The organism is Dictyobacter alpinus (genome assembly GCF_003967575.1).
GTDB lineage: Bacteria > Chloroflexota > Ktedonobacteria > Ktedonobacterales > Ktedonobacteraceae > Dictyobacter > Dictyobacter alpinus.
In genome coordinates this window covers 115,343-173,013 of record NZ_BIFT01000001.1, presented here as the reverse complement: position 1 = coordinate 173,013, position 57,671 = coordinate 115,343, and the positions used below count along the sequence as shown (strand labels likewise).

The window sequence follows — 57,671 nt, the reverse complement described above, 5'->3', positions numbered from 1 at the left end:
CTAAAGGATTAAAGCAAGCAAAATGCTAGAATGGAATAAATAACATGGATGAGACTTCTCAAGCGCTACAACAGCCACAAGAAGCTCCTACATCAAAAAGCATAGAGCCATATCAGCAAAGTTTGCGCATCATATTCTTTGGCATGGAGTGTGATTTCTCCTTACCTGTCCTGGAGACTTTACTACGTAACAACATACACATATCGGCGATAGTTATTCCTTCAAATGAAAGCCAGTTACCAGGTATCCATGTGTCGCCAGCTATATCACTGAAGCAACCACCACGTCCACAGAGAGGTATGTTGCCAATGATGACTGGTGCCACGCCTTCGCTTGTGCAGCTTGCCTGGACGCACGGTATTCCTATCTGGCAGGTAAGTAAACTCAATGCTCCAGAAACTTTTGAAAAGCTTGCGGCATATCAGCCGGACCTGTTATGTGTGGCCTGTTTCTCCAAAATCATCCCTCATTCAATCCTGGACCTGCCAGCATTGGGGTGCATCAATGTTCATCCCTCAATGTTACCGGCAAATCGAGGTCCGCTACCGTTATTCTGGACCTTTTATGAGGGCCAGGCAAGTACTGGTGTGACCATCCATCGCATGACCGAGAAGCTTGATAGTGGTCCGATTCTGGAGCAGGAAGAGATCCCAGTTCCTGAAGGGATCAGTTATACAGAACTGGAATTGTTGTGTGCGCAACGAGGTGGTCGGTTGCTGGTGAATGTGATAGAGAAGCTTGCGGCAGGGAAGAGTTATGAAGAGCCGCAAGATGAGAGGCAGGCCAGTTATCATTCCTATCCTACTGATGATGATTACGTTGTGAATGCACACGATTGGCCGGTCCTGCATTTATATAATTTCATCTGTGGAGTGGCCAGTGAAGAGAGGCCCGTTGAAATACTGACCTCCAATCACTATCTTCTTGCCACCGCTGCGATTTCGTATAGTTGTGAGGGCAAAGAGACGGATATAGATGGTATACAGCAAGATGGTCATGGTAGTGGAACAATTCTCTGCCGAGACGGCTGGCTACGAGTATACTGTAGATAACAATAGTGGCAACATATTTCAGGAAGAGGATAAAGCCAGGCGGTGTATCTCAAACGATTAGAAATGCTAGGGTTTAAGAGCTTTGCCTCTCGAACCTTTCTCGAATTTAGTCCTGGTATCACGGCGGTGGTGGGGCCAAACGGAGCGGGAAAATCCAACGTGGCGGACTCTATGCGCTGGGTATTGGGTGAGCAAAGTATGCGGCAGTTGCGGGGAAAGAAGAGCGACGATATTATTTTTGCTGGTGGCCAGGGAAAAGCGGCACTGGGGATGGCAGAGGTCTCGCTTACACTTGATAACAGCACTGGCTGGGTACCCTCAGAATATAGTGAAATCACGGTAACGCGACGTAGTTATCGTTCAGGCGAGAATGAATATTTAATCAACAAACAGAAGGTGCGCCTGAAAGATGTGCTGCTACTGTTAGCGCAGGCACGTATTGGTCATGATTCTTATACGGTAGTTGGCCAGGGATTGATTGATGCCGCGTTGAGCCTGCGTGCCGAAGAACGGCGTGCTCTCTTTGAAGATGCTGCCGGTATACGTCCTTTTCAGGTGCAGCGTACCGATGCCGAAAACCGCTTAAAGCAAACCGAGCAAAACATTGAACGCTTGCGTGATATTGTCAGTGAAATTGAGCCGCGTTTAGCTCCACTGGCGGAACAAGCCAAGCGAGCCGTAGAGTATGCGCAATTAAATAACGAGCTCCAGGAGGTTCTGCTGGCCTGGTATAGTTTGCAATGGCGGCGGCTATGCAACACACGTGAGTCCGCTGCCCTCGCCGAGCGAGAGCAAGGACAGCGGGTACGCCAGGGAGAACTGGCATTACAGACCTTGAATGAACAAGCGCAGGCATTAAGAGGGCAACGGCAGCAATTCCAGAAGCGTATCAGCGAGGCTAGAATTGCCTGTGACCGGGCCAATGAGCATGTTCAAAAGTTAGAGCGTGATCAGGCGGTGAATGCAGAGCGGCTGGGTGGAATAGAGCGCCAGCGCCATGAAGCACAGGCAGAAGAACGTCGGCTGCGTGAGCGTTCAATTGCGCTCCAAAAACAATTAATTGATCTAGAAGAACAATGTGACCTTGCCGATGAAGCTTTAGATAATGATGCAACACAACTGGCTGGCCTCGAAGGGAAAGTGGCCCAGGCCCAGAAAGAATATGAGCTAGATGAGCGTCGTTTACGCTCCGCTCAAAGTGATTTGATGCAAGTTCAAGCGCGTCTGGGTTCTACCCAATCCGAGCTTGGTCGTTTGCAAAAGCAACTTGGGGAACGAAACCGTACCCTGGCGGCCCGCCGCGACACGATTTCTCAAGCTCGACAATCTGTGCGTACTTTAGAGACACGACTGGTAGAGGAGAGAGGTCGTTTGGATGGAGTGAAAGGTGAAGAGCAGCAACTCATCCAGCAGAAACAAAGCATCACAAAAACCATCGCAGACGCCCAGCAAGAAATGGATCGGATGAAAGGCACGCTCACAGAAGCTGAGCGCCGCAAACGTACTACTATAGATCGCCTGAACATGCTGAAAAACTGGCGACAGAGTTTAAGTGGCTATAGTGATGGTGTACGTGTCCTGCTCAAAGCGCCGCAGGAAAAAGTTTCTGGCATTATCGGTCCTGTTCCTCAATTATGTGTGGTTACCGATGGCATGGATATGGCTCTGGAAGCGGCCCTGGGTCCATATATGCAAGCTGTAGTTGTACAGACGCTAACTGATGCCCAACGTGGTCTAGCGTACCTCCAACAGTCACGTTCAGGTCGAGCTATGATTGTCTGGCGGCAACGTTTAGATGAAGATGAAGACTATGATGACGACGATCTCTCAGAAGTACGAGATATCCAGGATCAAGTGGAAGAACATGTCCTGCAGCGCTATCTGGAAACTGTGCCAGAGCTGCAGCCGCGTATATTAGGATTTGCCTGGAAGCATATTCAATGTGAGCCACGTTTTATATCCTTATTTCATCGTCTTTTGCATGGGGTAGTGATTACTCATGATTTAGCGTCTGCTCAGGAATTACTCGCCTGGGGCCTTGAACTAACAGCCTCATCTGATAGTGATCTACCTTTCACCTCTCTGGTCACTATGGTCGGTGAGACTCTGCATCTTGATGGCTGGTTGACAGGGGGAAGTGGAAAGGAAGGCAACCAGCAAGGATTACTGGGTCATGAGCGTGAGCTACGTGAATTGCCCAGGGATCTTGAAGAGATCAATACAATGATTGAGCAGTTGCATAACATGGTGAGCGAAGCCCAGCGTAAACAAGAAGGTCGGCGGGTTGAGTTAAACGCTTGTGATAAAGCACTGCAAAAAATCACCACCCGTATAACTGAACTGAATAAGATTCTAACTGGCTCTCAGCGCGAGCTTGAACGTGTGCAAACTGAAATTAAGCTGGCGGCCTCGGTTGAGCAGCAACTAACAGCAGAAGTGGCTGGATTAGAGCAAGAACTTGGGGCCGTCCAGGAACGTGTGCGCAACCATGAAAAATCTCAACGTGAGATGACGGGGCTGGTAGAAGAGTTGCAGTATGAAATAGAAGAGCGTGCAATCAGTTATCGGCGCCAGCAGGATGAACTTGGTCGAGCACGAACCGCACTGGCAGTGAAGCGGCAAGAGGCTCGCTCGCTACGTCAGCAACACGCAAATCTTCAGGCCCAGGCTCAGGATCGTAAAGCGCAGGTACAACAACAGGTTGTACGTATTAGAGAAACAGAGCAAAAGCACCAGGAGCTGGTAAATACCATTGAGCAGCAGCGGGTGAGCCTGGAGTTAGCCTTACAGAGTGCACAAACCTTCACCCAGGATTTGCATGTGATTGAGGATAAACTGGCTGAGATTGACCAGCAAATCCTGCTACAGGAACAGCAGAGAAGTAAAATACAGCAGACAGCTAAAGAGCAGGAGGCAGTTTATCGGCGTGCCTTGTTGGATAGTCAGAAGGCCAGAGATGCCGTTGATGTTCTTTTGAATCAGTTGCAAGAGGAAATGGGGATTACTGATCCCAATGAACTATTGCAAGATGAGCAATCCTCTAGCGATAAGCAAGTGGAAAATCCTGCTGTTATAGGATCGCCCAGTGGTCGTGGCACACAAACGGCTATGGCACAGAATGGAGCATATACGCAGGTAGATATGCTTGAGCAATTGACTGAGGAAGAAGAGGTACAACTACGCAGATATCGACGACGCATCGAGACATTGCGAGCTCGCCTTAAAGTCATGGGTGGTAGCGATATCAATGCACCTCAAATTTATGAAGAGACGCGGACGCGCTACGAATTTCTTTCATCTCAGATAGCTGATATGCAACAGGCTGCGCAGCAATTGTATGCGATTATCGGGCAGCTGGATATTACGATGGCCAGGCAGTTTGAAGAAACTTTCCAGGCAGTGGATACCCGTTTTAAAGAACACTTCACCACGCTCTTTAATGGCGGTACGGCCAGACTGGAGTTAATTGCAGCCAGACGTAGCGAAGAAGAGGATGTGCCATCTTCGATTATGCCCGCCGGCGTCGATGTGATCGTGCAGCCGCCCGGCAAAAAAGTGCAGGACCTCTCCCTGCTCTCGGGGGGAGAGCGCGCGCTTGTCTCAGCGGCACTCCTCTTCTCGCTGCTGGAAATCAATCCACCACCCTTTTGTTTGCTGGATGAAGTGGATGCAGCCCTGGATGAATCAAATGTGACGCGATTCTGCGATATCTTAAAGCGTCTGGCCCAGCGTACCCAGTTTATTGTGATCACCCATAATCGTGTCACCATGACGGTCGCGCAGGCTATCTATGGCGTAACTATGCGTGAGAGTGCCTCTCGCCTTCTCTCGTTACGGCTGGATCAGGTGCCTGTTCCAGCTGGGCAATAAAATGTGCATAAAGGATTAAGCAATCTAGAAAGTGTGTCCAGCACCAAGGAGGCGTTTGGTAATCTCACCTCCTTCGAAGAGCAGTTCTTTGAGGGCATCATCGATGTGTTTGTCCTCAATAATGAGCTGTTCACGTGCCTCGTTTTCATCGGCTGAAATCAGAGCTGCCTTGCGTAGTAGCTCGCGAATAAACGTCGCACTAACACCTTCGGTTTGATTTAAGATCTGTTCCTGCTCGAGTAATTGTAATGTCAGACCCTGACTATAAAGTTCAAAGAGTCGGCGGCGGCAGTCGCGATCTGGTAAGGAAATTTCAATGGCCAGATCGATACGTCCAGGCCGGGCAGCCAGCGCTGGCTCAAGGATGTCTGGGCGATTGGTTGTTAAGAGAAAGAGGATATCGGCATCATCAGAGATACCATCCATCTGGTTAAGTAGCTCAAAGAGCAGGGCGTTGCAAGCCTGATTCTGATTGGTGCGCTCCTCTGCAATCAGATCAACATCCTCAATAATCACCGTCGCCGGCTGGAGGAGGCGGGCCAGTTCACAGGATTTTTGGATCAAGCCAGTGTTCTGGCCAGTGACAAGTAGAACTGTGCGCTCAGGCATTTGATTGGCAATGTACATCGCCGAAAGAGTCTTGCCAGTTCCTGGAGGTCCATAGAGTAGGAGACCGCGTTTGATATGGCGTTGCGCACGTTGAAGTTTTTTGCTAAGTTGAGCAAAACGAATAGTCTGGCGTTCAATATGCTCTAATGTACCCTCCGGCAAAATAATATTGTCGCGGGTAATGACTGGCAAATGGTGAAATTTCACATCAAGTAGACGCTGATTATTCATAGCGATCGAGATAACGTGGTTGCGATAGACATTATAACGGCGCATCGTTATACGCAGCTCACTTAAAAATGCCTCTGCATCCTCACGCACGCGCGCCACTACCTCAACCCGTATATTGAGATCCCCAAAAGGATTGCGTGCGCCGGAAATCAATAGTGCCAGACGATGGTTGTCTTTTTGAAACAGGTAGAAGCCTGTTTGGATACAGGCCATAGATGTTTCATCATGGAGTACCACATTTACATACTCCACCGGCCCTTCACTGGCCTGGTTCTGGCGTTGAGTGTTGAGGAGAGATGCTACCTTAATACCCATATACTCATTAGGAGCGGTGATCCCCAGCAATTTCGCATTCCATCCATGGATGTCGATCATTCGGGTAAGCGCAATCTGAAAATTTGGTTGATCCGCCTTCTCGAATTGTTCCCCAACTACTGGCAACTCTTTAGGATCAATGCCGAAGTGTTGATGGAGATAGGTCGCAAAGATTGGTTCCTCCTGTTTACTTTGTGCAACCGCTTTATCCATAAAGCCTTTAAATGAAGAAAGAAATTGTGCGGTATCTGTAGATTCTGGTGTTGACACTGTTTATTTACCTTTCTCTTGCATTACAGGAATAGGAAGTATTTATGGTAGCTATCCTGACACTCTTGATAAGACGTTGTGGGGTGATATTTGTAAATGCGTAGAAAAATTGTTGGCAAAAACCATTGACATGTGTGAGTGGTTATAGTATTATAAACCTCGTCAAGAAAAGCCACTTGTATGTGCAGGTGAGCTGGTGACTTTAGCGAAGAGGGTACACCCGTTCCCATCCCGAACACGGTAGTTAAGCTCTTCCTCCCCGATGATACTACGTGGGCAACTGCGTGGGAAAATAGGAAGTCGCCGTCTCACCCGCCTATATGGGTGGTTTTTTGTGTCTAAAAAGGCGTGCCAACCATGGTTGGCACGCCTTTTTAGACACAAAAAAACTAAGATCTTCTCTCTGCACTTCTCATTCTACTTGCTTAACTTCAATCCATGCTGGACTTCAAAAACGATCGATTTAGGTGAAGCGGCAAACTCAAAAGCTGTAATCATAATACATGTTAAAAAGATTAAGGCACCTAACATTAATGTGAACATGGCAGCCATTTCTAGCCATGAGATGCGAGTAATAGCATGGAAGCCGATCTCAAACATACTTAAGACCAGCACACCAATAGTAATTTCTGCAGCCAGAATTGCGTTCCACTGCAATTTATGTCGCGTTAAAAGATGCGGCATTTCAAATTCGAGTTCTTTTAAACGTTCTCTATTGAGATCACGTAAAGCATTAATTTCTCGCGGATCACTTGGGTTTTCAGAATTTTCTTTCTGGATCAAATGGATCAATTCCATATGTTCTATATGCATAGCGCGCAAACGAGCGCTCAAAGAATCATAGCGTTGGAGTAATCCATTCATAAAGAGTGTACAACTTGAGATCATAACGACTGGAGCGAGAATAAGACTAATTACATTTTGAATATTCATTGTGGTATCAAAGACATGCTGTAGAAGCGGGTCAGAACTATTGCAGTATATTGAATTCTACGCAGTAGATCTGGCAAGACTGTATACTCTTCATTATGGGTGAATAAGCATACCGGCCCTGAATGCGACTCTCATAAGGAAATACCTATACTCTTTTTGAGTAGAGGTTTTTCTTCAGGAGAATTTGTAGACACAGCAGACTCCTTTCTTATAATTGAACAAGCTCTGTCTGTAGTACGATTATACCTGAATTTTCGATTTGCAAATGGGATATTTGGTAAAAAAATATCGAATAAACTTGTCAATACCAGGAACGGACGTCATTGTTTGATACTATGAACAGGCCAGCGTCAGCTACGAGGACGCTGGCCTGTATTGTGGAAACGTTAGATGACTGAGAGATACTGGATGCTGAAGAACTTGCGGCGATCTAACCAGACATGCTCAACCTGAAAGCCAGCATGAGCTGCTAACTGGCCAAATTCCTCTAGCGTATATTTGTATGAGCTCTCAGTCCAGATACTCTCGTAGTTGGAAAAGTTGATCTGCTCCTTTGCAATGTGCACTTGCTGGTTAGTCAGGCTAACCAGATGCATTTCAATGCGTCCCTGGCCTGGATTATAAAAAGCGTAATGCCCAAACTGATCTAACACAAAATTGGTATCCAGCTCAGTATTGAGCCGTTCCAGCAGATGCAGGTTAAATTGTGCGGTAATGCCTTCTCGATCATTATAAGCCTGATGGAGAAGTGAGAAATCCTTCTTGAGATCGACTCCAATCAGCAAGCCACCACCTTTGCCACACATGTGGGCGATCTTGCTCAGGAATTGGCGAGCCGGTTCCCGATCAAAATTACCAATGGTGGAGCCTGGATAATAAGCAACTTTGTGACCGCCGGATCGGGTTGGTCGTGGTAATTTAAAGTTGCTAGTATAATCTGCACAAATAGGCAGAATCTCGATTTGTGGGTACAATTGCTCCAATTCTAGCGAAGCCTGGAGAAGATGTTCGCGTGAAATGTCGATTGGCACATATGCAACCGGATCTTGTAAATGATCCAAAAGCTGGCGTGTTTTAATACTGCGGCCACTGCCATACTCGATGAGCATACACTCAGGTCCCAGCACTGAAGCGATGTCCTGGATCTGATTCTGCATGATCTCTAACTCTGTACGAGTCAGATAATAATCATCAAGTTCAGTGATACGATCGAATAATTGCGAGCCAACCTCATCATAAAAGTATTTGCTCGGAAGTTCTTTGACCGGCTTCTGTAATCCTTGCAGAATTTCCATCCGAAATGTATTTTGTTTGGGCGTGAAATCATACCGTTCAAGCTGTTCATGTATGCTCTGTGCGATGTTACACCTCACGTGCTAAACGAACACCTGTAAATTGCCAGCGTGCATCTGGCGGGAAAAAGTTCCGGTAGGTGGGTCGAATATGCGTGATAGAAGTCGCGCATGAGCCCCCACGCAGGACAAATTGATTGCACATGAATTTACCATTATATTCACCTAATGCACCAGCCGCAGGCTTATAGCCTCGATAAGGCAGGTAAGCACTTTGGGTCCATTCCCAGACATCGCCATACATTTGCGCCGGCTGTGTGGATGAGGCCTGGGTCGTCAGTGGTATAGGATGGAATGTCTGATTTTCGACAAAATTGCCTTCAACTGGCAGTTGACGCGTTGCCAACTCCCATTCGGCCTCGGTGGCCAGACGGGCATTGGCCCAGCGAGCATAGGCATCGGCCTCATAATAACTCACATGACAAACAGGTTCTGCAGGCTCAACCTCACATAAACCGCTCAAGGTCATTATCATCCAATGACCATCATGTTGCTCCCAATAGAGCGGAGCCCGCCATTGTTCCGCCTGAACCGTGCTCCAACCACTGGAGAGCCAGAGCAGGGGATTTTGATATCCTCCATCTTTTATAAATTGCAGGTATTCAGCATTTGTAATCAAGCGTGATCCTAGCTGATAGGCATCCACAAACTCACGGTGGCGGGGACCCTCATTGTCATAAGCAAAGCCATCCTTGTCATATCCGATCCAGGCTAGCTCTTCAGGATAACTGATCCATTCAAGAGGAGGCGGCGGTTGCGATGGTCCGATGGTTCGTTCCAGGTAAGTGGGATGGAGTGGATTGCAGGAAAGAACATGTTTGATATCGGTAATGATTAATTCCTGATGTTGCTGCTCATGATGAATACCCAGTGTCACAATGGGCGTTATTTTGTCTAGATGCTCCTGGCTACAGGCTGTTAAAAAGTTACTAATACATTCATCGACATACTGACGGTACGCATAGATTTCCTGTACCGTAGGTCGAGAAATCAAGCCGCGTTTAGGACGACAATGGCGCTCACCCACAGAATTATAGTACGAGTTGAACAGGTAAGCATATTGTGGATGTGGCGAGATGTAATCCGGAACATTCGGTTCCAACAAAAAAGTCTCGAAGAACCAGGATGTGTGGGCTAGATGCCACCGTGTCGGACTAACATCGGGCATTGATTGAATCACATAATCCTCAACTACCAATGGAGCGCATAACTGTTCCGTGAAGTGGCGTACCCGTGAATAGTTATCAAGTAATAATTGCCGAGGTGATTGAGGGGTCAGGGCTGATTCTTCTTGGATGATTTTTACCACTCTACATCTCCTTGGTTGATCGCGATAGCTCGTAGTTATCCAGAAAGAAAAACCTACACTAACTAATGATCGGTACAAGGCCAATTTTCGAGAGTTTGTGGCTAATGACGCTATAGCTTTTAACTTTACGTGATCAAGACCTTTCTATTGTAACCTGTGAAGATTGTTTACTCAAGCCGAACCAATTAAACTCAGGGTCTGATTGGGGTGTACAGTGTGGGTGTACGCGGCTGCGCACACCCACACTGTACAATGGAAATTAAATAGTTTTGGGATGATTAGTGAGGTAGGTCTCTTGTATAGTACGAAGTGTTTCAGTTAACAGATCGAGTTCGGCTTCGGTATTGTAGAAGCCAGTTGAGATGCGCAAGGAATGATTGTCGGGAATACTGCGAATGGCGATGTGCTGTTCTTGTAGTCTGTTTACTATTTCGGTCTCACTGATACCGGAGATGGTGAAGGAAAGGATTCCATTCTGGCCCGCTTTGGGTGTCAAGATGGTGAGACCAGGAATCTCTTTAAGGCGTTGGTAGGCGTAGGTATTAAGGTCTGAGATGCGTTGAAAGAGCCAATCGTATCCTACGATGTTTTCTAGCCAGTAAAGTACTGCCGATTGGCCTGCGATGGCTGCGGTCTGACGTCCACCCAGTTCAAAGCGTTGAGCATGAGCGTGGATTTCCCAATCCAGGGCAGACTCAAATTTGGCTGAATAATAGCCTACATAGGTTGGTTGGAGATAGTATAACGATTCCTTGCGTACATACAAAGCTCCAGTACCATCGGGACCACAAAGCCATTTTTGCATAGGAATAGCATAGAAATCGACTCTAAGTGCATGAACATCTATTGGAATGTTGCCAGCAGATTGAGCTCCATCGATCAGGACTGGAATATTTAATGAGCGGCCCAGGTCACTAACTGCCTGGACATCCAGGACAGCTCCAGTGGTCCAGGCTACGTGTGAGAGGACAATCAGGCGTGTACGTGAGGTAATCAAGGATTCGATTGCTGCGCGTGCTGAGTAATCAGCAGATTGGCCTAGATCAGCTTTATGGATAACGATACCATAGCGATCGCGTATTTGATAGAGCGGTGCCAATGCGCTGATATGCTCGTGATTCGTTGTAATAACCTCATCACCAGCGTGCCAGTCTAATCCATGGCTTACAATATTCATTCCTTCACCAGTATTATCTGTGAGGGTAACTTCTTCAGCATTGCAATGAAGCAGGCGGGCTACCTGTTCACGAGCATAAGCATAGATCGCAATAATCTTCTCAAAACCAGCAGTTCCTAGACGACCTTGCAGCAATTCTTCCTGTATACGTGTAACCATGGCATCCGATGCACATGTAGGTAAAGGGCCAAATGTTCCCGTATTAAGATAGATTTGGGATGTAGTTGCGGGCATAGATTGCCGGATAGTTTCAAGCTGAGCATTTGTACTCAAAATAGCCGAACTCCTCTAGTATAGATATGGTCAGTGAGGTCTAAAACAAGCAGATAGTGGCCACTTTTTTTTAGATAAACTGTGTGAGTATAGTATATAGTATAGATATCTCATTTTGCAGATGCCCACGAATAGATATTTTATTTTTTATATTGAAGCGCATGGGTCAAGTGTTACATAAAAACACTAAACTACATCAGATATTCTGAATGTTATGAGAAAGCTGAGAAGACAGGTATGCGTATTCGCCATTTTCGTTCCGGAGATATCTCCTCTGTAGCTACTATTCAACAAGCGGCAGTTGAGTTTGAACAGAGACCAGTTCAATCTGAAGAAGAGTTCATAAACTGGTTTTTCAATCCAGCTAACGATGTTTTATCGAACGCTTTTGTAATGACTGATGATGATGATGAACTTCTGACCTGGGGACAAGCTGGTACTCTAGAGGGTATTGAAGGAGAAATCGTTGCTTATACCCTCCTACAATGTTTGCGAGATAGTGAGGGATACCATCTACGCTGCCAGGGAACTGTCCATCCTGAATATCGACATCAAGGAGCTGGAAGAGCTTTAATGGTAGGAGCTTTAAATCGGGCACGTTTGCTGGCCTCTGATTTTGAATTTGAAGCGGAAGCAGAAGGTATTCCTGTATATTTTGAAGTTTTACTACCGATTGCTGATCCCGGTGCTACCCAGCTAGCAAAAAAATTCGATTTGCAACCAGCTGACCAGTCGAATATTTATGGGTTACAATTGTATCGAACTATATTATAAGGATAGTGCAAAAACTGTAATCAGGTCGAATAAGATTGAAGTGTATGTGAAGCCTCCGTCTGCTAGTTGGGGGGAAAAATACTAGCAGTTCGGAAGCCGATAGACTATTATGCTTCTTCACTAATGGTGTCTTCATCAAGTGGCGATGGTGGGGCTGCAAGCAAAGCTTCAAGGGTCGAGCGGCGAATGCGGTACGCCTGGCGTATACCACTATGGGGGAGTGAAATCGCTTCAAGCACACCACTTTTAATCCACCGACGAACAGTAGTGTCATCGACTCTCAGTTGTTTTGCAACCTCGCCGACTGTTAATAGATCCGCTTCCTCATTTGCCACAAATTTCCTCTTTCTGGCCTGTTATTCTAGTCAGGCCGAATGTATATTTAGTACGATGTTAATACAGTTAGGCAAAATAATATTGATGACAATATGTATTTTGCCTATTTGACTATAATGACGATCCTGCTCTTTATTTGTAACATTCTTTTTGCAGATGTCTACACTGTATTAATGGAGTAAGTGATAATCAGAACGTATCACTTGTATATGTAATAGACATGGAGTATCAATCGTTTAATTGAATTATCCACCGATCCTAGACATAGTTCTATTAGTTCTTTTGAAGCTTTTATCGCCGATGTAATGCTTTAATTCTTTATTGAGAACTGCCTGTCGGATTGCCTGGATAAGTGGTTCATTGTTGGAGTGGGCACGTACAACAGCTCTTAGATCAGTCTCTTCAGTACCAAAGAGGCAGGTGCGCAATTGTCCATCTGCAGTAATGCGGATACGATCGCAAGTGGAGCAGAAAGGTTCACTGACCGGGTTAATGAAACCCACTTCACCGATACCATCGCTAAATGTATAACGGCGAGCAGTTTCTGAAGGATCGCCCGTGGTGATTTGTTGCAGAGGACCATATTCAGCTTCAATGATATTTTTGATCTCAGCACCTGTAAGGATATCCTCTTTACGCCAGATCTGATCAGCATCTAGAGGCATAAATTCGATCCACCGTACCACATAGGCCTTATTGCGAGCCAGGTGTGCAAAGGAGAGAACCTCTTCTTCACTATAGCCACGCATAGCGACAGCATTAATTTTGATGGGATGGATTGATGGATATTTTTCGAGTTCGGCCAGGCCTTCCAGGACATGATCGAGTTGATCGCGGCGCGTCAGTTGAGCAAATTTTTCGCGTAGGAGAGAATCCAAACTGACATTAATGCGTGTTAAGCCTGCAGCAGCCAGAGCAGCGGCCTGTTGTTTAAGGAGGATGCCATTGGTGGTCAGGCTTAAACTACGTAGCCCTTCGATCTGACCCAACTGTTGTACCAGTGATGGTACATCTCGTCTCACTAGAGGCTCGCCACCAGTCAAGCGAATCTGTTCTATACCCATGCCCACCGAAACTTGAGAGATGCGTACAATCTCTTCGTATGAAAGAATTTCATCCTTTTTTAGCCAGGGAAGTCCCTCGGCAGGCATACAATAAGTGCAACGAAAATTACACTTATCGGTAATTGAGATACGCATACTTTTAATACGTCGTCCATAACTGTCTACAAGTAATTCCATGTCGGTGTCCCTCTATGAATAAGTCTAACAAACGTGTGGATATATATACTATAGCACGTTTAATCGACGTGGGTTTTATGTCTAATCTTATGACGTGGTAGCAGGTGAAGTATTAAGGATTGGTTTCCATTGTAGTACTTATCAGTGTATTGAGTGATAAGCTTTTGAAGCAGAGAATGTGTTATATCTTTTATGCAATATTGTTATTATTAAATGTAAACACATGCAAGCAAAAAGAGTTCCAGCTACATTTATAGCTGGAACCTAGAAAATGTTTGCTAAGCGGATGCATTAAGCATCGTAATACATTGAAAATTCGATTGGTGCAGGGCGCAGGCGGACCTGATCGGCCTGTTCGCGCTTGAGGTCAACATATTTTTCCAGAACATCAGTAGTGAAGACACCACCTTCGAGCAAGAAGGCATGATCATTTTCAAGTGCCTTCAGTGACTCATCCAATGATCCAGGAACCGAGCTGATCTCGCTCAACTCTGCCTTCGACATACTGTACAGGTCTTTGTCGACCGGTCCATAGCCATACTGACCAGGATCAATCTCGTTGCGGATACCATCCAGACCAGCCATCAACAGAGCGGAGAAGAGCAGGTATGGGTTAGCAGTTGGATCGGGAGGGCGGAACTCCACGCGTGTCGCTTTCGGGCTCTCAGTCCTGGGGATACGGATAGCCGCACTACGGTTACCCTGTGAGAAGACCAGGTTGACTGGAGCTTCGAAGCCAGGAACCAGACGTTTGTAGCTATTCGTTGAAGAGGCTGCAATAGCCAGGATCGAAGGAGCGTGGGTCAAGACGCCGCCGATATAGTAGCGAGCCAGCTGAGACAGGTTAGCGTAGCCACCTTCCTCAAAGAAGAGGGGCTTGCCACCTTTCCAGAGACTCTGGTGGGTGTGCATACCGGAACCATTATCACCATAGATTGGTTTTGGCATGAAGGTTACCGATTTGCCATACTTGCGAGCAGTATTTTTGATGACATATTTGAAGAGCAAAAGTTTGTCGGCGGTATCGAGCAATGTGCCAAACTTGTAGTCAATTTCACATTGTCCAGCAGCACCAACCTCGTGGTGGTGGGCCTCAACCTGAATACCCAGCGCCTCAAGGTTAACCACCATTTCCGAACGCAGGTCTTGATAGGTATCATTAGGAGCTACAGGGAAATAACCACCTTTAATATTCATCAGATGGCCCATATTGCGGGCATCATCACGGCCTTTGCTATTCCAGTGGGCCTCATCAGAATCAACCTCAGCATACTGAATGTTATCAGCTGATGAGTAGCGGACATTGTCAAAGATGTAGAATTCTGCTTCAGGGCCAAAGTAAGCAGTATCGGCAATACCTGTGCTCCGTAGATAGTCCTCAGCCTTTTTGGCAATATAGCGAGGATCGCGGCTATAAGGCTTCTGGCTACCTGTAGCACCTGGATGGGCAATATCGCATGTCAGGCTTAGTGTAGGGACAGCAGTAAATGGATCCAGGAAAGCTGTATCAGCATCTGGAATTACGAGCATATCACTTTCATTGATGGCCTGGAAACCACGAACGCTGGAACCATCAAACGGTAAGCCTTCCGAAAATAAGTCTTCTGACAATACATGCACGGGCACGCTAAAGTGTTGCCAGGTACCTGGTAGATCCGAAAATTTGAAGTCAACAATTTTGACTCCGCTTTCTTTAGCTAGCTTTAGGACTTCCTCTGGGGTCATCTGTCTTATTCTCCTCTTAACATGGTATCCTGGCATCATTGCAGGAAGTGATGGCATGCATTGCCCCGTATTGTCGTAAGCTTATCCATACCCATATCCTGGAAAGGCAAGCGTGGATGCCATTTCGTTACCAGTAGCATAATTGCTACTACTTAGCTATTACCAGCATAGCACTTGTCCAGAAACGATAGAGCCCGTCATCCAAAGTTGTTTCACGATTGAATGAGGTCGTATGAAATAAGGTCAATCTCGTGTCTCGCGAGATCGTTTGTGCCTGCCTTTATAATATGACGGTTATAGAGGAGTATACTACAGTCAGTTTATCCGAAACTTACCGGGCTCAAATTGTGCATTGTGCACAAATAGAGCTGAATATAGCTCCAATTGTGCCTACAAATAGAGGTTATAACCATTCCATAAGGAAGTGCAAAAATCTAAACTGATGTGCAGACTAAACATACAAAGGCTTCCAATGTGTCCAAAGAGGCTGAAAAAAGTTCTGAGTAAAGACAATCTTCCATAAAATGTGCATTTCTATTATATTTATTATTTGCCATATGATGATTGATGATTGATGGCTGCGTTTTATTGGCGTTTGCTTTGTGCAAAACATCCATGCGATTAGCCAGGAATATAGAGGTTTTGGCCGAATGCGCCTTGTCACTCGGATTTTTGCCGTTGCTCAATTTCTTGACGATACATACTTGGACTGATACCAAAGTGCTGATGGAACTGACGACTAAAATAGAAACTACTATTAAATCCTACATCTTCAGCGATAGTCGAGATCGTATTCGTGCTAAATTCCAACAGGCGTGTAGCTTTCTCCAGACGCAGAGAAATTAAGACATTCAGCAGAGAAGTACCTGTTTCTTGTTTGAAGAGATGGGAGAGGCGTGAAGGAGATAAGGAGACGAGAGCGCCCAATGTTTTAAGATCATAATGGCTTTTGAGGTCGCGAGCCATGAGTTGTAACAAAAACTGGATGCGTGGATCGAGTCCTGGTTTCTGCTGTTGGGTTATTTCTCTGACCGCTAACAATAATAACTCTTCAAGTCCATTAAGTGCCAGCTCACGTTGGAGCGTTGATATGGGTTCTTCTGCAGATGATCTGAGGTTGGTTGGCAAGGTAGAAAAATGCACACTGGCATCAGTATGGAGCTTAAGAAAGGTTGTGCGTAAACGTTCGCGCACCTGTGGAGTTGAAACTGATAATTTTGATAACCCACGCCCACTTGCTGGCAACTGCCACCAGCTTAACCAATTCATCCTTGGTTGAAAGTGCGCCCAAAAGAATTCCCAGGTGTAGCCAGTTGGAACCGAATAATCATGTAAAGCATCTGGCTGGAGCAGGATGAGATCTCCTGGTAGAGCCTCTACCGTCAGTCCTGGTTGGCGATACAAGCCCCGACCCGATAGGGTATATGTAATCAGCCAGCTACCAGAGCCATGTGGACGATAGACCTTATAGCCAGTACATTCTTGGAAATAGCCTGTCACTAGAATCTCAGGCGGTGGAGAGGCAGTTACTTCAATACTCATATAGCAGGATTGTACATGTTCCTGACCAGCTTGTCTATTCTTTTTTCGCATAATTTTCAGTACAGTAATAGAAAGGTTAAGATAGTAGGTATATGTTGATATGAGTGAAGGAGTCACAGAGCATGGCAGTATCATTGGAGCATTTGGCACCTGAACAGATACAAATGTTTGAAGAGAGTGGCTATATCGTAGTACGTCATTTACTGGCACCGGCAGAAGTGCAAGGATTAATTGACAACTTTATGGAAATTCATCAGCAGGGAGCGCGTCCAGGTTTCTTTGAGCCAGTGTCCGCAGAGCAAGCTGATGGTGATATTCTCAAACAATATCCGCGCATCATGCATCCTCATCGTTTTAACGATATGGCCTTGCGCTATCTGCTTGATAGCCGTCTCGCTATTATATTGGAAGATCTTTTTGGAGAGGAGCCATTGGCTGCGCAAAGCATGCTCTATTTCAAGCCAGCAGGCGGACGAGGGCAGGCATTGCACCAGGATAACTTTTTTCTGCGCGTTGAACCCGGCACCTGTATTGCCGCCTGGATCGCGCTGGATCGGGTGGACCGTGAGAATGGTGGACTGGAAGTAGTGCCAGGTACGCAAAAGATGAATATTTTCTGTCCAGAAGAGGCGGATGAAACAGTATCCTTTACCAGGGATTATGTACCAGTGCCTGCGGGATTAGAAGCTGTACCGGTGGATATGGAGCCGGGAGATGTACTTTTCTTCAACGGTAGCCTGGTGCATGGCTCACAGCCCAACACCAGCCAAGATCGCTATAGGCGATCATTCATTTGTCACTATATCGGACGTTCCTCCGAACGCATGTCAATCTGGTATCGACCTATCTTGACCATGAGTGGGGAAGAAGTTGCCATCGCAGAAAATGCCGATGGAGGTCCCTGTGGCACCGAATTTGGCATGCAGGGTCCACACTAAAGCACTAAAAAGCTCTCCTCTGTCGCCCGCTGTAGTGCCAGGTGACAGAGGAGAGCTTCTGAGGCTATCCAGCAAGAGGTAATAACTTAACAGTATGTCTGTTATTGATGGGCATATTCGTAGCGCTGGAGGGCGGTAATATCCTCAATGGTATCGATATCTAATGCCAGGCCCAAACTACTTTGAACGCTACAACTTAAGTTGAGCCGTTCAGCTTCACGCTGATGGCGATAGCGACTATTAATGCCAAAGAGGTAAGGGAGTACCAGAGGAGGACGTGTGAGTAAGGCATTCGTACCCGATCCATCCTGTGAAGTAGCAATAACTACATCATAGCTTTTTGACCTGACGACAAGTTGATGCACATCATCAACTTGCAGCAAGGGAAGATCCGCTGAAATGGTTAACAGAGCCGAAGCACCTTGTTGTCGTTCATACATAGCAGCCGCAGTCAATGCTGGGTTATGGCCGGCCTGGGTTTCGACAAGCGCCTGAGCATGCCAGGCTTGCGCTTTTTGTAATACCCGTGGATCAGCACTGACAACCGAAACATGATCGAACAACTGGCTTTCTTGCAGTGTCGATAAGACATGATGAAGCATATCAAGCATCAAACTAGCACGTTGCGTAGGCGTTAAGTGCGCAGCGAGACGGCTCTTTGCTTCCTCAAGCGATTTAACCGGAACAAGTGCTGTATATTTCACGAGTTTTTCCTATATATTCTTAATAAATAGGCCCAGCCTGTATTGGACCCTCTGTGTACTAATCTTTGCTAGCATTGACGGCCAGATCAGATATGAAGGGTTACACAGCTATTACTTAATATGGTAAGCCTGCCTCACGCAAGACGTAGCGAGCTAAATCTGCTTTGGCCTTGCTATCGCTCATAATGGTATTGGTAACGGATGTTGGAATACCCAGATCTTCAATCGCATCTGCTAGATGAGCATCTTTCTCATCAATCACCATAACATCCAGAAAGTCGCGATAATGACGGGCAACACCAACGGCTGAAACATCCATATGCAGGCCACGCATCAGTTTATCGGCGGGTCCCTTGATAGGGGCGCCCCCAACGATAGGACTGATTGCTACAATCATGCCACTGGCTTCATGCAAGACATCGTGAATGCCTGGTACAGATAAGATGCTACCAATACTCACAATTGGATTACTCGGAGCGAGCAGAATAGCGTCAGCATGCTTAAGCGTATCCAGAACCCCGGGTGCTGGGCGAGCATCTTTGGCCCCGACAAAAACTACATCCTGTACTTCATCAGAACAACGGCGCTTGACCATGTATTCCTCAAAGTGAAAAAGTCCTGCAGGTGTTTGAATATGGGTTGCAACAGGTTGATCGCTCATGGGTAAGATACGCAACTTCAAACCAAAGTTCTGGCGTAACTCATCGGCAACCTCACTAAGCGTTTTGCCCTCGCGTAAACGCGCGGTGCGATGAATATGTGTGGCCAGATCTCGGTCACCCAACGCAAACCAATCTTCATGACCATAGCTGGTCAACTGTTGCATGGTGTGAAACGTATCGTTGCGAATACCCCAGCCGTTTTTTTCATCCACAAGACCAGCCAGTGTATACATGACAATGTCTGTGTCTGGGGAGACATTCAGGCCATAAAAGAGGCGGTCATCACCAGTATTTGTGATGACCGTAATTTCTTCTTCTGGTACCACCTGGACCAGTCCCTGCAAGAAGCGTGCAGCGCCAACGCCGCCAGCGAGAACAGCAATCATACACATTACCTCAATCGAAGCGAACTACTAAAGTATCCAACGGCAAGCGAGGACGTCTTTTAGGATCGGCGGCAGCATACCCAACAGTAATTAATGCCTGTGGAATTAAGTGCGCGTCCAACTCCAGCGCCTCACAAACGACTTCAGGACAAAACAGGGGAGCACACATCCAACCAGTATCTAAACCTAACTCATAGGCAGTTAAAAGCATATTCTGGATAGCCGCACCTATACTTTGTACCGCCATAGTCTTCTCATCGTCCTGCCGTTGCGCGTCAGGATAGTGATCTAAATCCTCTAAATAGAGGCAAGGAAGAATAATGGCAGGAGCCTGCAAGATCCGTTGTCGAGACTTCTCCAGACGGATGGCGACAATTTCGTTTGCCTGACCATCCATCTCTAAGTTTTGCTGCCAGGTGCTCCCCATGGCATTTGCCAGTTGTTCTTTAGGCTCGAGACGTGTCAGAACCACAAAACGCCAGGGTTGGCGTCCGTGGGGGGATGGTGCCCAGCGCGCCGCCTCAAGCATCTGCATTAGTAGCTCACGTGCAACCGGGGTTGCTTGATACTGGCGGACACTACGACGGCTGCGCATCAGGGTAGCGAGATCGGAGCTACGGTGAAGTTCCGTAACTGGACGATCTGCGTGCGAGCCATTCAGGCTCTCAGGCTGATTATTAATTTCTTTCATGAAAATACTATGAGACCTACTTGATTTAGCTTAACGGAACATATCGGTAGCGCTATCACGCGTTAAAGTATTTACAGTTCCCTCAGCAGGAATATAGCGATAACCACGGATCAGTGCTACAGGCACTTGATCCACTTTACCCATGACCAGTTCAGCAGCAGAAGATAATTCATCCGCGACTGCAATCACACTGGCCCGTAACTCATAGCCATAGGCATCGTGTTTTCCACGATAATCAGCCAGAGCTTCCATGCCAGCGACGCCGATGGCCATATTGACCTGACCATTGCGCCAGGCGCGTCCCCAGGTATCAGAAACGATCACAGCAATATCAATAGCTTGTTCTTCATTGTGTAGCTGTTGTAAACGTGTACGAATGATCCTGGCCGATACATCTGAGTCGGCCGGCAACAGGGTCAGAAATTCGCCGCCCTCTACATTCGACTCATCGACGCCTGCATTAGCGCAAATGAAGCCATGGTAGGTCTCACTGATGATTACACCACGATCCATACGCGCAATACGCTTACTCTCGCGGAGCACGACCTCAACATGACGTGCATCCTTCTCATTCCGTTCCGCAAATGTTTTAGCAAATTCTGATGGCTCGATATTATTTAAATTCACAAGACGTCTCTCAGCTTTCGAGACGATTTTTTGTGTGACCACCAGTACATCACCTGTTTGCAGTGTCAACTGTTGTTGTTGTAGTGCCTCATAAATGAGTGCCCCCAGGTCAGCATCCGGTTGAATCTCGCCGATACCTGTAATTGGTATAATCCGTAATTCTGTGCTCATAACCCTCCTCGTGGAATCATTATATCCTTTCTGAAGAGATCCTGCCAAGCGAAAGCACCATTACCCATCGATCGGAAGGCGGTGGGGAAATGAAACCAGGGCAGTGATAAATTAGCTACACAGTACTTCCCTTGAAACCATAAGCTATTCCTTTACGCTGTTATACATATAGAGCAAGCTGATAGTAGCGCTCATGCTGATGATATATAGAATATGTCAGTGTAGAAGTGTATAAAATTGTGAGGCATACGATGTTTAAAACGTTAGGACAGCTCCTATTAGGTTCGATTTTTATTGTAGGTGGCGCCAACTCCTTTGCTGAGCCGGGTGGACGTGTGCAAAAAGTAGAAGCAGCAGGATTACCACTACCACGGGAGTCCACTATTTTAAATGGCGCTGTAATGGTCGTTGCTGGTTCTACCCTGGCTGCCGGTATTCTGCCTAAACTTTCTGCCACCGCCTTATTAGGTTCATTGACGGCCACCACCATTGTTGGTCATCCTTTCTGGAATGAAACGACTCCCGCCGGTCGTGCCAATCAACAGACCCAGTTTTTTAAAAACCTCTCTCTGCTTGGTGGGTTGCTTTTGGTATTGAGTACAAAAAACGACTAATTTTTGATGGTACAATGCAGAGAAGCTGATGAATGCATCGCTTGTCCTCTTGAAAAAAGTTGGACAAGCGAGCATTTTTTTGAAAGGATGTATGTATAATGGCTCAACAAAGCGAGCAGCAAGAACAAAAAAAAGTAGCAATGGTAGTAGTTGCCCATCCTGATGATGCTGAGTTTGATGGAGCCGGTACCGTCGCACAGTGGACCCGAGAAGGCTGGGAAGTCTACTATGTAATTTGTACCGATGCGAGCGGTGGTGGTTCTGACGATGCAACTGATATCAGTCAGGAAGCACGCAAGCAGGTAAGCCAGATACGGATGGAAGAACAGAGGTCCGCCGCCAGAGTGCTGGGTGTAAAGGATGTTATCTTTTTAGGCTATCCAGACGGACAACTGCAACCCAGCATTGCATTGCGCCGAGATATCGTACGTCAGTTACGTACCTATCAACCTACACGAGTTATCTGCCAGACACCTGAGCGTAGCTGGCATCCTACTTTAATTGTTCCACGCTACCATCCAGATCACCTGGCGGCAGGACAAGCGACGCTAAATGCTATTTATCCTGCCTCGCAAAATCCGTGGGATTTTCCTGAGTTATTTTTGGAAGAAGGGCTGAAACCCCACAAAATCTCCGAGATTTATATTACTGGTGCCCCCACCACTAACTTCAGCGTGGATATTTCAGCAGTCATGGATGAGAAGGTAGCGGCCTTGAAATCCCATGCAAGTCAGGTTGGTGAAAGTTTCAGTGAGCTAGAAAAATTTATACGGCAGATCGGCGCAGATATTGGCCAGAAATACGGCTATACCTACGCTGAAGAATTCCACCGAGCTGAAAATCGCTAAATTGAAATGGTTCACGCGCTTTTTCACTGATTGGAAAAGCGCATGGACTATTTTTAGATCATATACAAAAATTGAGAATTAAGGCGCCTGGGGATTTTGAGAAAGCACTTGCATATACTTGTCTATTTGTGGCATACTTGATGGCAAATAAGACCTTCGGGGCAGGGTGAAATTCCCTACCGGCGGTATGGAACAGCAATAAATGCTGGGCCGAGCCCGCGAGTCTCTCTTTGGTCACTTCTATATCAACGAGCGACAGATTCGGTGAGAAGCCGAAGCCGACGGTAAAGTCCGGATGGGAGAAGGTTATAATGTGAGCCATAGTCGTATGCTTTCAAGCACACGGCGCGATGGTACGTTTTGTATTATTCGTACCACTCCACTGGTTTAATCACATCTCCCTTAGATGTCCCCCTGGGTTAGTTGAATTGACGTCACCCTATACTCTTTTTGTCGCATATTGTGGGTGTACGCCAGTATTAGCTAGAACCAAGGGATAATAATTATTATGAGTGCCACAACATCAAGGACGGATGGCGCACATGTATCGGTGCGTAAAAATCGCCGTGACGGATCAACTCAGCTTCATCGCAGCCGCAGGCAACCTGCGAACCAGAGTCCAGCCTGGAAAACTTTTAATAAAATTTGGACAATACTACCTCCTTTTGCCTTAGGTATATTGATCTTGCTGGCATGGTATGCCGCAACTGTGTCCGGCCGTATTAATCCATTTATTCTTCCACCTCCATCCGCTGTCTTTTCCAGCCTGGTTGATGGCTTGACCTCTGGTTTGTATTGGGAACACATTCTGACTACGGTACAAGAAAGTCTACTGGGCTTTTTGCTAGGCGTCATACTGGCCTTGCCACTTGGCTATAGTGTCGCAAAATCGCGCTTGCTGGCAAATATGTTACAACCCTATCTTTCAGCGGGACAGGCAATTCCAGCAATAGTACTGGCGCCATTCCTGTTTCTCTGGTTTGGTCTCGGTGTGGTACCGGTAATGATTGTGTGTATGCTGGTCGTATTATTCCCCATGATTGTTAATACTGTACTTGGTGTACAGACCATTGAGCGTGAATTATTAGATGCCGCACGCTTAGAGGGTGCCTCGGGCCTGTCCCTGTTGACCTACATTGAATTTCCTCTGGCGCTGCCTTCAGTGCTGGCAGCCATTCGTACAGGACTGACACTTTCAATCACAGGCGCATTGGTTGGCGAGTTCTTTTGTAGTCCCGATAGAGGATTGGGGGCGCTGGTGCTGATTGCATTGCACCAATACAATATGGCATTTATGTTTGCGACAGTGATCATTCTGGCTGTTCTGGCTGCGCTCTACTATAGCGCCACCTGGTTATTAGTGAGATTGGCAGAAGTGATATATTGATAACCAACGATTGTGGCAGGGATGAGATCTCCCTGCCTTTTTGTTCCCTTCTGTAGAAGAACCGCCGTTTGAAATGCAATCAAACAGACCGTTGGCCTGTTTGATTGATAGATGTCATCTTATAAATTGAATGGAGTAACCACTTCGATGTCAGTAAATCGACGTATAGCTGTGACCTTGAAACTTATATCCCTGGCGTTACTGTCCGGTCTTCTCATGGTAGCCTGTGGTCAGCCAGATTCCTCTTCAACTCCCAATTCTTCAGGGGGAGACTCAAATAAGTCGCTCAAGAATATTTCGATCGGTCTGGGATATAATCCTGATATTCAGTTTGCCCCATTTTATGTAGCCCAGAGCAAAGGTTATTATAAAGATGCAGGACTTAATGTGACCTTTAACCATGGTATTGTGACTGATTTAATCGGCACTATGGATGCGGGAAAGAACACGTTTGTTTTTGCTAGCGGCGACGAACTGTTGGTGGCCCACGATAAGAATAAAAGTTTGCAAGCCGTGGATGTTTCAACTATTTTCCAGAAATATCCGGTCAGCATTATTGTGCCAAAGGACTCTTCAATCAAGACGCTGGCAGACCTTAAAGGGCACACCATTGGTGAACCCGGACCCTTTGGAGCTACCCATACAGGTGTGCTGGCTCTGCTACAGGCGGGTAAGTTATCTTTAGCGGATGTGAAGTTACAGTCTATTGGCTTTAACCAGGTTGCGGCTATGCTCTCGCACAAAGTTGACGCTGTCGTTGGCTATTCTAACAACGAGCCCTTGCAACTAGAGCGTAACGGCTTTCAGGTGCGCACCTTCTCTGTTTCTGATTATATGCCTTTGGTCTCTAACGGCATCATCACTACTCAGGACACCTACACCAATCAAGCGCAGACTGTTCATGCCTTTGTTGACGCAACGCTTAAAGGCTTGAAAGACGTCATTGCAGATCCACAGAAAGCCGTAGATCTCAGCAAGAACTATGTTCCTGGTATGAATACTGATCAAGCGCTTGAGGTACTCAAAGCTACCGTGCCTATTTATCAAGGAAATGGTAAGCCTGGCTACAATGATAAAGCAGCCTGGGAAGCGACCGCGAAATTTCTCGTCGCGCAGAAAATGATAGCGCCTGTAGATAACCTGTCAAAAATGTATATAAACAATTGAAGAAACTCTGTGAGTACGAAAAAGCTCCGTCCAACATTTATTTGTTGGACGGAGCTTTTTGATACATGAGTTAAGCAGTATAGATTTGAAAATTTTGAAAGGAAACATCAGAGCCAGGAGCAACGGTCAGACCTATCTCCCCGCCATTATCAGTTCCCCCAAAGCCACTGATCGCGGTACCCTGCTGTACGCCATTGACGAAATAGACGAAGTTACCACCTTGAACGATGATATTTATTGTCGTAAGGCCACTGATTGCAGTCCCATGGAGCCCAACGGTCGCTAGTTGTGATGGGGCTCCACCTTTAGCATTGTAGTATGAAGTCCAGGATTCATCATCAAACATCACGTTATAACTGACATCATCAGCTTTGTGATAATAGACTCCAAATTGACTGCCAGGGGTATTGACTTTGACCTCTACCTGGATATAGTAACTGGCTGGCAATGCCTGTCTATTGGGTAATTGTGTCAGGAAGGCACCAGATAAGCCAGAGCCAGCCTTGGAGAGTCGTAACTGATCCGGACCACAGTCAGCTGTAATATTGATATTTTGCCATTTGCCCCCTTTGGGATCACAGCTACCTGGATAGTTTGTGCCATAGATCAGAGAGCCATTGCCAGAAACTTTGGGACCAGGCAATGGATAGATGGGTTTGGTCGTTTTGACCGGCGGTGGTGTCTGAGTGGCAGCAGGGGTGCTTGTACCACTGTTTTCAATAATGGTTGCTGTTGCTGTTGGATTGTGAGATGCCTGATTTTTTGTTGATGCAGATTGATTGCTGAACAAGACTACCAGGCCACTAAGCACAAGAAGCACAGCCAGAGCAGCTCCAACCATTATCAGGTAGCGTGGCAATTTATTTACACGAGAACTGCGATATTGTTGTGCAGAATGAACTTGAATTTGGGGTTCGGGCGTTGTAGATCGGCCTTGCCACCCATTGGGTTGCTCTGTTCTGTATGCTTGTTGTCTGGCCGGTTGTCGTTGTGCCGGGATATAATTTTGTTCGTTTGAAGCACGCAGTTGTGGGGCCGCCGGAGGGCGAGGATGATCAGCAATAGTTGCATCCATGCTGGTGATAACAGTGGGGAATGCCTGTAAGCGATTCTGTGTCTGTTCAGAAAGGCGTGGGGTCTCCGCAGCTTCTTTATTCGTGTGTGATGTCTCATTGTCTACCAACATAGTTGACATCGTGGCTGGTGAGGGATCTGGTTCTTGCGCAGGTGTAGGTTCCACAGCTTCGGCTGGTTGTTGTTCTTTCTCCTCAGTTTGCTGCTCTGGAGATGCGTCTGTAACTTGCTCCATGGTTAGAGGGAGAACTGGTGTGATGTGTTCTCCTAATGGTGGTGGTGCCACACTGGGGAAGCGATCGCCCAGGGCTTCAGCTACCGCCTGGCGTAAAGCCTGGGCAAAGGTGCCAGCGCTATCAAAGCGATCCTTAGGAGATTTCGCCATAGCCTTCATGACTACAGCCTCTACATTTTTTGGCACCTGTGGATTAAAACGTGTAAGAGGAGGAGCCTGTTCCAGCGTATGTTTGATTGCTACAGCAACCGGTGACGTACCAGTAAAAGGCACACGCCCGGCGAGCATCTGGTAAAGTACCACTCCCAATGAATAGACATCGGTACGATAATCGATGACATCACCAGTACCTTGTTCAGGAGAAAGGTATTCAGGGGTGCCAACGATGGTACCGACGCTGGTAAGATGTCCCTGCGTATTTTCTTGATCGGTGACATCTTTAAGAACTTTGGCCAGACCAAAGTCCGCTAGAAGAATACGACCATCGGCATGAAAGAGAATGTTGCCAGGCTTGAGATCGCGGTGCACAATACTTTGAGAATGTGCGCTATCCAGCGCGGAGGCGGCTTGCTCTATAATAGGCACAACCTCTTCCAGAGAAAGTATGCCACGTTTCTCCAGCACTTCACGCAACGTACCGCCAGTGACATAAGGCATCACCAGATAGGCCAGTTCTCCTTGTTCACCATACTCATAAACTGGCATAATATTGATATGATCTAAAGCCGCAATAGCATCTGCTTCTCGGCGAAAGCGAGCCAAAAATTCGTTACGTGACCGTTGCTCAAGAACGATGCCAGGTAGAAGTACTTTAACGGCTACAATCCGCCGTGGACGTGACTGTCGCGCCAGATACACTGCACCCATACCACCGCGTCCTAGGAGACGTTGGAGTGTACATGTTCCGAGCGCTTGCCCCAGTAACTCATTGCTATCAGTTACCACGCTCGTATTTCCTCTCAATAGAATATATCAGGTTGGTAGTTTGCATAAGAAATATTTCTAATTAAGGATTATTCCTTTATACCCGGCCCAATCCGTCAGCAAGTCCGTTTGCGAATCTTCTCTCATCTGGGCTGGATAGTGGCAAGCGATTTCCTTAATGGCTCCTCTGATTTTTCTGGTTGTAAAACTTGTCATGCCATTCACACAGTATCACACTGATCCCTGGTATGTCATCAAAGGAATAAGATAGAGAAGGCGACATCTGTGCTTGTTCTTACTCATTATAATAGACGTTTGGTGAACGTCAACCATCATAAGCAACGTTTGGTGGAGGTTAACCATCCTATCTGGCATACCGGTGAGCGATTTATGTTATAGTTACTGCCCTGTTCCTCTTCTTATCGCAGTGGGAGAGGACCGATTAGCTACGGAAAAAAGGATTTTCAGGCGGTTCTGTATGAATAATAACTGTATTGAGATTGGGATACGAGCGACGGAGTGAGCGTTTAATTTTTTCCGCATCAACATGGACCTGACTGAGAGGCGCATTTGCATCGAAAATAGTATGTAGAACAAGATCTAATTCATGTGCCCCATTTGTACCATGACCACCTGCTTCCACGGTTTGTTTGCTAGGACGATATAGATGGATATCATGTGCGCTACCTACACCGGCAATACCATCAGCGATGCGGCACATATGGGCCGCCATCTCGCCATAATGGTCCGTCACATCCTGACGCTGCACGATATTCTCATCAGGTGCCTCCAGATGAGTCGTCACCCGGCGTAAGCGCTTATTGCTCTGGAGGATTGCTTGCTCCAGATGTGTAGCGACGGCATGGGCCTGTTCCAGATTCATATCGGCCTGTACTTCCAGATCAAAGTCAGCTTCTAATTTGCCAGCAACCTCACGGACATGGATGTGATGGGCATGTACACCATGGTGTTCGGCTAGATAATGAATCTGGTCAGTAACAGTTTCTCTAGGGGAAGCGACCGGTTCAACATGCACTACAACATCGATATCTTCTGTTTCAGAGAAAGATCGAGCCTCAGCAATCGTTTCATTTTCAATCAGATCACTAAGAGTATGAATTTGATCAAAGGTAAGTGTCCGTGGAGCAGAAATAATGACATCGGCAAAACACTTATTGCCAGCACGGCGTACGCGTACGCGCCGTACCTCGACGACATTTTCCAGGGCAGTGAGGCGTTGTTGAATTTGTGATGCCAGGCCACCCGGTGAATGATCCATTAAGGCATCGATCGTCTCGCGTGCCAGACGTAAACTGACCCAGATGACGATACCCGAGACGCCAAAGGCCGCAATGGCATCAGCCTGTACTAACCAGGCGGGTAGGTGGAGAAGATCAGTAAGATAGACAACTAGCAGTCCAAAGATAACGACAACGGAGCTCCAGATATCGGTACTGAAGTGCAGGGCATCCGCTTCCAGGGCCTGGCTTCCCAGTTTTTTGGCGACACGTAATAGGACGCGTGAGCGCGTAACATCGACTACAATCGAGACCAGCATCACGACAAAAGCCCAGATGCTCACATCGACATGGCCCTCATGATACAGCAGGCGCCGTGCTGCTTCGTAGCTTACCCAGCCAGCAGTTCCCAGCAATAATAAAGCTTCCAGGAACGCTGAAAGATTTTCAACTTTCCCATGTCCATAATTATGATTGGCATCAGCAGGTCGATCAGCTACACGGACAGCGAAAAAAGTCAGTAGTGCTGCTACCAGATCCAGGCCTGAATGGGCGGCTTCAGCCATAATACCCAGACTACCTGTAAGGGTTGCTACCAGAATTTTTAGACCTGTCAGACCAACGGCCGCTAACACTGATGAGAGCGCGGCCATCGTTTTTTCACGCTGGGCACTTTTTGAAAGTGACATGCCTTGGGACTGCCTCCTCTAATCGGAACACTGACTGTTTTTTTGGGGTTTCACGCCTGTACCGCCATCATTTTACTCGATGGAAAGAATCAGTGCAAGAATAAAGCGCAGCGGAGCAAGAATTTTCAGTCATATAGTTATTTTTGCTATATGATTGTACCAGTACCATAAAAAATGATAATTGACAGAGGTTCATTCAGCTGTTATTCTTGAATGTAACAACTCTATAAACGAAGACTGACCCGTGTTGATCAAACCTAGTATGAGATAGGGAGCCAACAGAGATCCGGCATTTGGTGAGAGTTCGGAACGGTGTACCCCCTCAGAACCCCTTTGTGAGCGGCTGGCCGAAGAAAGTCCTGGGTATGAGATCAAAAGGAAGTGTCTCTTTTTTCTCGCCATTTACTTTTTATAAGTAAAGAGCAGAAAAGGAAGACTATGATAAAATCTCATCTCAGAACAAGTAGGACAGGTGGGTGGCTCCCAGGCAGCGCAATAGCTAGAAAGAGTGGTCTTTCCACCTTCGCTACGTCGTGGTGCGAGGTCAGTAGCCGTTATACAATGGCCGCCTGGGTAAATGTGGAAGACAATCTGGGTGGTACCACGGGAGCATTTATGGCTTTCGTCCCTTGCAGATAAGCATGTGGATGAAGGCTTTTTTTATTGTTATTGCGTTGAGAGGTGGAAGATAAAATGATGACGGTTTCTATTGTAAATGTAACCAGCTATACGGGTTCAGAATTATTACGTTTATTGGCGCAACATCCTCATTTCGAGGTAATCTCAGTAACCGGGCGTAGTACTGTAGGCAAACGTCTGGACGAAGTGTTTCCATTTCTTCGTGCGGGCGTACCGACGTTGGAAGGGAGGCATCCCACAATAGATCCGCGCCTCGTCATTACCGAAGAACCAGCTCAGACTGACCTGTCCTTTGTTTGCCTGCCCCATGCTGCGGCGGCCGAGGCGGTGGTCAAACTATTGCAGAAAGGTACAAAAGTTGTCGATCTTTCTGCGGATTTTCGTTTACGAGATGTTGCAACTTATGAAGAATGGTATAAACATACCCATCCAGCTCCAGCTCTTTTAGAGACAGCCGTGTATGGATTATGCGAAATGTACCGTGAGCAAATCCCACATACATCTCTGGTAGCTAATCCAGGTTGTCATACCACGACCGCCATACTTGGTCTGAGTCCTGCGTTTGCCGCTGGCATCGTCAATCCTGATGTCATTATCGACTCAAAAACAGGTATCAGTGGTGGAGGGCGTAATCCTGGCCCGAGTTATCATTTTCCCGAAGCTGATGAAGATGTCTCCGCTTACGGGTTGTCCGGGCATCGACATATGCCAGAGATCGCGCAAGAGTTAGTGGTGGCCGCACAGCAAGGTGATCATCCTCTGGCGACCGAACTGCGTATTACATTTGTCCCGCACCTGATGCCAATGACGCGTGGTATTCTGGCGACCTGCTACGCAGACCTCAAGCAAGACGAAAATGGAGATCTACCTACTACAGCTGAGGTGCGCGCACTTTATGAAAACTATTATGCAAATGAGCCATTTGTGCATGTCGTAGATCAAGCGCCGCACACCAAATGGACCTATGGAAGTAATCACTGTTTTATTTATCCAATTGTCGATCAACGCGCAAAACGCTTAATAATCGTGTCCTGCCTGGATAACCTGGTGAAGGGTGCATCCGGACAGGCCATACAAAATGCCAACTTACTCTATGGATTGCCAGAAATAACGGGCTTATCCTCGCTGGGCGTACATCCATAAAGAATCCCGATAATACCAAATCATTGTTGAAAAATCGAGAGATTGAAAATTTCTCTGCAATCATCCATTCTGAGGAGTCTAACTCATGGCAATTTCATTTTCACGAACGCCGGAGGGCGATGTTATTAGCGACCACCATCTTATCGCCCAGGTTCTCGGTGAGGCACTGCCGTATATTGACTTTCTGAAAGGCAAGACCCTGGTAATTAAATTAGGTGGTAGTACGCTGGAACATCAACGTGCCGTTCTGCAAGACATTATCTGGTTACGTGCATTAGGTGCATATCCTGTGCTGGTTCATGGTGGTGGCCCATACATTAATGAATGGCTAACCAAATTGAATTTGCCCACCCGTTTTATCAATGGTCTGCGGGTCACAGATGCGGCTACTTTGAATGTAGTGCGAATGGTGTTGTTAGGCCAGGTCAATCAGGGTCTGGTATTGATGGCTTCTCAAATGGGAGGAAAAGCTATTGGCCTTGCTGGTACCGATGGGGGTCTGGTGAGGGCTCATATGGCTGACGAGCGCCTGGGATTCGTGGGTGAGGTTGATGCGGTTGATCCAACGCCCATTGAAGCTTTGTTGCGAGAAGGTTATATTCCAATGGTTGCTCCACTGGGAGAAGGACCAGATGGCACCTGCTTAAACATTAATGCGGACCTGGTTGCCGCTCATCTGGCGGGAGCGCTCAATGCCGAAAAGCTTATCTTTTTAAGTAATGTGGCCGGGATCTGTCGTGCCGATGGCACATTAATTTCAGAATTGCGGGAATCTGAGGCGAAACAATTGATTGATGATGGCGTTATCAGTGGGGGGATGATTCCAAAGGTTACCGCTTGTCTGGACGCACTCGTTGCCGTTCCACGCGTACATATTGTTGATGGCCGCGACTCGCATGTGTTGCTGCGTGAGCTGTTCACCGATAAGGGTGCTGGTACTATGATCATCCGCTAAATCAGTTGGATAATCTGAGGGACAGCCACAAAAGACAATGTGGTCTGTCCTTTTTTGTTTGTGCGATGTAGGCAAGATACATCGCCGAAAACGGCAGTTGAATGGTACACTATCTCTAGAGCAATCAGTCTCGTCCTGTCAGTCAGCAGGGTAAAACTGTGCATTGCTCTCAGCACACAGCTCAGCACGAGCAATTGAAAGGAACATTTTGAGCAACGTTGTTGTCTTTGATCTAGATGGGGTCATTACAAGTGAAGAGGCTTACTGGATTACCGCAGGCCTGGTTCTGCATGAGCTCGCCTATAGCCCCCGCTACTGGAATTTGCAAGGCGCTGACACCTATGTGCCGCCTGCGAACGCTGAAGAATGTGACCTATTAAGCCATCAGGTGCTTCCCAAATCGATCATGCTTGGCTTTAAGGCGCATGCGATCAACTCTAACTGGGATACCTGTTATGCGGCTGTTTGCCTTTGCCTGGTGGACCTACTGGCCAGATTACCGGATCGTTCAACGCTTCTTCCCTTGCAACCGTGGAGTGCGGATTGGTCCGCAGCCTTTCGGGAGGCCCTGGCACGTTATGCTGGTCCGAAAACGATTGATCAATCCTCTTATCGTCTGTTAGAAGAGCCACTGTTTCAAGGATATGTAAGCTTTGAGCTCTTTGAGCGACTGAATCAATATGCTGGCGAGTTACTTGGGGAGCCAATTGAAGGAGTATTTGCGCGCTATAGTCCTTTCTGGATCCATTGTCAGGGGCTCTTTCAAGAAATATACCTGGGTGATCAACTCTATCTCCAGGAGCATGGACATGCACCTTCGCAGCCGGGACGTTATGGCTGTATCTATCTGGAACAGCCGATTCTGCCTGCCGAGACATTGCGTGCCACCTTACAGCAGTTGCGGGAACAGGAATATGTTTTAGGCATAGCGACTGGCCGCCCGGGGAAGGAAGCGCTGGTTCCATTACAGAATTATGGCCTCCTGGAATATTTTGATCCTGCGCGCATTATGACCCATACCGAGGTCGCGCAAGCCGAAGAGAAGTTATTAGCACAGGGAGATGCAACCTCGCTGGTGAAGCCACATCCTTATCAATTTCTCGCGGCAGCTGAGCCAGAGTATCAACCACACCAGCCAGCTTTAGCGCGTGGTAGCTTTATCGTGGTAGGTGATACCACCAGTGACGTACGTGGTGGGCAGGCCGCTGGAGCGCTGGTAGTAGCTGTCCTGACCGGAGCTTTAACCGCTGAGGCGCGGCAGATGTTAGAAGAGAGCCAGCCAGATTTCATGGTGTCTGACGTTACCAAACTTTCTGAGCTCCTCCAGCGACTGGATGATCTGGCCATCATTCAGCGCATGCAGTTTTTAGAGCGCGAGAAAGCCGAAGCCTTGCTGAGGCGCTGGTTTGCTCTGCATATGGATCTGATGGTAGACGAGGTAAGACTGACTCCTAAAGCTGTCTCGCTTAACTCGTTCAATGGCATTTACCGTACCGGCGGAGAAGAATACTTCTTCAAGACGCATGTCGAAGAGCAAGGTATTCTTGAAGAATATTATCATGCCGAACTGCTGAATAACGCAGGCTATAATATTGTGCGACCCTTACGCACCGTTCATCAAAAAGGCCAGCAGATGGTCATCTATCCGGTGATTACCTCTCCTGTGATGTTTGATCTGATGCGGGCCGTCGAGACGGGAGACACAACACAGGCAACGGTGGACCTCCTTGCTACTGCTGAACAACGTGAGTGTGAGCGGCTACTAAAAATCTATCGGGAGACGTTCGCCTTAACCAGTGCGGATGAGCATGGTCAGGCCCCGATCCATCAATTATTCTGGCATCGACTGACAGGTGGACGTCTGCACAGTTTTTATCAGAACAAGCTGTTTCCCTTGCCAGGAGAGCCAGCAGCCGTTGATGGTGGACAAAGTATTTCCTTTGCTGATCTTCTGCAGTATCGGTGGACGATTAATGGTGAAGAGGTAGGGGAGTATGGGCAGACCTTAGGTCAACTGATTGAGCGTGCTCAGAACGTTTTGCAGCCAGCCCAGGCCGCCTTGACTGTGATCGGTCATGGTGATGCCCATTTTGGCAATGTCTTTTTGGAACAGCAGACGACCTATCAATACTTTGATCCAGCTTTTGCAGGCCGCCATACACCCTTATTAGATATCGTCAAACCATTTTTTCATAATGTTTTTGCAACCTGGATGTATTTTCCACAGGAGGTGGAAAAAGGCCTTCAGATATCTATACAGGTGGAGGACTCACACATAATTGTTGAACACAACTATGTGTTGACACCGGTACGCCAGGCGATCCTGAATACCAAGCGCACGCAACTTCTACCCGCTTTAATAGAAATGTTGCGCGAGCGCAATGGGTTACCAGAGAATTGGGAAGAGTTTGTGCGGCTTGCTCTACTGTGCTGCCCACTATTAACGGTCAATTTGTTAGATGATAGCAAGCGTTCGGCCGCTATCTGCTGGCTTGGGCTCTCCCAGGCGATGCAGATGGGAAATCTCTCAATCTTAGAAGGGGAAATAAAATGATTGCCATTATAGATTATGGCGCGGGAAATATTCATAGCATTGAGAAGGCGCTTGAACATGTTGGAGCTCAGGTGCAGGTAACGGATGATCCTCAGGTCGTGAAGAACGCTCAAGCTGTGGTCTTACCAGGTGTCGGCTCAGGCGGATCGGCGATGGCGCGCATGACGAGTCAGGGCCTGGATGAGGCCATTCGTGAGGCGACCTTTCAGGGCAAGCCATTTCTAGGTATCTGCCTGGGTATGCAACTGCTGGCAGATCATCATGCCGAAGGCGAAGTCGATGGTTTACGCCTGTTCAGGGGAACGGTACGCCGAATTCCACACGGGCCTAAGATTCCGCATATGGGTTGGAACCAGATTCAAGCCTTGCAGACCGAACTCCCAATTTTTGTTGACATTCCGGCTGATGCCTATTTTTATTTTGCGCACTCCTACTATGTGGAGCCGCAAGATCAGAACGGTGTTGCCGCAGTCACCAATTACGGTTCTCCTTATTGCAGTGTGATTGCTACCGATCAGGTCTGGGGTACACAATTCCATCCCGAAAAGAGTGGGGATGTGGGTCTGCAACTGCTGAAAAATTTTGTGAAGTGGGTGAAACAATGATTATATTACCTGCCATTGATATTAAAGATGGTCGTTGTGTGCGCTTGTTTCAAGGTGACTATGCCCAGGTAACAACCTATGATACCGATCCTGTACAGGTTGCCTTACGCTGGCAAGAGGCAGGCGCTTCCTGGCTGCATCTGGTTGATCTGGATGGCGCAAAAGAGGGCTATCCTGTCAATGCTGAACTAATCAAACGTATTCGAGCCGCAACTTCTCTACATATTGAGCTTGGTGGCGGTATGCGCACCCTTGAGCATATAGAGCAAATTCTGGGACTGGGCGTTGATCGTGTCATCCTGGGAACGATAGCAATCACTAATCGGCAACTCTTGCAGCAGGCTTTAGAGCGCTGGGGGGAACGTATTGTGGTTGGATTGGATGCACGCGATGGATTGGTCGCGATTGCCGGCTGGTTGGAAACTTCACAAGTCAAAGCTGTAGATCTGGCCCATGAGCTTAGTGAACTGGGCGTTAAACGCTTTATCTATACTGATATCGCTCGCGATGGAGCCCTTACTGGTCCCAATCTGATTGCTTTAACGGAGATGCAGCAGGCTGTTAGCAGTGCATTGATCGCCTCAGGAGGCGTTAGTTCTCTGGCAGACTTGCAAGCATTAGCTAGTATTCATGTGGAAGGAACCATTGTTGGTAAAGCTATCTATACCGGTGCAGTCGATCTTGCAGCAGCAATTCGCGACATTGAGAGGTAATAAACATGCTCACCAAGCGCATTATTCCGTGCCTGGACGTGATGAACGGCCGGGTCGTCAAAGGAGTCAGTTTTATCAATTTGCGAGACGCCGGAGATCCAGTCGAATTGGCCAAACTGTATAATCAAGAAGGGGCGGATGAAGTTACATTTCTGGACATCACTGCCTCCTATGAAAATCGGGCGACCATGTTAGATGTGGTACGCCGTACAGCCGAACAGGTTTTTATTCCGGTAACCGTAGGCGGTGGTATCCGTTCCGTGGAAGATATACGCGCCACCCTGGGTTCCGGAGCCGATAAAACTTCATTAAATACTGCAGCCGTACAAAACCCGGAACTGATAACCTCTGGCTCTGAACAATTTGGGGCCCAATGTATCGTGTTGGCAGTTGATGCCCGCGCTAATGCGACCATGCCCAGCGGCTACGAAGTCTATGTGCATGGTGGACGTACACCCACAGGACTGGATGTGCTGGATTGGGTACAGCGTGGCGTCGAATTAGGGGCAGGTGAAATCCTTTTGACCAGCATGGATAGAGACGGAACCAAACAAGGATATGATCTTGAGCTGAATGCTAAAGTCTCATCCGCCGTCTCCGTGCCGGTGATTGCTTCTGGTGGCGTGGGTACACTGGAACACATGTATGAAGGACTGACGCAGGGAAAGGCCGACGCTGTCTTGGCGGCCTCAATTTTCCATTTTGGCGAATTTCGGGTGCGTGACGCTAAGGACTACTTACAAGCAAAAGGGGTGGTGGTACGACCATGTTAAATTTCGATAGCCAGGGGTTGATGCCCGCCGTTATTGTAGATGACGAAACCGGTACTGTGTTGTTGGTGGCCTTTATGAACCAGGAAGCGTATCAACTCACCCGAGAAAGTGGGCAAACCCATTTCTTTAGCCGTTCACGCAACAGAATCTGGCATAAAGGCGAGCAATCAGGCAATGTGCAAGATGTACGCGATATGTTCGTCAATTGTGAAGAGAATAGCCTGCTGATTCGGGTCAAGCAGCATGGAGATGCCGCCTGCCATGAAGGTTATCAGAGCTGTTATTATCGCCGGCTATTACCTGATGAAAGCTATGAAATTGTTGCTGAGCGCATCTTTGATCCGGAAGATGTTTATGGAACCGAGCAGAGTGAAGAAACGATGACAACCGAAGATAGCGGGACCCAGACCCCTCAACAATTAGAGCAAATGTTACGCCAACTGTATACAGTGTATGTTTCACTGCGTGATCAGGATCAGACGGCAAGTTCAAATACATCAAGGCTGTTGCATGAAAAAAATTCAGGTTTTCTGGTTGGCCGCCTGAAGGACGAACTTGATGAGTTGGCAGGAGTGCAAAAAGGTGAACATGTGCATACTGGTCGGGAGGAAGATACGGCCCTTGAAGGTAGCCAGGTAGGTTACTGGCTCTTCTTGCTGGCAGCTATCCATCGCATCGCATATGATGACTTTAATCCACACGCAGCAATCCTACAGGGTTTTACAGGAAACTATACAGAAGAGCAAGTCAACGAATTGCGCCAATTAAGCATCGAACAACTCTCGAATACAGATCCTGCCCATCTCATCAGAGGTCTGGTAGCAGGGTTCTCCCTGGTTGGTTGGGCCTGTATCTCAGCGGGTATCAGCCCGCTTGCCCCGATCCAATACGATCTGGAGCAAATGCAACGTAAAGGTCTGGTGAAATAATAGCCAGCCAGCGCGAATATACCATGTTTGCGTGGTGAGGGGAGACGTGCCATGACGCGTCTTACCTCACCACGCAAACGTCAGGGAGGGAAATGCATGAGATATGATGCGATCATTTTTGATCTTTTTGGCACACTGGTTGATAATTTGCCTGCAGCCGCCTTTAAGCAAACTCTGACACAGATTGCCACTATTTTACGCGTCCCTGCTCCAGAGCTGATCTCACTATGGCGTGGAGAACTCTGGCAACGACGCGTACGTGGTGAATTTGCGAGTTTACCTGAGACCTATAACTATGTTTGTAACACTTTCGGCGTCACTGTATCTGAGAGTCAGATAGAAGAAGCCGTAAAAGTACGTTTTGATTACTCCCGCCGTTCATTGGCTCCACGCGTCGATACGGTAGAAACGCTAAGAACCTTGAAAGCGGCAGGTTATGCTATCGGCCTGATCAGTGATTGCTCGATGGAAATTCCTCAACTATGGGATAAATCAGCGCTGGCACCGTTAATTGATGTACCTTTGTTTTCCTGTGCTGTAAAATTGAAGAAGCCAGATCCACATATTTATGCGCTGGCTCATGAACGGCTGGATATACCTGCAGAGCGTTGTCTTTATGTTGGCGATGGAGGGAGTCGTGAACTAACAGGAGCCACGGCTACAGGCATGCAGGCCGTGTTGATCTATGCGCCTTACGAAACGTTTAAAGGTCACTCAGAGCACCAGGAAGAAGTTGATGGCTGGCAAGGGCCAAAGATATCTGCTATTCGCGAAATATTGACAATCGTAGATGAAACGTTGCTCTCATAGCAAAGGATTGCTCATAATGACAATTCAGGCTGTAATCTTTGATCTGGGTGGTACCCTTATTGATTGGCCAGACTGGGACACTGGCGCTAATGGACGCTGGGGGATGTCATATGATTATGTTTGCGCCAAAGTTCCTACACGGTCATGGCCAGAACGTGAACGCTATGTTGAAGCAATGCGTGGTGCTGAACTGGCTCACTGGCAGCGGGTAAACAGGCTACATAGTAGTGCCACACCGCAAGAAGTAGTGCAAGAAGGTTTTCAGACACTGGATTTTGAGGTTAGCCCGCAGGAATTACTGGTCGCGTTGGATGGCTATGCACAGGCCGTTAGTGGCTGGGCCATCATTTTTCCAGATACGGTTCCGACACTCCTTAGTTTGAGAAAACAAGGATATCGCATGGGATTACTGTCAAATACCTGGTGGGCGGCCGCATGGCATAATGCAGACCTGGCCTCCCATGGACTGGATAGCTTATTGGATGAAGTTGTTTATACTTCAGAATTAGCATATTCCAAGCCACGTCCAGAAGTTTTCCAGATCGTATGCCAGCGTCTTCAGGTTGAACCCACGCAGTGTGTTATGGTTGGTGATCGTCTCATCGATGATGTTTCAGGCGCCTTGAAGGTTGGCATGCGCGGCATCTGGAAAAAGACCCCCAATCCCTGGCCCGCGCCTGCCGATATTCAACCTACGGCTACTATTTCCCAATTAGCCGAACTCTTACCGTTGTTAGAACAATGGCAGAGTTCAGCTTACTAATAACGATTACTTATTGTCTGGAGACATTGAGAGGCGCGGTGTCTCCAGACAATAAGTTGCATGTGGATTTAGTTGATGGTAGGCAAGAATTCGGGTTGGCGGCGTGCTTTTGTGAGCTGCTCGAATGCATAGGCTAATTTGATCAAGGTTGGTTCACTATATGCTCGACCCATAAAAGTTATGCCTACTGGTAGCCCCTGGACGTGTCCAGCCGGTACACTGATAGCTGGATAGCCAGCCATCGCTGCGGGTTGAGTACTGCTGCCCATATAGTGATCGCCGTTGACCCCATCTATCGTCCAGGCCGGGCTACACGTGGGCATGACGAGCGCATCCAACTGATATTGATCCATCACTGCATCGATACCCTCCGTCCGTGAGAGACGCTGACTCTCAGCCAGAGCCTGTACATATTTTGGATCATCGAGTCCAGATGTTGCTTCGGCTTCAATAAAAAGCTCCTGCCCAAACAATACCAATTCTTTCTCCGCATGTGTATTATTGAAGGCGATAACATCTGTTAACGTATGTACCTGTGAAGCGTGGAGGTCAGCCAGATAGGCATTGAGATCCACTTTGAGATCTGAGACAAGGATCGTATTTTCAGCTGTAGACTCCTCCAATTGTTTGGCCGTTGGAATGTTAGCAGGATCAATCAGGATCGCGCCCGCTTCTTGGAGTTGTTTAAGGGCCTCCTCAGTTATCTGGTCTGCTTTAGGGCTATAGCCAAAATAGACATCACGTGCCACACCAATGCGAGCCCCTCGTAGCGCTGTTGGATCCAGAAACTGCGTATAGTCATTGTAGGACTTGCCTGCTCCTTGTTCGGTAGCTTCATCCCGTGTATCTATGCCAGTGATTGCTCCCAGGACAATCGCGGCATCTTTTACCGTGCGAGCAAAAGGACCGACAGAATCCTGGGTATGAGAGATTGGGATGACGCCCGCGCGGCTGGTTAATCCGACTGTGGGTTTAATACCTACTACATCGCAGATAGAGGCGGGACAGAGGATTGAGCCATCGGTCTCGGTACCGAGGGAGACTGTAACCAGATTGGCTGCGACCGCCACGGCTGAGCCTGAGCTTGAACCACATGGTGTGCGGTCTAAAACATACGGATTGCGGGTTTGACCACCACGTCCACTCCAGCCACTGGTGGATGGACGTCCTCGCAAATTGGCCCACTCACTCAGATTAGCCTTACCTAGAATGAGGGCTCCGGCCTCCCGAAGTTTTTGAGCCACGAACGCATCGCGTGGGGGACGTGAATCCACCAGTGCAAGTGAACCTGCCGTCGTCTGCATGTTATCTGCGGTCGCGATATTGTCTTTAATGACGACAGGAATGCCATGTAGAGGTCCTCTGGGGCCTTTAGTGCTTCTCTCGTGATCAAGTTCATCGGCAATGGTCAGCGCGTCAGGATTGAGCTCGATAATCGATTTGAGCATTGGTCCGCTCTGATCGAGAGTATGGATGCGTTCGATATACTGTTCTGCTAATTGGCGGGCTGTAAGCTTGCCCTGAGCCATGGCATCCTGGAGCTCTCCAATGGTTACTTCTTCCAAATGCATATGGGTACCTTTATTTACATGTAAATAATCATCCGTTACTTGCATAACTGGATAAAGACTATGAAAGAAATAATATGCATATAACAGGCAAAGATGTTATATGTATGTTAAACAGGGTGATATTTTGTGAAATATAGATGTAGCGATGAAGGGAAAGAGGGTACATGTATGTAGCTCTGCTGGTGAAAATTAGGAATATTTGGCCAGTTGTTCATTCGCTGCAATTCTATCATTATAGCAAAAGGGGAGCCCTATCAACACCATGACAGGACTCATTTAGTTTTATGATCAGCGGAACTGATCCTGCACACCTCGCGCCTATGGCGCTCGCTGGTTTATGGAGAGCAGGGCGAGGCGGTCGCGACCGCCTCGCCCTGCTCTCCACAAAGTTTCTATGTAGGCAATATGTGCATATGGTGTTTGACTACTGGTTTTAGAGTTGGCTGCCGTCTCTGACATTTTTGCCAAGGACGACGTCGATGGTGTATCCCTCCAGTTTCTTGGCGGATTCTGGTGAGATACGCTCACGATAAACCTCCTCGAAGGAGGGGAAGTCGCGCTGGCTGATTGAAAGCAGCAGGTTTAATGCCAGGGTTTCGGCCATGATTTCTTGTTGATATGGCTGTAAGACTTGAGCTAGATTGATATCTGTATAGAGCGCTAGCCCGATATGATCTTCAATATTAAAGCCGGCTTTCTTACGCATATCCTGTATGAAGTGGATCAGATCCCTGACCATACCTTCTTCACGTAATTCAGGTGTGATCGTGGTTTCCAGGGCCGCGATATAGCCTCGCTCTTCAGCCGTAACAAATCCTGGTCGTGCGGTCGCGAGAATTTGTACTTCATCCGGAGAAAGACTGACTTCTTTATCTGCTACAGTAAAAGTTAGCGTTCCTGTTGTATGTAACTGTGTCGCAGCCTCCTGCGCTTCGTGAGCGGAGAGACCTTTCAGATGAGCCAGGATCTTCTGTACTAATGGCCCAAATTTTGGTCCCAGTACTTTGACCTGAGGTCGCACCGTATAGGCCAGCATCTCACTATCAGCTCCCATCAATTCCAGGCTTTTGATATTCAGCTCTTCAAGTACCTGATCGCTCAGACGTTTGAGGGCTTCCTCCTCAGTGTTGCTAGGAACATGGACATATAAGGCGTTCAAAGGCTGACGAACACGAATCTGAGCTTTCTCGCGGGCGGCACGGCCCAGACCAACGATACGCATTACCAGATGGGTTTCATTGGTCAATTGTTCATCGATCAGTTCGGTACGAACCGTAGGCCAGTCGCACAAATGGACACTGAAAGGTGCCTGCTCATCAACGCTACGGACCAGATTCTGGTACAATTCTTCCGTCAGGAAGGGGAGGAATGGAGCCAGCAACGTGATCATAGTTGTCAGACACTCATACAGGGTAAGATATGCTCCGACCTTATCCTCATCCATCTGAGACTTCCAGATGCGTTCGCGACTGCGGCGCAAGTACCAGTTAGACAGATCATCCAGGAAATTTTGGATGGCCTCGGCTGGTTTGGTCGTGTCATACTGTTCCAGTCCGGTTGTCACGTCACGGATGGTCTGTTGCATCTCCGAGATGATCCAACGATCCAGTTCACTACGACGAGCCACTGGCAGTTGATGTTGTGATGGATCAAACTGATCGATGTTAGCATAGGTCACAAAGAACCAGTACACATTCCAGATTTTATCCAGTGTGCGGCGCGTGAGCATCCATTTCTCACTCAGACGGACCGGCAGGCCAGTCTCAGCCGACTTCTGCATAGCCTTATCGCTCGGGATGGCTGGGAAGTTGAGATTCTGTTCTGGGATATGATTTGCATAGAGCCAACGCATGGTATCTGAGCCAACGCGTTCGGCTGCATCGTCGAAGACCACCATATTACCACTTGACTTATGCATCGGTGAGCCGTCTTCAGCCATCAGAGTGGCATAGCCAAACAGCGTCTTAAAGGGAGCGGTCTTTTCCAGGACTGTGCTCATAACCAGCATCGAATAGAACCAGTTTCTAAACTGGCCCGGGAACGACTCGGTTACAAACTCTGCCGGGAACCACTCCTCCCAATTTTCATGGTTTGTGCGATAATGCAGCGTTGAAAAAGGCACGATACCCGCATCCAACCAGGGATTACCGACATCCTTGATGCGCGACACTTCGCTACCACACTTCTGGCATTGTATTTTGATCTCATCAACATATGGGCGGTGGGGGGTATGACCATCAAAGGTGTCCCAACCGGCCACGGCACGTGCCTTTAACTCCTCACGGTCGCCGATAACCTCAAAATTACCACATTGCTGACAATCAAAGATCGGCAGGGCAAGGCCCCAGTAGCGCTTCTTGGAGATCATCCAATCATCCATATTGCGCAACCAATCCATCTCGCGATCAAAACCGAAGGCCGGTATCCACTGGATCTGGCGGACCACATCCATGATCTCATAGCGCAGTGTTTCCATTGAGATAAACCACTCGTCAACCAGACGGAAGATTAGCTCGGTATGACAGCGCCAGCAAGTAGGATAGCGGTGTTTGTAATTCTGAGGGCGATAAAGTAAACCCTTCTGGGTTAAATTATCAGCTATCAGTTTGCCAACTTCAGAGGTATGTTTGCCTGTCAGCCAGTCGAAGCCCTCTTTGTAGGCGCCAAACTCATCGACAGGAGCTACTACATCTAACCCTAACTCCTTGGAAAGTCCAAAGTCTTCGCGACCACAGCCGGGAGCGATATGCACGATACCCGTACCCTCACTGGCATTGGCTTCCTTCCAGGGAACCACTGTATGATGTACATCCTTTTCCGCTGGCAACTCATCAAAAGGACCATTATACTTCCAGCCAACCATGTCGGCGCCCTTAAGGGTTTCAACGACTTTATAGTCGCCCTTATCATGGCCTTTCAGGGCCTTCAGTACTGAGAGTAGTTGTTCAGCCAGATAATAATACTCGCCATCCTGTTCAACCTTCGCATAGGTCAGCTCAGGATTTACCGCTGCTGCCACGTTGGCAGCCAGGGTCCAGGGCGTAGTTGTCCAGGCTAGCAGGTATTCATTTGGGCGATCCACCAATGGAAAACGCACATAGAGACTCAAGTGGGTCAGTTCTTTATAACCCTCACCCTCGATCTCCATATTTGAAAGGCCAGTGGCACAACGTGAGCACCAGGGCATCACATCGCGTCCTTTATAGATCAAGCCGCGCTCCTGGCACTTCTTTAAGAAAGACCAGATGGTATAGTTATTCTCATCTGAGAGCGTGTAATAGTCGTTGCCCCAATCCATCCAGTAGCCAAGGCGGATTGACTGCTCGGTTTGACGTTTGGCAAACGTAAAAACGCGTTCTTTACACTTTTCCACAAAAGCCGCGATACCATACTCCTCGATCTCGCGTTTGTTTTGCAGGTTTAGATCTTTTTCAACATTGACCTCGACCCACAGACCCTGGCAATCGAAGCCATTCTGATAGCGCTGTCTGTAGCCCTGCATCGTTTTAAAGCGCTGATAAAGATCCTTGTACGTGCGGCCCCAGGCATGATGGACGCCCATAGGATTATTCGCGGTAATTGGACCATCCAGGAACGAGAATTTTTTCTCGCTGTGTTCATTACGGCGTATATACTGCTGGCGGACGTTATGTTCATCCCACCAGTTCTGGATTGATCCTTCCAATTTCGGATAATCAACACGGTCTGCTGCGACAACGGGCTTGAATACACTAGATTTTACTGACACAGTGTCCTCCTCTGCGGCCAAGGTTATAAACTATGGTGCAGCGCAGATATAATGTAGAAGCAGTTGTAATGTGAAAGCATTACAATAAGTGCAATTAAGGTTACTGTTTATTTATAATGAAGATTCGAGCATGATCTCTAAACGTTTATTAATCCTGCCCTTATTCTCGGTTTTCGTAATGTGAATGTGTCCTACCTCGCGTGTATGATTGACATGCGTTCCACCATCCGCCTGCAGGTCCAGACCTACAATTTCAACGATACGTACCTCCGCAATTTCAGGTGGCAGCAAATTAATCTTTGTGCGAACCAGATCTGGAATCGCAAAAGCCTTTTCGCGCGGTAATGAATAGACCCGAATAGGATAATCCGCCTCAACTGCTTGATTGATCTTATCCTCAATATAGTTGATGCGTTCTTTATCCAGATTCTCCATGGCAAAATCCATGCGTGCGCGATCGGGATACATCTGTCCTCCCGTCACTTGCACCCCAAATTCTTTCCAGATCACTCCACAAAGAATATGGAGCGCGGTATGTGTACGCATCATTTGATAGCGAAAATTCCAGTCAATCGAGCCAACGACCTCGGTACCAATAGACGGAGGGGGATAATCCAGCGTATGCCAGACCACATCATTGCGCTTATGCATCGCAATGACGCTACCAGGGTAGTCCTGTCCCTGCCAGGTAATCATGCCGCGATCAGCCATCTGGCCGCCACCACCCGGGTAAAACACAGTAGCATCCAGGGCTACATCATCGCCCTCCACCGCAACAACGGTTGCGGTACACTCGTAGGTAAAGCTATTTGTATGATAAAGGAGTTTCGTTTTCATGTTTTGATCCTTTTTATCAACAAAAAAACCCCTCGTCCGACAAAGGGACGAGAGGAACTCCCGTGGTACCACCCTGATTAGCCCTGCATGACACCTCCCATGCATTGGCTCACTCTATACACTGTATTCCACCCAGATTCTCCAGCGAGAGTTTCCCCGTGATAACGGTTTGGCTCAACTTGTAAAGATAGTCGAAGTGCTGGAACGCCTAAGAGAATGGCAGACTACATGCCTCCATGGTAACGGGAAGGAACCGACTATGCCTACTACAATGTAAGACTTCAGATGTCTTCATCATTCGGCTCGTAGCTCTGGAGTGATATTCAGCGTGCGGCTTGTACCCGGTTTCACCACACCCGGGCTCTCTACAACAAGGTTAGCGGCCTACTGGCTCCGTCATTGCTTTTATATAATTATAATTCTGATATTCGCGCTTTGCGCGCTAGATCAACAGATGACCTGACTCCAGTCTTCGCTTCTTCTATCAGCCGCAGAAACTAAAGTTTATTCTCGTTCGTCCTAATTTCTATAGGTGATAGTACCGTGAATAATTTGGAGTATGGTAAAGTTATGATACCATAGTAAGTGGTAGAATACAATAGCTGGATCAGAGACACGAGCAACGAGGCTCATTCCTCACTTTCGTGTTCCGTAAGTTATACCAACTAACCTAAGGAATATACATGCAAAACCTAGAGAGATTTTATGGTCCAAATGCAGGCTACGTTCTAGAGCTTTATGAACGTTATCAGCAAGATCCCACGTCTGTTGATGCCGCAACACGTACTACGTTTGATTCCTGGAAAAAAGAGGATTCAGAGGTAGCGCCAAAACGAGCGGGTACAGCCAGCGGATCTGCACGTCCCACACCGACCGCTGACCATGAAGATACCCCCGCCTATTCTCGCAATCAAGTCATAAAGATCGTGGCTGCATCGACCTATGCGCACGCGATCCGCGAGAAAGGGCATCTTGGGGCACATCTAGATCCATTGGGAAGCGAACCATTGGGAGATCCTGCCCTCTTACCTGAAACGTACGGTTTATCAGAGCAAGATTTAGAGCAGTTATCGCCACGTGTAGTAGGTGGACATGCCGCGGAAGGGGCAACGAACGCCAGGGAGGCATTCGCAGCCCTCAAAAAAATGTATTCCGGCACTATTAGTTATGAGTTCGATCAAGTAAAGAGTCCAGATGAACGGCGCTGGTTACGGGATGCTGTGGGCTTAAACCTCTACCATCGTGATCCCAGGACGGCAGAGGCGTATAAATTATTAAAACGGCTAACCCAGGTAGAGGCTTTTGAGAGCTATTTACATCAGAGTTATACCGGCCAGAAACGTTTTTCTATTGAAGGCATCGATATGCTGGTGCCAATGTTAGACGAAATTATCTCCGGCGCTGTAGATTCTGAGACAAAAGAAGTTGTCATTGGTATGGCGCATCGTGGGCGTCTTAATGTACTGGCACACGTATTAGGCAAGCCATATGGAGCCATCTTCGCGGAATTCTCCCATGCTAAACATGAAGAGGGTGTGCCACTCACCGACAGTTTCGGTTATGGCTGGACTGGCGATGTGAAGTATCACCTGGGAGCCGAACATCTCTTTGGAGAAGGGGCCGCGATAGACCTTAAAGTTATCTTATCGCCAAATCCCAGCCACCTTGAATTTGTTAATCCAGTTATTGGAGGGATGGCACGTGCCTCACAAGAGATTCGCACGGTCGCGGGTGCTCCCCTTCAAGATGTTGATAAAACCCTCCCTATCCTCATTCATGGTGATGCCGCCTTTCCAGGCGAGGGTGTCGTAGCGGAAACCATGAACCTATGGCATTTACGTGGGTACTGGGTTGGTGGAACGATTCATATTATCGCTAATAATCAGTTAGGCTTTACTACAGATCCTGAAGATAGTCGCTCAACACCTTTTGCAAGTGATCTGGCAAAAGGCTTTAGTATACCAATCATTCATGTTAATGCAGATGATCCTTTCGCCTGTTTAACCGCAGTGCGTATAGCCCATGCATATCGAGATCAATTTCACAAAGATGTAGTTATCGACCTGGTTGGATATCGGCGTTGGGGTCATAACGAAGGTGACGAACCAGCTTTTACGCAGCCACAGATGTATGCAAAGATTCGCAATCATCCGAAGGTACGTGAACTGTATGCTCAGTTATTGGAGCAGCGGAAACTCATTGAGCCAGGTGAAGCTGAAAAAATTAATAAGGATGCCATCGCCGAACTGGAACGAGCCAAACGTGAAGCCGACGAGGGAGTTTATAATCTACAAGAGCAGAAAAATCGTTTACGCAAACGTGTACGGCCAACTCTTGAGCCTGCGGCTAATCTCTCTGGCGAGCAATTAACATCCTACAATGAAGAATTATTGAGTTGGCCAAAGAGTTTATCAATTAATACTAAATTAGCACGTATTCTCCAACGCCGAGGAACCACATTTGGACCTGATGGTGGCATTGATTGGGGGCAGGCAGAAGCCTTGGCCTTCGCCTCGATCCTGGCAGAGGGTACCGCTATTCGTCTGACCGGCCAGGATGTTGAGAGAGGCACCTTTAGTCATCGTAATGCAGTTTTGCACAGTGAAGATAACGACGATACTTATATTCCCCTACAACATTTAATGGATTCGCAGGCCTCATTTTCCATTTATAATAGCCCATTAAGTGAAGTTGGAGCACTAGGTTTCGAGTATGGTTATAGTGTTCATGCTCCAAACACATTGGTAGTGTGGGAAGCCCAGTTTGGCGATTTTTCCAACGTTGCCCAGGTTATCATTGATCAATTTATTGCCTCGGGCCGCGCGAAATGGAAACAGGACTCATCCGTTGTTATGCTTTTGCCGCATGGTTATGAAGGACAGGGGCCTGAGCACTCAAGTGCGCGTTTAGAGCGTTATCTGCAACTGGCCGCGCAGGACAACTGGCGCGTGGCTAACTGCTCAACCGCAGCCCAATATTATCATCTCTTGCGATTGCAAGCACACAATCTTAAGGCCTATCCGCGACCACTTGTGATCATGACGCCCAAAGCACTCTTGCGCAATCCGCAATCGGCATCCAGGCTAGAAGATCTTGCCAAAGGCACGTTCCAGTCAGTCATCAATGATCAGCAGGCACGTCAGCATCCAAACAGTATTCGTCGTGTGGTTCTCTGTACAGGAAAAATAGCCATAGACTTGCTTGCACGCGCCAATCATGACCATAATGATGATATCGCCATTGTAAGGGTAGAAATGCTTTATCCTTTCCCTGGCGAAGAAATCAAAAAAGTCCTGGAGAATTATCCACAAGCGCGTGAGATAATATGGGTACAAGAGGAACCAAAGAACATGGGAGCGTGGAGTTATATGGCCCCACGTTTAGCGGAAATCGTCAACCGTTCTATAACGGTAGATGTCATCTCTCGTCCCGAACGATCAAGTCCAGCGGCGGGCTTCTGGGATCTCTATATAGCAGAGCAAGAAAAAATCATCACCGAAGCCTCCAGTTTGTCGCTGAAACAGCCCGGAGGAAACTATGTCCGTTGAAGTTCATGTCCCTGAACTGGGAGAATCTATAGTTGATGCAACCATCGCATCCTGGTTAAAAAAAGAGGGTGACGCCGTCAAACGCGGTGACACCCTCGCAGAACTCGAGACTGATAAAGTTAATGTTGAAGTGAACGCTGACCAGGATGGCGTCCTTCAAAAAGTATTAAAGCAGGTGGGGGATGTGGTAGGAGTAGGGGAGGCTATTTGCATTATCGGCGAAGGAACTGCAAGCGCTTCAGCCACTAATGGATCGGCTCCACAAGCAGTTGCGACCGAAGCTTCGCCATCCAACCCGCGTGAGACAAGTCCAACGAACACGGGAAATGGAGCGACCGCAGCATTTTCGGATACGCAGCGTCCACCTTCGCCGCTGGCACGTCGGATCGCGGCAGAGCATCACGTGGACATCTCACAAGTACGTGGAAGTAGTCCTCATGGACGTGTAACCAAAGAAGATGTGATTACCTATCTGGAGCAAAGCACGCAGCCAACAGCGCCTGCTGAGACCGGTGTTGATCCTGTCAGTGCGGCAGCCCAGCCTGCGCCACAGAAGGCGGCCCCAGCAGCAGTTCAAGCTGGTAGTCAGCCGTCAGCAGATGAGAGTAATGGACGTGTCGAGCGCATCCGCATGTCACGCCGGCGTCAGACCATCGCCCAGCGTCTGGTTGAAGCTCAGCACACAGCCGCCATGTTGACCACCTTCAACGAAATCGACATGAGCGCGATTATGGATGTTCGTAATCGGCGTAAAGATGCATTTAAAGAAAAGCATAATGTTTCCCTTGGCTTTATGTCTTTCTTTACGAAAGCCGCGGTTGGAGCCCTGAAAGCCTATCCACGTTTGAACGCCGAAATTCAAGGCACCGATATTTTGCTCAAGCACTACTACGACATCAGTATCGCCGTCTCGACCGATGAGGGATTAGTGGTACCAGTCGTGCGAGATGCAGATCGTAAGGGATTTGCGCAGATTGAGCGTGAGATTGCCGAACTGGCTAAAAAAGCGCGTGCTAATACACTTTCCCTGGCTGACCTGCAAGGAGGAACATTTACCATCACCAACGGTGGTATTTTCGGTTCTTTGCTCTCAACACCCATTTTAAATGCACCCCAGGTAGGTATTCTTGGCATGCACAAAATCGAACAACGTCCCATTGCCCTCAATGGTCAGGTTGTCATTCGACCGATGATGTATGTCGCACTCTCTTACGACCATCGCATCGTAGATGGTAGTGAAGCTGTGCGTTTTCTCGCCACTATCAAAGAATTGGCCGAAGATCCAGAGTCCCTCCTTCTCGAAGGGTAAACGTATCTTTTATTTCTCTCGACATGTCGCGTTTATACCTGTATAATCAGGAAGATAGAGAAGAAATAACGTACGACTGATCTGGCTTGCAGACTGATCCAAAAAACTTTCTGCAAGCCGGCAGGGCTAAAGTTTATCTTTCATTCTTCAGGATACACACGAGTAAGCCAGTGTTAAAAGGCAACCGGACATAAATGTTCCGGATAGCAACCATCTTGACCATCCTACTTGACAAGCGACGCAAAAAAGCATGGAATGAGTCATGGAAGATATATTGCTTACAGTGGATACGCTGGTAATGTTATAGATCACAAGGTAGGAATAGAGGGAGTCGTCAGGGTTATGCAACCAGGAAATAACTATCCTCAACAAGCAGCGAACAGTGGCGATATGGGCTCACTCATCGGAAAATCGTTGGGCCAGTTTCGTATTGTCGAACGCATTGGTACTGGTGGTATGGCGACGGTCTTCAAAGCATATCAGCCAACCCTTGATCGTTATGTGGCAGTCAAAGTTTTGCCTGCCTATCACGCGCGTGATCCTATTTTCGTCAAACGCTTTGTCCAGGAAGCTCGTTCTGTCGCGAAACTTGCGCATCCCAATATCGTGCAAATACATGATTTTGGTGAGCAGGATAATATAACATATATCGTCATGGAATATGTTGATGGAGGCACGCTCAAAGATCGTTTAAAACAGGCCCTACCAGTTCCAGAAGCCGTTGATTTTATCATTCAAGGGGCCGAAGGTTTGGATTGTGCTCATCGTAACAACATTATCCATCGTGATGTTAAGCCAGCTAATATGTTATTGCGTCGTGATGGGCATCTTTTACTCTCGGATTTTGGTATTGCTAAAATTCTTGAAGAAGCGACCAGCTTAACGCGTGTTGGCACAGGAATTGGCACACCGCAATACATGTCACCGGAGCAGGGTATGGGTCAAAAGGTAGATCGTCGGAGTGATATCTACTCGCTTGGTATTGTATTATTTCATTGCCTGACAGGACGTGTCCCATATATTGCGGATAGTCCATTGACTATTACAGTCAAGCATATGAACGAGCCATTACCTATTGACCTGATGGTAGCTGAAGGTGTTCCTAATCCTATTATTCAAGTGGTACAAAAAATGACCGCCAAGCAGGCGAGTGACCGTTATCAGTCAGCTGACCAATTAATTGAAGCCCTGACTGGTGCTCTGGCGGCCTCTAATTTATCTATGCCACGCATGTATCGTGTCCCACCGATCTCACAGGCAGGAAATAGTGGCTTTAACGGTGGGGCATCAGGTACTTCCCTTGGGGATGTAAATCAAGGGCGTAGCGGCTCACTGGGAGGGGTACCGTCCGGAGCTGCCCATACAGTTGCCTGTTTCCGCTGCGGTACCGTTAATCCAGACTCGCGTCTCTTTTGTACGACTTGTGGAGATGAGCTTGCTAACGGTCGAGCCAGCAAAGATACCTATCTCGTCAATGGACGTCCCGTATTAGCACGTTTAACATTGCAGACGGGTCAATCGGGCCTACAGGGACGGTCTTATCGCTTCCATCAAGATGTGACCACCATTGGACGAACCAATGGCAATGACATGATTATTCCTGGCCGTTCCGTCTCACGTCGACATGCACGTCTCTGGTTTAGTGATGGGCATTGGTATCTAGATGACGTGGGAAGTTCTAATGGAACCCTGGTCAATAGTGTACGAATTTTCCAGGCGGTTATGCTCAATGATGGAGATACCATCAACTTTGGGGACGAGATAGTCGTATTCAATATAACGTATGGTCCTTAGTGATCCTGATACGGAAGCAAGCAGGAGGTAATAAGAGGACAAATTGTTCTTATTGTTCAATGCCACCTGCTCCTATGGAAGGATAAAAGGTATGAGTTCTATTAATCCCGTTGTCCAGGTTGCACAACAAATGCTCCTGGGAGGTGCTGTAAAACAGAATCATGCACTAGAGCATGCTACTATCGTCCTACTCTCCCGAAAATTCCCAGAAGTTCGTTTCTCGGGTATCTCCTTCGCAGCCGGTTTTTTTGTCTTTGGCGATTTACCGACTGAAGCTATTCTGCCAGCGGCCCAGGAAGCCTTACAGCTATTAAGGACCACGCAGCCAGAACTGGCAGTGCATGAGCGTTGCGGAACAAACCTGGCTGTCTCTGGCCTGTTAACCGGCCTTTCCTCGATGGCTGTGGCTAAACTGCGCCGTCCTTACAGTACCGCAAACAATGTCATTCTTGCCTCAACCGCCGCACTTGTATTGGCGAGGCCACTGGGAATGGTGGTACAACGCTATGTCACCACACAAACACCTAATTCATCAATGCGCATTCTAGATGTCAAACCAATGACCGTCCTGGGATCTCCGGCACATTTTGTGAGTACCGATAATCCTGATGCAGCCGGGTTGTTTGCCTAGTGTCTGTTGTACCAGATTCTGGTGAAACGCATGTACAATGTAAGCAGGAAGGGTGAGAGGGACGTGGTGAGCATGCATTCACGATCCACTTTAGGGATCCTGCACTAGAGAGGAAAAACTATTATGGAACAAGAGCCTCGTGCTCAATATCTGGCGGACAGTTCATGGCTTGAAGAAAATCTTTTTGATCCAGCCATCCGTGTCGTTGATATGCGTGGTTATGTGCGCACAGTAGTCAAAGATGGGCAGCAAGAGGCTGTATATGTTGGAGCACCAGAGGAATATGCGCAGGAGCATATTCCTGGTGCTATCTATCTTGACTGGACCCAGGATATTGTAGACCAGGATGATCCAGTTGAAGCGCAACTGGCGCCGGCTAAAAAGTTTGCGGAGGCCATGGCAAAAGCTGGCATCGGTGACCAACATCTGGTAGTTGCCTACGATACCCATCCCGCTTCACAATTTGCAACGCGTTTATGGTGGGCATTACATTATTATGGACATACACGTGTGGTAATTTTAAATGGAGGCTTTGCAAAGTGGAAACGTGAGGGAAGGCCTGTAGACCATATAAAGCCGAACTATCCACGTGCCACTTTTACGCCTGAAGAACAGCCACAACTGCGTGCCACGGCCGAAGACGTGTTAAAAATGATCAAGCAGAGCGGAGTCACACTGGTAGATGCACGTGACAGTGGTCAGTATACCGGTGCTGTTGTACGTGGCGAAGGTCGTCGAGGGCATATTCCTGGTGCCTTAAGCCTGCCGCGTGAGATGCTTATTAATCCCGAGGACGGAACGTTCCGTTCGAATGAGGAATTGCAGCATATTTTCGCAGAGGCTAATGTAGTGCCGGACAACCGTATCGTCGCCTATTGTAATGGTGGTGTAGCGGCGACTACTGTACTGTTTAGCCTGGCCATGCTAGGATATCCACAGTTAACCAACTATGATGGCTCCTGGAATGAATGGGGAATCCATCAGGATCTCCCAGTAGAAGTCTGATAGAAAGATAAAGAGCAGGAGCTACGAAATCAGGAACCCATGAACGAATTTGAACAACACGAAACAGAAGATAATGGCATTGAAGAAAACCTGCTTGACCTCAATGAGGTCATGCAGGCTTTCGGCATTTCTAGCTGGAAAAATTTAGGACCATTAGACACGGGCAATATCAGTCATCTCAGCCTGGCTGTTGAAATCGATGGACAAAAGTATGTGCTGAGAGAACGCCCTGAAGGGCCGCTGGGAGAAAACGTCGATTTTCGTTATGCTTTTCAGCAGCACTTGCAAGCCTCAGGTATACCTGTGCCATCCTTTCTAAGCACACCGCAGGGACAGCCAACAGTGCAGATCGGTGACGACTTTTTTGAAGTGCAGCAACAAATTGGTGGTGAGCTATTTAGTACCGCCAGTTTGCGTAGTCTGGACTGGGTAGAGTCAGCGGGTACAATGTTGGGGCGCATCCACCAGGCCTCACGACGCTATCAGGGTCCCCAGAATCGCTGGCCAGTTGAGGCCCAGATGGGTAGTGTCGTTCAAGGCTACCTTAATCTGACTCGGAATAAGGCTAATGAAAGTTCACTGCAAGCTGTTTCATCAGGTTTGCAGGAATGGGCGCAGCAGTGGGAAGCGATTCTGCCGCAGGCTATGATGTCGATTGGGAGCAATCATGGATTGCCAGAGTTTCATATCCATGGTGACTATCACGCTCTAAATTTACGTTTTGGTCCATTTGGTGTCAGTGCTGTTACAGGCCTGGAAGCAGCACGCTGGGAGAAGCGTATCTTTGAAGTAGCATACGCGCTGTTCTACTTTAGTGCCCTGACCTGGTTACCCGGCAGTGAGGTTACTCCTCCACTGGTTAAGCGCGGTATGGAACCTGAGCGCGTAGGCAGATTCCTGAAGGGATATAAAGAAATTTGCCCTCCGAGCAAAGGAGAGGCCACATTATTGGTTGATGCTCTGACACTTATTGCTCCTATTGCAACCTTGAATGGCCCATTAGAAGATCTTTTTTACGCTGAAGAAGAGGATGAGAGCGCAGTTATAGATGATGTGCTGGAAAGGTTAACCTGGGCAACATCTTTGCCCGCCTGGTTAGGACGTGTACGCCGCTCATTTGCAGATATGTGGGAATAACATTTACCGGCAATATAAAGAGAAAAGCTCTACATCGTGTTATGTAGAGCTTTTCTCTTTATATTGCCAGACCACTAATGTAAGATAAAGATTATCCATGGTGCAACAAAATAAACGCAAGGATTATAATAACAAGCACAAGGGCAATCCCACCGATAATAAGCCAGCGCGAATTATCAGAACCATTATTTTGGGTTGTTCCTGGATGAGATGTTGTTCGTCTGGCAGGTGGGACATTCCCATTTTGTAAGTTTGATTGAAATGATTGAGCAGGCATCGCCATGGCCTGCGCCTGTTGTGACGATCCTTGTGGATAAGAATTATAGCCGGCAGAGGGTGTTGATGGAGGCATTGGCGTACTATTGCGCTGTTGGCTCGAAGAGCCACTCAATGCAGCCTGGTGCATCTGTTCCTGCGACATAATTAATGTCTGATCAGCTTGAGCTACGGCCGTACTTGCGTGTTGAGTTGGTGGATTTATATGGTTGCCTGGATTAGTCAAAGACAGGCCACAACGTGGGCAGAAAGCGGCATTTGGTGCCAGTGGATTGTGGCAGCGTGGGCAGACATGCGCCGCGCCCCTTGGTGATTGTTGAGAAGGAGGAGCCACTGCTGGTGGTGTATTAGCTGGACGCATAGCATCTTTACCCATCTGGAGAGCATCATAGATCTCAGCCAGATCGGGCTGGGTACTATTAGGATCCTTTGGCCTGTTAGGAGTAGGTGGCTGAGGTAAAGCAGCGATCACATTTTTTAGATCATTTGCGAAATCTGCCACAAACTGATAACGATCCCTGGGGCGCAAAGCCATAGACTTTTGAATGATATGGTTGAGCGAATTAAGTATCTCTGGGGGAAGCGTCCCAAGTTGAGCAATATGGTGAGAGTGACGTGGAGCCGGTTTAGAAGGCTTGGTCACGCCCAGGCGAAACTGGCGGGCAGCATTGGCCTCAGGACTTTCCTCAGGTGGATTATTGGCCAGATGGTCCTGTAATGAAAGCAGATCAGGGCGACCTTGTTGAATCGATTGGTTGCGATTCGAGACACTTGCGGGCTCGGTAGCAGTCAAGGCAAAATAGAGAGTCCCACCGAGAGCATATACATCGGAGCGAGCATCCGTGCCCGTACCACCAGGATACTGTTCAGGAGGGGCATAGCCGGGAGTTCCCTGGTGGCGAATAAAGAATAATGTACGGGCGCCATCAGCCACTGCTTTCGCATTGCCAAGGTCCACCAGCACAGCAGTTCCACTGGGAGTAATACGAATATTATCCGGTTTAATATCGCGATGAATGACAACCGGACGCTGGCTATGCATAAACATAACACCATCGCAGATCGACAAAATCCAACTCAGTATTTGCGGTATAGGGATCACTCCGTTGCGCTGTCGGGTCACACGAATCAAATCTGTTAAATCGTCGCCCTCAATATAGCTCAGGACCACATAGTAGCGTCCGCGCTCAATGAAGCTATCCATAAAAGCCGGAAGATTCGGATGATGTAACTGACTAAGGACGCGAGCCTCATGTTTCAGTTGTTCCTGCCCGCTTGCTCCCGTCACTAAATATTCTTTGACTGCCGCTTGCTGATTTGTCATCTGGTCATGTGCCAGGTAGACGTGACCAAAGCCACCACTACCTAAAACACGTTCGATACGATAACGTCCATGCAGTATCGTACCAGATGGGACTGTCTCTATCATTCGTTCCTCCAGTGAAATGCCCTGCCTTATTAACGGAGAACCTTAAAAATATTGGTGGATGAAGTTGCCAAATTGCAATAAATATCCTTCTCCACCATAAACGCACCTTTCGATGATTAAATGATGATAATCATCTATGTTCAGGCGTAAAATCCCCATAACTTATCAGGGGCTCAAAATATTCAACTGTGAATAAAAAACATACGTGACGAGGAGACCATCTATCGTGATGCAAAGCAGGACGATTTTTTAAAGGTTGCTCAGGCCGCTTTCACGCCCGCATTCGCATTATACACTAGTTCGGGAAACATGTACACGCTGTGGGCTCCATGTAGGACTACTTTATCGTATCATTGTAAATACTAATGTTCTGTTTGAAACCTGCCTCACTTCTTAATACGTTTGAGTATTGTTTTTTAGTGAGGTTGGGAGATCAATGTCCCATCTCTCAGGTAAGATTGAAATAAAGTCGCATACCTTTCTCTGTATATTAGAACATTCTTTTCATCTGAAGGGAAGCCAGCTATGTTGGACATAACCTATTATCCTATACGGCGTTCAGGTCTGATCTATGATCAGCGTTTTTTAGCGCATGATACGGGTACTGAATCTACTGTAATTACTCGTCACGGTTCATTTGAACTCACGCCAGAGCCACATCCGTCATCCTCTATGATTATACGCCGTACCAAAGAGTTTTTAGATGGTACAGCTTTGAGTGCTCAGATGGCTCCTCTGATAGCTCGTCCAGCCAGTGAGAGCGAGCTGACCAGTTATCACACACCTGAGTATATTGCTGGCATTCGCACCTGTGCCGAACGTAGCATGCGCGGACCTCTCAAGGCTAGATGGGGAGAAATTGACGACGAGACTGTTTTAAGCCCTGGCTCATTTGATGCCGCGCTCTATGCGGCCGGAGGAGCATTGAATGCCGTGCAGGCCGTCTTAGAAGGTAGCGTAGACAATGCATATGCTCTCTTGCGGCCTCCCGGGCATCATGCTATGCGCAACCAGGCTATGGGCTTTTGTATCTTCAATAACGTGGTTCTGGCGGCCAACTATGCGCGCAAAACATATGGATTAGAGCGCATCATGATCGTGGACTGGGATGTACATCATGGCAACGGTACCCAGGACG

43 protein-coding genes, 1 rRNA gene, 1 riboswitch and 1 other annotated feature (1 of these 46 cut by a window edge) are annotated in these 57,671 nt (G+C 47.7%); of the genes, 25 read left to right on the top strand and 19 right to left on the bottom strand.

Annotated elements, in window-relative coordinates; all coding sequences use genetic code 11:
* Positions 1-44 precede the first annotated feature (44 nt).
* Complete coding sequence (locus tag EL633_RS00695) at positions 45-1,052, top strand: methionyl-tRNA formyltransferase (RefSeq protein ID WP_126625355.1); 1,008 nt, start codon at positions 45-47, stop codon at positions 1,050-1,052.
* Positions 1,053-1,094: 42 nt separating this feature from the next.
* The gene (gene smc / locus EL633_RS00690; RefSeq protein ID WP_126625354.1) at positions 1,095-4,922 is read left to right on the top strand and encodes a chromosome segregation protein SMC; all 3,828 of its coding nucleotides are present in this window, start codon (positions 1,095-1,097) and stop codon (positions 4,920-4,922) included.
* A 24-nt stretch (positions 4,923-4,946) separates the two neighbouring features.
* Here smc and EL633_RS00685 read toward each other — a convergent pair whose 3' ends face one another.
* Positions 4,947-6,347, bottom strand: coding sequence for an AAA family ATPase (locus EL633_RS00685; RefSeq protein WP_218027388.1), 1,401 nt, complete (start codon positions 6,345-6,347; stop codon positions 4,947-4,949).
* Between the two features lie 192 nt (positions 6,348-6,539).
* Between EL633_RS00685 and rrf the strand changes: the two genes are divergently transcribed.
* Positions 6,540-6,656: ribosomal RNA gene (gene rrf, locus EL633_RS00680) — 5S ribosomal RNA — on the top strand.
* 108 nt (positions 6,657-6,764) lie between these two features.
* Here the strand turns inward: rrf and EL633_RS00675 are convergent.
* The 4 genes from EL633_RS00675 to EL633_RS00660 form a co-directional block, all read right to left on the bottom strand.
* Positions 6,765-7,280 carry a DUF2721 domain-containing protein gene (locus EL633_RS00675; protein WP_126625353.1) on the bottom strand — a complete coding sequence of 172 codons (516 nt, stop codon included), beginning with the start codon at positions 7,278-7,280 and terminating at the stop codon, positions 6,765-6,767.
* A gap of 386 nt (positions 7,281-7,666) precedes the next feature.
* On the bottom strand, positions 7,667-8,653 hold the full coding sequence (gene egtD, locus EL633_RS00670) for an L-histidine N(alpha)-methyltransferase (protein WP_246039059.1): 987 nt from the start codon (positions 8,651-8,653) through the stop codon (positions 7,667-7,669).
* Complete coding sequence (gene egtB / locus EL633_RS00665; RefSeq protein WP_218027387.1) at positions 8,643-9,941, bottom strand: ergothioneine biosynthesis protein EgtB; 1,299 nt, start codon at positions 9,939-9,941, stop codon at positions 8,643-8,645. Before egtB ends, egtD begins: the two co-directional genes overlap by 11 nt.
* Before the next feature lie 259 nt (positions 9,942-10,200).
* Positions 10,201-11,391, bottom strand: a complete 1,191-nt coding sequence (locus EL633_RS00660; protein WP_126625351.1) for an aminotransferase class V-fold PLP-dependent enzyme — start codon at positions 11,389-11,391, stop codon at positions 10,201-10,203.
* Positions 11,392-11,628: 237 nt separating this feature from the next.
* On the opposite strand from EL633_RS00660, the gene EL633_RS00655 reads away from it, so the two are divergent.
* Positions 11,629-12,165: a GNAT family N-acetyltransferase gene (locus EL633_RS00655; RefSeq protein ID WP_126625350.1), complete on the top strand. Its 537-nt coding sequence runs from the start codon at positions 11,629-11,631 to the stop codon at positions 12,163-12,165.
* A 107-nt stretch (positions 12,166-12,272) separates the two neighbouring features.
* On the opposite strand, the gene EL633_RS00650 is transcribed toward EL633_RS00655, so the two are convergent.
* From EL633_RS00650 to EL633_RS00635, 4 genes are all read right to left on the bottom strand, one after another.
* A complete protein-coding gene (locus tag EL633_RS00650) occupies positions 12,273-12,500 on the bottom strand; it encodes a helix-turn-helix domain-containing protein (protein ID WP_126625349.1) in 228 nt (75 codons plus the stop codon).
* 246 nt (positions 12,501-12,746) lie between these two features.
* Positions 12,747-13,742, bottom strand: coding sequence for a GTP 3',8-cyclase MoaA (gene moaA, locus EL633_RS00645; protein ID WP_126625348.1), 996 nt, complete (start codon positions 13,740-13,742; stop codon positions 12,747-12,749).
* A 291-nt stretch (positions 13,743-14,033) separates the two neighbouring features.
* Complete coding sequence (gene glnA, locus EL633_RS00640) at positions 14,034-15,467, bottom strand: type I glutamate--ammonia ligase (RefSeq protein ID WP_126625347.1); 1,434 nt, start codon at positions 15,465-15,467, stop codon at positions 14,034-14,036.
* Positions 15,468-16,127: 660 nt separating this feature from the next.
* Complete coding sequence (locus EL633_RS00635) at positions 16,128-17,060, bottom strand: helix-turn-helix domain-containing protein (protein ID WP_161981837.1); 933 nt, start codon at positions 17,058-17,060, stop codon at positions 16,128-16,130.
* 71 nt (positions 17,061-17,131) lie between these two features.
* On the opposite strand from EL633_RS00635, the gene EL633_RS00630 reads away from it, so the two are divergent.
* Positions 17,132-17,947: a phytanoyl-CoA dioxygenase family protein gene (locus EL633_RS00630; protein ID WP_126625345.1), complete on the top strand. Its 816-nt coding sequence runs from the start codon at positions 17,132-17,134 to the stop codon at positions 17,945-17,947.
* Between the two features lie 101 nt (positions 17,948-18,048).
* On the opposite strand, the gene cofC is transcribed toward EL633_RS00630, so the two are convergent.
* The 4 genes from cofC to cofE all read right to left on the bottom strand — a co-directional run bounded on the left by cofC (position 18,049) and on the right by cofE (position 21,188).
* Positions 18,049-18,651 carry a 2-phospho-L-lactate guanylyltransferase gene (gene cofC, locus EL633_RS00625; RefSeq protein WP_126625344.1) on the bottom strand — a complete coding sequence of 201 codons (603 nt, stop codon included), beginning with the start codon at positions 18,649-18,651 and terminating at the stop codon, positions 18,049-18,051.
* 115 nt (positions 18,652-18,766) lie between these two features.
* Positions 18,767-19,699, bottom strand: coding sequence for a 2-phospho-L-lactate transferase (gene cofD / locus EL633_RS00620; RefSeq protein ID WP_126625343.1), 933 nt, complete (start codon positions 19,697-19,699; stop codon positions 18,767-18,769).
* A gap of 10 nt (positions 19,700-19,709) precedes the next feature.
* A complete protein-coding gene (locus tag EL633_RS00615) occupies positions 19,710-20,390 on the bottom strand; it encodes a nitroreductase family protein (RefSeq protein ID WP_126625342.1) in 681 nt (226 codons plus the stop codon).
* 30 nt (positions 20,391-20,420) lie between these two features.
* Positions 20,421-21,188 (bottom strand): coenzyme F420-0:L-glutamate ligase, encoded by a 768-nt coding sequence (gene cofE / locus EL633_RS00610; RefSeq protein ID WP_126625341.1) that lies wholly within the window; start codon positions 21,186-21,188, stop codon positions 20,421-20,423.
* A 251-nt stretch (positions 21,189-21,439) separates the two neighbouring features.
* On the opposite strand from cofE, the gene EL633_RS00605 reads away from it, so the two are divergent.
* The 4 genes from EL633_RS00605 (at position 21,440) to EL633_RS00590 (ending at position 25,204) form a co-directional block, all read left to right on the top strand.
* Entirely contained in the window at positions 21,440-21,802 is a 363-nt protein-coding gene (locus EL633_RS00605) for a DoxX family protein (RefSeq protein ID WP_126625340.1), read from the top strand.
* A 98-nt stretch (positions 21,803-21,900) separates the two neighbouring features.
* Complete coding sequence (locus EL633_RS00600) at positions 21,901-22,650, top strand: PIG-L deacetylase family protein (protein ID WP_126625339.1); 750 nt, start codon at positions 21,901-21,903, stop codon at positions 22,648-22,650.
* Positions 22,651-22,798: 148 nt separating this feature from the next.
* A riboswitch (FMN riboswitch) is annotated at positions 22,799-22,961 on the top strand.
* A gap of 197 nt (positions 22,962-23,158) precedes the next feature.
* On the top strand, positions 23,159-24,037 hold the full coding sequence (locus EL633_RS00595) for an ABC transporter permease (RefSeq protein WP_126625338.1): 879 nt from the start codon (positions 23,159-23,161) through the stop codon (positions 24,035-24,037).
* 147 nt (positions 24,038-24,184) lie between these two features.
* The gene (locus EL633_RS00590; protein ID WP_126625337.1) at positions 24,185-25,204 is read left to right on the top strand and encodes an ABC transporter substrate-binding protein; all 1,020 of its coding nucleotides are present in this window, start codon (positions 24,185-24,187) and stop codon (positions 25,202-25,204) included.
* A 70-nt stretch (positions 25,205-25,274) separates the two neighbouring features.
* Here the strand turns inward: EL633_RS00590 and EL633_RS00585 are convergent, their stop codons facing one another.
* Entirely contained in the window at positions 25,275-27,458 is a 2,184-nt protein-coding gene (locus EL633_RS00585; RefSeq protein ID WP_126625336.1) for a serine/threonine-protein kinase, read from the bottom strand.
* Between the two features lie 421 nt (positions 27,459-27,879).
* A complete protein-coding gene (locus EL633_RS00580) occupies positions 27,880-29,364 on the bottom strand; it encodes a cation diffusion facilitator family transporter (RefSeq protein WP_126625335.1) in 1,485 nt (494 codons plus the stop codon).
* Positions 29,365-30,057: 693 nt separating this feature from the next.
* Here EL633_RS00580 and argC point away from each other — a divergent pair.
* From argC to EL633_RS00535, 9 genes are all read left to right on the top strand, one after another.
* Complete coding sequence (argC, locus tag EL633_RS00575) at positions 30,058-31,146, top strand: N-acetyl-gamma-glutamyl-phosphate reductase (RefSeq protein WP_126625334.1); 1,089 nt, start codon at positions 30,058-30,060, stop codon at positions 31,144-31,146.
* Positions 31,147-31,231: 85 nt separating this feature from the next.
* Positions 31,232-32,101 (top strand): acetylglutamate kinase, encoded by an 870-nt coding sequence (argB, locus tag EL633_RS00570; RefSeq protein ID WP_126625333.1) that lies wholly within the window; start codon positions 31,232-31,234, stop codon positions 32,099-32,101.
* 208 nt (positions 32,102-32,309) lie between these two features.
* On the top strand, positions 32,310-34,655 hold the full coding sequence (locus tag EL633_RS00565) for an HAD family hydrolase (protein ID WP_126625332.1): 2,346 nt from the start codon (positions 32,310-32,312) through the stop codon (positions 34,653-34,655).
* On the top strand, positions 34,652-35,260 hold the full coding sequence (hisH, locus tag EL633_RS00560; RefSeq protein ID WP_126625331.1) for an imidazole glycerol phosphate synthase subunit HisH: 609 nt from the start codon (positions 34,652-34,654) through the stop codon (positions 35,258-35,260). Before EL633_RS00565 ends, hisH begins: the two co-directional genes overlap by 4 nt.
* On the top strand, positions 35,257-35,973 hold the full coding sequence (hisA, locus tag EL633_RS00555) for a 1-(5-phosphoribosyl)-5-[(5-phosphoribosylamino)methylideneamino]imidazole-4-carboxamide isomerase (protein WP_126625330.1): 717 nt from the start codon (positions 35,257-35,259) through the stop codon (positions 35,971-35,973). The genes hisH and hisA overlap by 4 nt, the downstream gene beginning before the upstream one ends.
* A gap of 5 nt (positions 35,974-35,978) precedes the next feature.
* Complete coding sequence (gene hisF / locus EL633_RS00550; RefSeq protein ID WP_126625329.1) at positions 35,979-36,746, top strand: imidazole glycerol phosphate synthase subunit HisF; 768 nt, start codon at positions 35,979-35,981, stop codon at positions 36,744-36,746.
* Positions 36,740-37,675: a phosphoribosyl-AMP cyclohydrolase gene (gene hisI / locus EL633_RS00545; RefSeq protein WP_126625328.1), complete on the top strand. Its 936-nt coding sequence runs from the start codon at positions 36,740-36,742 to the stop codon at positions 37,673-37,675. Before hisF ends, hisI begins: the two co-directional genes overlap by 7 nt.
* 51 nt (positions 37,676-37,726) lie before the next feature.
* A complete protein-coding gene (locus tag EL633_RS00540) occupies positions 37,727-38,485 on the top strand; it encodes an HAD family hydrolase (protein ID WP_126625327.1) in 759 nt (252 codons plus the stop codon).
* A 16-nt stretch (positions 38,486-38,501) separates the two neighbouring features.
* Complete coding sequence (locus tag EL633_RS00535; RefSeq protein WP_161981836.1) at positions 38,502-39,248, top strand: HAD family hydrolase; 747 nt, start codon at positions 38,502-38,504, stop codon at positions 39,246-39,248.
* Between the two features lie 68 nt (positions 39,249-39,316).
* On the opposite strand, the gene EL633_RS00530 is transcribed toward EL633_RS00535, so the two are convergent.
* The 3 genes from EL633_RS00530 to EL633_RS00520 form a co-directional block, all read right to left on the bottom strand.
* Entirely contained in the window at positions 39,317-40,819 is a 1,503-nt protein-coding gene (locus tag EL633_RS00530) for an amidase (RefSeq protein WP_246039058.1), read from the bottom strand.
* A 433-nt stretch (positions 40,820-41,252) separates the two neighbouring features.
* Positions 41,253-44,567 (bottom strand): isoleucine--tRNA ligase, encoded by a 3,315-nt coding sequence (gene ileS / locus EL633_RS00525; protein WP_126625324.1) that lies wholly within the window; start codon positions 44,565-44,567, stop codon positions 41,253-41,255.
* 111 nt (positions 44,568-44,678) lie between these two features.
* Positions 44,679-45,404 carry an alanyl-tRNA editing protein gene (locus tag EL633_RS00520; RefSeq protein ID WP_126625323.1) on the bottom strand — a complete coding sequence of 242 codons (726 nt, stop codon included), beginning with the start codon at positions 45,402-45,404 and terminating at the stop codon, positions 44,679-44,681.
* 40 nt (positions 45,405-45,444) lie between these two features.
* Positions 45,445-45,813, bottom strand: a binding site (T-box leader).
* 274 nt (positions 45,814-46,087) lie between these two features.
* On the opposite strand from EL633_RS00520, the gene EL633_RS00515 reads away from it, so the two are divergent.
* The 6 genes from EL633_RS00515 (at position 46,088) to EL633_RS00490 (ending at position 54,828) form a co-directional block, all read left to right on the top strand.
* A complete protein-coding gene (locus EL633_RS00515) occupies positions 46,088-48,952 on the top strand; it encodes a 2-oxoglutarate dehydrogenase E1 component (RefSeq protein WP_126625322.1) in 2,865 nt (954 codons plus the stop codon).
* Positions 48,942-50,261, top strand: a complete 1,320-nt coding sequence (gene odhB / locus EL633_RS00510; protein WP_126625321.1) for a 2-oxoglutarate dehydrogenase complex dihydrolipoyllysine-residue succinyltransferase — start codon at positions 48,942-48,944, stop codon at positions 50,259-50,261. Before EL633_RS00515 ends, odhB begins: the two co-directional genes overlap by 11 nt.
* A 342-nt stretch (positions 50,262-50,603) precedes the next feature.
* On the top strand, positions 50,604-52,055 hold the full coding sequence (locus tag EL633_RS00505; RefSeq protein ID WP_161981835.1) for an FHA domain-containing serine/threonine-protein kinase: 1,452 nt from the start codon (positions 50,604-50,606) through the stop codon (positions 52,053-52,055).
* A gap of 91 nt (positions 52,056-52,146) precedes the next feature.
* A complete protein-coding gene (locus tag EL633_RS00500) occupies positions 52,147-52,686 on the top strand; it encodes a DUF6391 domain-containing protein (RefSeq protein ID WP_126625319.1) in 540 nt (179 codons plus the stop codon).
* Between the two features lie 123 nt (positions 52,687-52,809).
* Positions 52,810-53,691 (top strand): sulfurtransferase, encoded by an 882-nt coding sequence (locus EL633_RS00495; protein WP_126625318.1) that lies wholly within the window; start codon positions 52,810-52,812, stop codon positions 53,689-53,691.
* A gap of 39 nt (positions 53,692-53,730) precedes the next feature.
* Positions 53,731-54,828, top strand: coding sequence for a phosphotransferase enzyme family protein (locus tag EL633_RS00490; protein WP_126625317.1), 1,098 nt, complete (start codon positions 53,731-53,733; stop codon positions 54,826-54,828).
* Positions 54,829-54,919: 91 nt separating this feature from the next.
* On the opposite strand, the gene EL633_RS00485 is transcribed toward EL633_RS00490, so the two are convergent.
* A complete protein-coding gene (locus EL633_RS00485) occupies positions 54,920-56,533 on the bottom strand; it encodes a serine/threonine-protein kinase (RefSeq protein WP_126625316.1) in 1,614 nt (537 codons plus the stop codon).
* A 525-nt stretch (positions 56,534-57,058) separates the two neighbouring features.
* Here EL633_RS00485 and EL633_RS00480 point away from each other — a divergent pair.
* Positions 57,059-57,671: the 5' portion of a class II histone deacetylase gene (locus EL633_RS00480; protein ID WP_126625315.1), read on the top strand. 563 nt of this gene lie beyond the right edge of the window; 613 of the gene's 1,176 nt are visible here — the first part of the coding sequence; its start codon is at positions 57,059-57,061; its stop codon lies beyond the right edge, outside the window.

What these genes read in the sequence shown, in the direction of transcription:
- hisF (WP_126625329.1), top strand. Translation starts at nt 35,979, where the DNA reads ATGCTCACCAAGCGCATTATTCCGTGCCTGGACGTGATGAACGGCCGG.
- EL633_RS00655 (WP_126625350.1), top strand. Translation starts at nt 11,629, where the DNA reads ATGCGTATTCGCCATTTTCGTTCCGGAGATATCTCCTCTGTAGCTACT.
- EL633_RS00505 (WP_161981835.1), top strand. Translation starts at nt 50,604, where the DNA reads ATGCAACCAGGAAATAACTATCCTCAACAAGCAGCGAACAGTGGCGAT.
- EL633_RS00615 (WP_126625342.1), bottom strand. Translation starts at nt 20,390, where the DNA reads ATGAAAGAAATTAATAATCAGCCTGAGAGCCTGAATGGCTCGCACGCA.
- argB (WP_126625333.1), top strand. Translation starts at nt 31,232, where the DNA reads ATGGCAATTTCATTTTCACGAACGCCGGAGGGCGATGTTATTAGCGAC.
- hisI (WP_126625328.1), top strand. Translation starts at nt 36,740, where the DNA reads ATGTTAAATTTCGATAGCCAGGGGTTGATGCCCGCCGTTATTGTAGAT.
- cofE (WP_126625341.1), bottom strand. Translation starts at nt 21,188, where the DNA reads ATGAGCACAGAATTACGGATTATACCAATTACAGGTATCGGCGAGATT.
- EL633_RS00600 (WP_126625339.1), top strand. Translation starts at nt 21,901, where the DNA reads ATGGCTCAACAAAGCGAGCAGCAAGAACAAAAAAAAGTAGCAATGGTA.
- EL633_RS00595 (WP_126625338.1), top strand. Translation starts at nt 23,159, where the DNA reads ATGAGTGCCACAACATCAAGGACGGATGGCGCACATGTATCGGTGCGT.
- hisH (WP_126625331.1), top strand. Translation starts at nt 34,652, where the DNA reads ATGATTGCCATTATAGATTATGGCGCGGGAAATATTCATAGCATTGAG.
- glnA (WP_126625347.1), bottom strand. Translation starts at nt 15,467, where the DNA reads ATGACCCCAGAGGAAGTCCTAAAGCTAGCTAAAGAAAGCGGAGTCAAA.
- moaA (WP_126625348.1), bottom strand. Translation starts at nt 13,742, where the DNA reads ATGGAATTACTTGTAGACAGTTATGGACGACGTATTAAAAGTATGCGT.
- hisA (WP_126625330.1), top strand. Translation starts at nt 35,257, where the DNA reads ATGATTATATTACCTGCCATTGATATTAAAGATGGTCGTTGTGTGCGC.
- EL633_RS00500 (WP_126625319.1), top strand. Translation starts at nt 52,147, where the DNA reads ATGAGTTCTATTAATCCCGTTGTCCAGGTTGCACAACAAATGCTCCTG.
- EL633_RS00495 (WP_126625318.1), top strand. Translation starts at nt 52,810, where the DNA reads ATGGAACAAGAGCCTCGTGCTCAATATCTGGCGGACAGTTCATGGCTT.
- EL633_RS00695 (WP_126625355.1), top strand. Translation starts at nt 45, where the DNA reads ATGGATGAGACTTCTCAAGCGCTACAACAGCCACAAGAAGCTCCTACA.
- EL633_RS00520 (WP_126625323.1), bottom strand. Translation starts at nt 45,404, where the DNA reads ATGAAAACGAAACTCCTTTATCATACAAATAGCTTTACCTACGAGTGT.
- EL633_RS00635 (WP_161981837.1), bottom strand. Translation starts at nt 17,060, where the DNA reads ATGCGAAAAAAGAATAGACAAGCTGGTCAGGAACATGTACAATCCTGC.
- EL633_RS00485 (WP_126625316.1), bottom strand. Translation starts at nt 56,533, where the DNA reads ATGATAGAGACAGTCCCATCTGGTACGATACTGCATGGACGTTATCGT.
- EL633_RS00540 (WP_126625327.1), top strand. Translation starts at nt 37,727, where the DNA reads ATGACGCGTCTTACCTCACCACGCAAACGTCAGGGAGGGAAATGCATG.
- EL633_RS00630 (WP_126625345.1), top strand. Translation starts at nt 17,132, where the DNA reads ATGGCAGTATCATTGGAGCATTTGGCACCTGAACAGATACAAATGTTT.
- odhB (WP_126625321.1), top strand. Translation starts at nt 48,942, where the DNA reads ATGTCCGTTGAAGTTCATGTCCCTGAACTGGGAGAATCTATAGTTGAT.
- EL633_RS00590 (WP_126625337.1), top strand. Translation starts at nt 24,185, where the DNA reads ATGTCAGTAAATCGACGTATAGCTGTGACCTTGAAACTTATATCCCTG.
- EL633_RS00490 (WP_126625317.1), top strand. Translation starts at nt 53,731, where the DNA reads ATGAACGAATTTGAACAACACGAAACAGAAGATAATGGCATTGAAGAA.
- EL633_RS00515 (WP_126625322.1), top strand. Translation starts at nt 46,088, where the DNA reads ATGCAAAACCTAGAGAGATTTTATGGTCCAAATGCAGGCTACGTTCTA.
- EL633_RS00605 (WP_126625340.1), top strand. Translation starts at nt 21,440, where the DNA reads ATGTTTAAAACGTTAGGACAGCTCCTATTAGGTTCGATTTTTATTGTA.
- argC (WP_126625334.1), top strand. Translation starts at nt 30,058, where the DNA reads ATGATGACGGTTTCTATTGTAAATGTAACCAGCTATACGGGTTCAGAA.
- cofD (WP_126625343.1), bottom strand. Translation starts at nt 19,699, where the DNA reads ATGATTGCTGTTCTCGCTGGCGGCGTTGGCGCTGCACGCTTCTTGCAG.
- EL633_RS00580 (WP_126625335.1), bottom strand. Translation starts at nt 29,364, where the DNA reads ATGTCACTTTCAAAAAGTGCCCAGCGTGAAAAAACGATGGCCGCGCTC.
- EL633_RS00675 (WP_126625353.1), bottom strand. Translation starts at nt 7,280, where the DNA reads ATGAATATTCAAAATGTAATTAGTCTTATTCTCGCTCCAGTCGTTATG.
- EL633_RS00535 (WP_161981836.1), top strand. Translation starts at nt 38,502, where the DNA reads ATGACAATTCAGGCTGTAATCTTTGATCTGGGTGGTACCCTTATTGAT.
- EL633_RS00530 (WP_246039058.1), bottom strand. Translation starts at nt 40,819, where the DNA reads ATGCATTTGGAAGAAGTAACCATTGGAGAGCTCCAGGATGCCATGGCT.